Origin of the sequence: Sphingobacterium cavernae, from assembly GCF_008520265.1 — a bacterium.
Classification (GTDB): domain Bacteria; phylum Bacteroidota; class Bacteroidia; order Sphingobacteriales; family Sphingobacteriaceae; genus Sphingobacterium; species Sphingobacterium cavernae.
This window is the reverse complement of the sequence record NZ_VIQM01000013.1, coordinates 1-57,671: the sequence shown is the minus strand read 5'-3', so window position 1 is coordinate 57,671 and position 57,671 is coordinate 1. Positions and strand designations below refer to the sequence as shown.

The 57,671-nt window shown below is 35.3% G+C and carries 49 protein-coding genes (1 of these 49 running past the window's edge); 24 read left to right on the top strand and 25 right to left on the bottom strand.

Features of this window, described 5'->3' with window-relative positions:
* The 4 genes from dapA to FLS47_RS01580 form a co-directional block, all read right to left on the bottom strand.
* Nucleotides 1–341: the beginning of a 4-hydroxy-tetrahydrodipicolinate synthase gene (gene dapA, locus FLS47_RS01595; RefSeq protein ID WP_149912648.1), read on the bottom strand. It extends 535 nt beyond the left edge of the window; 341 of the gene's 876 nt are visible here — the first part of the coding sequence; its start codon is at nt 339–341; its stop codon lies off the left edge, out of view.
* A 26-nt stretch (nt 342–367) separates the two neighbouring features.
* Nucleotides 368–2,389 (bottom strand): NAD-dependent DNA ligase LigA, encoded by a 2,022-nt coding sequence (gene ligA, locus FLS47_RS01590; RefSeq protein ID WP_149912647.1) that lies wholly within the window; start codon nt 2,387–2,389, stop codon nt 368–370.
* Nucleotides 2,390–2,505: 116 nt separating this feature from the next.
* Nucleotides 2,506–3,558: a glycosyltransferase family 2 protein gene (locus tag FLS47_RS01585; RefSeq protein ID WP_223225082.1), complete on the bottom strand. Its 1,053-nt coding sequence runs from the start codon at nt 3,556–3,558 to the stop codon at nt 2,506–2,508.
* Nucleotides 3,528–4,400, bottom strand: coding sequence for a lysophospholipid acyltransferase family protein (locus tag FLS47_RS01580; RefSeq protein ID WP_149912646.1), 873 nt, complete (start codon nt 4,398–4,400; stop codon nt 3,528–3,530). The genes FLS47_RS01585 and FLS47_RS01580 overlap by 31 nt, the downstream gene beginning before the upstream one ends.
* A gap of 81 nt (nt 4,401–4,481) precedes the next feature.
* Between FLS47_RS01580 and FLS47_RS01575 the strand changes: the two genes are divergently transcribed.
* Nucleotides 4,482–5,090 carry a WbqC family protein gene (locus FLS47_RS01575; RefSeq protein ID WP_149912645.1) on the top strand — a complete coding sequence of 203 codons (609 nt, stop codon included), beginning with the start codon at nt 4,482–4,484 and terminating at the stop codon, nt 5,088–5,090.
* A gap of 73 nt (nt 5,091–5,163) precedes the next feature.
* Nucleotides 5,164–5,823, top strand: coding sequence for a hypothetical protein (locus FLS47_RS01570; RefSeq protein ID WP_149912644.1), 660 nt, complete (start codon nt 5,164–5,166; stop codon nt 5,821–5,823).
* Between the two features lie 284 nt (nt 5,824–6,107).
* Here the strand turns inward: FLS47_RS01570 and FLS47_RS01565 are convergent, their stop codons facing one another.
* Nucleotides 6,108–6,701, bottom strand: a complete 594-nt coding sequence (locus FLS47_RS01565; RefSeq protein WP_149912643.1) for a sugar O-acetyltransferase — start codon at nt 6,699–6,701, stop codon at nt 6,108–6,110.
* 118 nt (nt 6,702–6,819) lie between these two features.
* On the opposite strand from FLS47_RS01565, the gene FLS47_RS01560 reads away from it, so the two are divergent.
* Genes FLS47_RS01560 through FLS47_RS01545 form a run of 4 tightly spaced genes read left to right on the top strand, consistent with a single transcriptional unit; the run spans nt 6,820 to nt 11,263 of the window.
* On the top strand, nt 6,820–7,830 hold the full coding sequence (locus FLS47_RS01560; RefSeq protein ID WP_188347328.1) for an NAD(P)H-dependent glycerol-3-phosphate dehydrogenase: 1,011 nt from the start codon (nt 6,820–6,822) through the stop codon (nt 7,828–7,830).
* A gap of 2 nt (nt 7,831–7,832) precedes the next feature.
* On the top strand, nt 7,833–8,729 hold the full coding sequence (gene hemF / locus FLS47_RS01555) for an oxygen-dependent coproporphyrinogen oxidase (protein ID WP_149912642.1): 897 nt from the start codon (nt 7,833–7,835) through the stop codon (nt 8,727–8,729).
* A 13-nt stretch (nt 8,730–8,742) separates the two neighbouring features.
* Entirely contained in the window at nt 8,743–9,996 is a 1,254-nt protein-coding gene (locus tag FLS47_RS01550) for a M16 family metallopeptidase (protein ID WP_149912641.1), read from the top strand.
* Nucleotides 9,986–11,263 (top strand): M16 family metallopeptidase, encoded by a 1,278-nt coding sequence (locus tag FLS47_RS01545; RefSeq protein ID WP_149912640.1) that lies wholly within the window; start codon nt 9,986–9,988, stop codon nt 11,261–11,263. The genes FLS47_RS01550 and FLS47_RS01545 overlap by 11 nt, the downstream gene beginning before the upstream one ends.
* A 55-nt stretch (nt 11,264–11,318) precedes the next feature.
* On the opposite strand, the gene FLS47_RS01540 is transcribed toward FLS47_RS01545, so the two are convergent.
* A complete protein-coding gene (locus FLS47_RS01540) occupies nt 11,319–12,464 on the bottom strand; it encodes an exo-beta-N-acetylmuramidase NamZ family protein (protein WP_149912639.1) in 1,146 nt (381 codons plus the stop codon).
* Between the two features lie 38 nt (nt 12,465–12,502).
* On the bottom strand, nt 12,503–13,363 hold the full coding sequence (locus FLS47_RS01535) for an AraC family transcriptional regulator (protein WP_149912638.1): 861 nt from the start codon (nt 13,361–13,363) through the stop codon (nt 12,503–12,505).
* Nucleotides 13,364–13,509: 146 nt separating this feature from the next.
* Between FLS47_RS01535 and fucP the strand changes: the two genes are divergently transcribed.
* From fucP to FLS47_RS01500, 7 genes are all read left to right on the top strand, one after another.
* Complete coding sequence (gene fucP / locus FLS47_RS01530) at nt 13,510–14,757, top strand: L-fucose:H+ symporter permease (RefSeq protein ID WP_149912637.1); 1,248 nt, start codon at nt 13,510–13,512, stop codon at nt 14,755–14,757.
* Between the two features lie 7 nt (nt 14,758–14,764).
* Nucleotides 14,765–15,094 carry an L-rhamnose mutarotase gene (locus FLS47_RS01525; protein ID WP_149912636.1) on the top strand — a complete coding sequence of 110 codons (330 nt, stop codon included), beginning with the start codon at nt 14,765–14,767 and terminating at the stop codon, nt 15,092–15,094.
* A gap of 2 nt (nt 15,095–15,096) precedes the next feature.
* Complete coding sequence (locus tag FLS47_RS01520; protein ID WP_149912635.1) at nt 15,097–16,761, top strand: UxaA family hydrolase; 1,665 nt, start codon at nt 15,097–15,099, stop codon at nt 16,759–16,761.
* Nucleotides 16,762–16,898: 137 nt separating this feature from the next.
* Nucleotides 16,899–17,663, top strand: a complete 765-nt coding sequence (locus tag FLS47_RS01515; protein ID WP_149912634.1) for an SDR family NAD(P)-dependent oxidoreductase — start codon at nt 16,899–16,901, stop codon at nt 17,661–17,663.
* A gap of 19 nt (nt 17,664–17,682) precedes the next feature.
* On the top strand, nt 17,683–18,537 hold the full coding sequence (locus tag FLS47_RS01510) for a fumarylacetoacetate hydrolase family protein (protein ID WP_149912633.1): 855 nt from the start codon (nt 17,683–17,685) through the stop codon (nt 18,535–18,537).
* A 3-nt stretch (nt 18,538–18,540) separates the two neighbouring features.
* On the top strand, nt 18,541–19,371 hold the full coding sequence (locus FLS47_RS01505) for an amidohydrolase family protein (RefSeq protein WP_149912632.1): 831 nt from the start codon (nt 18,541–18,543) through the stop codon (nt 19,369–19,371).
* A gap of 18 nt (nt 19,372–19,389) precedes the next feature.
* Nucleotides 19,390–20,178, top strand: coding sequence for an L-fucose dehydrogenase (locus FLS47_RS01500; RefSeq protein ID WP_149912631.1), 789 nt, complete (start codon nt 19,390–19,392; stop codon nt 20,176–20,178).
* A gap of 25 nt (nt 20,179–20,203) precedes the next feature.
* Here FLS47_RS01500 and FLS47_RS01495 read toward each other — a convergent pair whose 3' ends face one another.
* From FLS47_RS01495 to FLS47_RS01465, 7 genes are all read right to left on the bottom strand, one after another.
* Nucleotides 20,204–20,902, bottom strand: a complete 699-nt coding sequence (locus FLS47_RS01495; protein ID WP_223225087.1) for an ATP-binding response regulator — start codon at nt 20,900–20,902, stop codon at nt 20,204–20,206.
* A 235-nt stretch (nt 20,903–21,137) separates the two neighbouring features.
* Entirely contained in the window at nt 21,138–22,142 is a 1,005-nt protein-coding gene (locus FLS47_RS01490; RefSeq protein ID WP_149912629.1) for a histidine kinase dimerization/phospho-acceptor domain-containing protein, read from the bottom strand.
* A gap of 266 nt (nt 22,143–22,408) precedes the next feature.
* Nucleotides 22,409–23,731, bottom strand: coding sequence for a glucoamylase family protein (locus FLS47_RS01485; RefSeq protein ID WP_149912628.1), 1,323 nt, complete (start codon nt 23,729–23,731; stop codon nt 22,409–22,411).
* Nucleotides 23,732–23,773: 42 nt separating this feature from the next.
* The gene (locus tag FLS47_RS01480) at nt 23,774–25,192 is read right to left on the bottom strand and encodes a DUF4886 domain-containing protein (RefSeq protein ID WP_188347327.1); all 1,419 of its coding nucleotides are present in this window, start codon (nt 25,190–25,192) and stop codon (nt 23,774–23,776) included.
* Nucleotides 25,193–25,261: 69 nt separating this feature from the next.
* Complete coding sequence (locus tag FLS47_RS01475; RefSeq protein ID WP_149912626.1) at nt 25,262–26,755, bottom strand: RagB/SusD family nutrient uptake outer membrane protein; 1,494 nt, start codon at nt 26,753–26,755, stop codon at nt 25,262–25,264.
* A gap of 20 nt (nt 26,756–26,775) precedes the next feature.
* Nucleotides 26,776–29,775: a SusC/RagA family TonB-linked outer membrane protein gene (locus tag FLS47_RS01470; protein ID WP_149912625.1), complete on the bottom strand. Its 3,000-nt coding sequence runs from the start codon at nt 29,773–29,775 to the stop codon at nt 26,776–26,778.
* Nucleotides 29,776–30,006: 231 nt separating this feature from the next.
* Nucleotides 30,007–30,585 carry a PhnA domain-containing protein gene (locus FLS47_RS01465; RefSeq protein ID WP_149912624.1) on the bottom strand — a complete coding sequence of 193 codons (579 nt, stop codon included), beginning with the start codon at nt 30,583–30,585 and terminating at the stop codon, nt 30,007–30,009.
* A gap of 133 nt (nt 30,586–30,718) precedes the next feature.
* Here FLS47_RS01465 and ypfJ point away from each other — a divergent pair, with 133 nt between their 5' ends.
* From ypfJ to FLS47_RS01450, 3 genes are all read left to right on the top strand, one after another.
* Nucleotides 30,719–31,579 (top strand): KPN_02809 family neutral zinc metallopeptidase, encoded by an 861-nt coding sequence (gene ypfJ / locus FLS47_RS01460; protein WP_149912623.1) that lies wholly within the window; start codon nt 30,719–30,721, stop codon nt 31,577–31,579.
* A 359-nt stretch (nt 31,580–31,938) separates the two neighbouring features.
* Entirely contained in the window at nt 31,939–32,784 is an 846-nt protein-coding gene (locus tag FLS47_RS01455; RefSeq protein ID WP_149912622.1) for a hypothetical protein, read from the top strand.
* A gap of 23 nt (nt 32,785–32,807) precedes the next feature.
* On the top strand, nt 32,808–33,074 hold the full coding sequence (locus tag FLS47_RS01450; protein ID WP_223225086.1) for a S8 family serine peptidase: 267 nt from the start codon (nt 32,808–32,810) through the stop codon (nt 33,072–33,074).
* On the opposite strand, the gene FLS47_RS18910 is transcribed toward FLS47_RS01450, so the two are convergent.
* The 3 genes from FLS47_RS18910 to fabG all read right to left on the bottom strand — a co-directional run bounded on the left by FLS47_RS18910 (nt 32,996) and on the right by fabG (nt 35,770).
* Entirely contained in the window at nt 32,996–33,280 is a 285-nt protein-coding gene (locus tag FLS47_RS18910) for an AAA family ATPase (protein ID WP_149912621.1), read from the bottom strand. The two genes, FLS47_RS01450 and FLS47_RS18910, sit on opposite strands and share 79 nt — an antisense overlap.
* 474 nt (nt 33,281–33,754) lie before the next feature.
* The gene (locus FLS47_RS01440; RefSeq protein ID WP_149912620.1) at nt 33,755–34,735 is read right to left on the bottom strand and encodes an acyl transferase; all 981 of its coding nucleotides are present in this window, start codon (nt 34,733–34,735) and stop codon (nt 33,755–33,757) included.
* A 291-nt stretch (nt 34,736–35,026) separates the two neighbouring features.
* Entirely contained in the window at nt 35,027–35,770 is a 744-nt protein-coding gene (gene fabG, locus FLS47_RS01435; protein WP_149912619.1) for a 3-oxoacyl-[acyl-carrier-protein] reductase, read from the bottom strand.
* Nucleotides 35,771–36,008: 238 nt separating this feature from the next.
* Between fabG and FLS47_RS01430 the strand changes: the two genes are divergently transcribed.
* The 3 genes from FLS47_RS01430 (at nt 36,009) to FLS47_RS01420 (ending at nt 39,389) form a co-directional block, all read left to right on the top strand.
* Complete coding sequence (locus tag FLS47_RS01430) at nt 36,009–37,502, top strand: malate:quinone oxidoreductase (protein WP_149912618.1); 1,494 nt, start codon at nt 36,009–36,011, stop codon at nt 37,500–37,502.
* Nucleotides 37,503–37,693: 191 nt separating this feature from the next.
* Complete coding sequence (gene pnuC, locus FLS47_RS01425; RefSeq protein WP_149912617.1) at nt 37,694–38,302, top strand: nicotinamide riboside transporter PnuC; 609 nt, start codon at nt 37,694–37,696, stop codon at nt 38,300–38,302.
* A 1-nt stretch (nt 38,303) separates the two neighbouring features.
* Nucleotides 38,304–39,389 carry an acyl-CoA dehydrogenase family protein gene (locus FLS47_RS01420; RefSeq protein ID WP_149912616.1) on the top strand — a complete coding sequence of 362 codons (1,086 nt, stop codon included), beginning with the start codon at nt 38,304–38,306 and terminating at the stop codon, nt 39,387–39,389.
* On the opposite strand, the gene FLS47_RS01415 is transcribed toward FLS47_RS01420, so the two are convergent.
* From FLS47_RS01415 to FLS47_RS01385, 7 genes are all read right to left on the bottom strand, one after another.
* Nucleotides 39,390–39,947 carry a hypothetical protein gene (locus FLS47_RS01415; protein WP_149912615.1) on the bottom strand — a complete coding sequence of 186 codons (558 nt, stop codon included), beginning with the start codon at nt 39,945–39,947 and terminating at the stop codon, nt 39,390–39,392.
* A 158-nt stretch (nt 39,948–40,105) separates the two neighbouring features.
* Nucleotides 40,106–40,882 (bottom strand): hypothetical protein, encoded by a 777-nt coding sequence (locus FLS47_RS01410; RefSeq protein ID WP_149912614.1) that lies wholly within the window; start codon nt 40,880–40,882, stop codon nt 40,106–40,108.
* A 3-nt stretch (nt 40,883–40,885) separates the two neighbouring features.
* Nucleotides 40,886–41,881 carry an LLM class flavin-dependent oxidoreductase gene (locus FLS47_RS01405; RefSeq protein WP_149912613.1) on the bottom strand — a complete coding sequence of 332 codons (996 nt, stop codon included), beginning with the start codon at nt 41,879–41,881 and terminating at the stop codon, nt 40,886–40,888.
* A gap of 54 nt (nt 41,882–41,935) precedes the next feature.
* Nucleotides 41,936–43,117 carry a THUMP-like domain-containing protein gene (locus FLS47_RS01400; protein ID WP_149912612.1) on the bottom strand — a complete coding sequence of 394 codons (1,182 nt, stop codon included), beginning with the start codon at nt 43,115–43,117 and terminating at the stop codon, nt 41,936–41,938.
* Nucleotides 43,110–44,378, bottom strand: a complete 1,269-nt coding sequence (locus FLS47_RS01395; protein WP_149912611.1) for an aspartate kinase — start codon at nt 44,376–44,378, stop codon at nt 43,110–43,112. Before FLS47_RS01395 ends, FLS47_RS01400 begins: the two co-directional genes overlap by 8 nt.
* Before the next feature lie 20 nt (nt 44,379–44,398).
* Nucleotides 44,399–45,211, bottom strand: a complete 813-nt coding sequence (locus FLS47_RS01390) for an RsiV family protein (protein WP_149912610.1) — start codon at nt 45,209–45,211, stop codon at nt 44,399–44,401.
* Nucleotides 45,212–45,233: 22 nt separating this feature from the next.
* The gene (locus FLS47_RS01385; RefSeq protein ID WP_149912609.1) at nt 45,234–45,923 is read right to left on the bottom strand and encodes a YggS family pyridoxal phosphate-dependent enzyme; all 690 of its coding nucleotides are present in this window, start codon (nt 45,921–45,923) and stop codon (nt 45,234–45,236) included.
* A 91-nt stretch (nt 45,924–46,014) separates the two neighbouring features.
* Here FLS47_RS01385 and FLS47_RS01380 point away from each other — a divergent pair, with 91 nt between their 5' ends.
* The 5 genes from FLS47_RS01380 (at nt 46,015) to FLS47_RS01365 (ending at nt 55,131) form a co-directional block, all read left to right on the top strand.
* Complete coding sequence (locus FLS47_RS01380; RefSeq protein ID WP_149912608.1) at nt 46,015–46,926, top strand: DUF4296 domain-containing protein; 912 nt, start codon at nt 46,015–46,017, stop codon at nt 46,924–46,926.
* Nucleotides 46,923–49,304 (top strand): endonuclease MutS2, encoded by a 2,382-nt coding sequence (locus FLS47_RS01375; RefSeq protein ID WP_149912607.1) that lies wholly within the window; start codon nt 46,923–46,925, stop codon nt 49,302–49,304. The genes FLS47_RS01380 and FLS47_RS01375 overlap by 4 nt, the downstream gene beginning before the upstream one ends.
* A gap of 16 nt (nt 49,305–49,320) precedes the next feature.
* Nucleotides 49,321–49,527 (top strand): DUF6965 family protein, encoded by a 207-nt coding sequence (locus FLS47_RS18185; RefSeq protein ID WP_394349499.1) that lies wholly within the window; start codon nt 49,321–49,323, stop codon nt 49,525–49,527.
* A 221-nt stretch (nt 49,528–49,748) separates the two neighbouring features.
* Nucleotides 49,749–52,604, top strand: coding sequence for an exo-beta-1,4-galactosidase (locus FLS47_RS01370; RefSeq protein ID WP_223225081.1), 2,856 nt, complete (start codon nt 49,749–49,751; stop codon nt 52,602–52,604).
* Nucleotides 52,605–52,686: 82 nt separating this feature from the next.
* Nucleotides 52,687–55,131, top strand: coding sequence for a DUF4982 domain-containing protein (locus FLS47_RS01365; RefSeq protein ID WP_149912605.1), 2,445 nt, complete (start codon nt 52,687–52,689; stop codon nt 55,129–55,131).
* A gap of 265 nt (nt 55,132–55,396) precedes the next feature.
* On the opposite strand, the gene FLS47_RS01360 is transcribed toward FLS47_RS01365, so the two are convergent.
* Complete coding sequence (locus FLS47_RS01360; RefSeq protein WP_149912604.1) at nt 55,397–57,028, bottom strand: ABC-F family ATP-binding cassette domain-containing protein; 1,632 nt, start codon at nt 57,026–57,028, stop codon at nt 55,397–55,399.
* Nucleotides 57,029–57,671: the final 643 nt, after the last annotated feature.

Genomic DNA, 57,671 nt, shown 5'->3' with positions numbered 1-57,671 from the left:
TGTGTCGGTTTATTGTAGTAAGGTGATACTGAAAGTATCGCGCAATAACCATCTGTATCAAAGTTTTTTATAGCTTCAATGATTTCCTGCGTATGATTTCCTCCTATACCAGCTACTAATGGTATTCTACCATTAACCTTATCCTTTGTAAATTTCCAAATCTTCTTCTTTTCCTCAGAGCTTAATGTAGCTGTCTCTCCTGTAGTTCCTAACGAAACTAAATAATTCATACCCTCTTCGATTTGAAACTCAATTAAATTTCCTAAAGTTTCAAAATCTACACTTCCATCTTCATTAAATGGTGTAACCAACGCTACACCTGCTCCTTGAATCTCCGTCATTTTGATTTTTAAATTTATTATATAAGTTATTCTTGATTAATCATTTGTAATAGTTCCTTTTCAGAAATTATAGGAACATTTAATTTTTCTGCTTTTGCTAATTTTGAAGGCCCCATCTTATCGCCAGCCACCAAATAATTCAGCTTTGCTGAAATGCTACTTATCATTTTTCCGCCGTGTGATTCGATCAATTCTGTTAATTGCTCACGCGAAAAATCAACAAACACACCAGAAATTAAAAAAGTTTTTCCAGCTAATCCATCACCAACAAGGATCACTTCTTTTTCTTCAATTTGAAATTGCAAACCATAGTTTTGAAGCTTATTTAGCTCATCTACATTATCTACATCTTGTAAATAAGTGTGTAAACTTTCGGCTATACGAATTCCAATATCTTGTACCGAAGCAATTTCTTCAATGCTCGCGGATTTAATATTATCTAAAGATTTGAAATGAAAAGCCAATTTCTTAGCTACAGTTTCACCTACATGGCGTATCCCTAAAGCAAATAATACTTTCTCAAAAGGCTTCGACTTTGATTCTTCAATACCTTTCAACATATTATCAATAGACTTTTGACCGAATCTTTCGATGTTGACCAATTGATCGCGTTTTTCTGCTAATGAATATAAATCCGAAATATGACGAACCAAATTCATGCGGTAAAGTGTCTCAATAGTCTCGTCACCGAGCCCCATAATGTCCATCATTTTACGCCCAATGTAATGCTGGATTTTACCTACAATTTGAGGCTTACAACCATTTTCATTTGGACAATAATGTACAGCTTCGCCTTCTTGTCGCACCAATTCGGTTTCACATTCTGGACAATGCGTAGGGTAGTGGATAGGAGTCGCATCTGCTAATCGTTTGTCAGGATTTGCAGCGATTATTTTTGGAATAATCTCACCACCTTTTTCAACAAAAACGGTGTCTCCTTCGTGTAATCCAAGACGTTCAATCTCGTTTGCATTATGTAGGGAAGCTCTTTTTACCGTTGTACCAGCGAGTAATACGGGTTTCAAATTTGCAACAGGGGTAACTGCACCTGTACGACCAACTTGGTAGCTTACACTCTCCAAAGTCGTTTCTACACGCTCGGCTTTAAATTTAAATGAAGTCGCCCAACGAGGTGATTTCGCTGTAAAACCCAGTTCTTCTTGGTAAGAGTAATCATTTACTTTGATTACAATTCCGTCGATATCGTAAGACAGTTCGTGACGTTTCACATCCCATGCATGCACAAAGTCTAACACTTCGTCAATATTTGCACATAATTTACTTTCTTCAGAAACAGGGAATCCCCATTCCTTTACTTTCGTTAGACTTTCCCAATGTGTAGAGAATAGCTTGTTTCTGTTTTCCAAATACAAGAAATATAAGAAACAGTCTAAAGGTCTTTTGGCAACTTCTGCTGAATCCTGTAATTTAATGGTACCCGAAGCAAAGTTCCTTGGATTCGCATAGGTTTGCTCGCCATTATCTTCACGCTCTTTATTCAGACGCAGAAAAGCTGATTTGTGCATAAAGATTTCACCGCGAATTTCAAATAATTCTGGGAAATCTGATTTTTTCAATTGATGCGGAATCTTACGTATAGTTTTGACATTTTGTGTCACATCATCTCCTTGCACACCGTCACCACGCGTGATGCCTTGCACTAATTTTCCATTCTCGTAAGTCAATGAAATAGAAAGTCCATCAAATTTTAATTCACACACATAATCTACCGGGTGTCCAATCGCTTTTTGCACGCGATTATCAAAATCCCGTAGCTCTTGTTCGTTGTATGTATTGCTCAGTGAGAGCATCGGCCAACGGTGTTTTACAGTTTTGAATTTGCTAGTAATGTCACCACCAACTTTCAATGTTGGCGAGTTTGGATCTCTATACTGAGGGAATTCGTTTTCTAATTTTTCAAGTTCTTTGAGTTTTATATCAAAGTCAAAATCCGAAATAGCGGAATTAGCCAGTACATAATATTGGTAATTATACTCGTTAAGTTCTGCTGTTAATTGTTCGATTCTTGCTTGAATATCTTGTGACATACGCGACGAAATTAATAAAATTAAAATGCTTAAAATAATTTAGAAACCAATATTTTATGAACTATAACTGCTAGGAGAATAGTGCGAAAATTGGATGTTCTATGAATTGAGTTGGGTTAAAAATTATTTGCTGATAAGTCAGTAAATTTTTGAATTTTATTCACATAAAAATCCCAAATAATGGATTTTTGATAGATGCCATTTTTGTTTTCTATTACAGAATATTTTTTACGTTTTTTAGAATTTCTAATGAAATTGATAAAAAAGTCTTGATGAGCACGACTTACAGCCCAGGCATCTTTGCCTTTTCCTTGTATAATAAAATGTATTAAGGCTAATAAATCCAGCCATAAACGGATAAAAATAACTACAAAAGCATTTGCAAGAGGTAAATTCTTCTGTAGCATAAAAAGATTATTTCTAAAATTTAGATACGTCTTTTTCGGATTGCTGGTATTTAGTGTCCCCCCACCAACATGATATACTGTACTTGTTGGACAATAGCCAATTTTGTAACCCAATTTTTTTAGGCGCCAACATAAATCAATTTCTTCCATGTGCGCGAAAAAATCGGCATCAAAACCTTGCGCTTCTTCCCAAGCAGATGATTTTATAAATAAAGCAGCGCCAGTGGCCCAGAAAATTTCCTTCTCAACATTATATTGACCTTGATCTTCTTCGGTGATATGGAGAATTCGTCCGCGACAAAATGGATAGCCTAAGGCATCTATATAGCCACCTGCTGCACCTGCATGTTCGAAATGTGTTTTCTTGTGGTAGGCAAGAATTTTAGGTTGGGCAGCGGCATAATTTTCACGCTCCATCATGTCGATTACGGGTTCAATCCAATTATCAATTACTTCTACATCAGAATTTAATAGCACGTAATAATCAGCTTCAACTTTTTCTAGAACTTTGTTATAGCCACCAGCAAAGCCATAGTTTTGATCATTTTCTATGACGCGGATGTGGGGATAAATTTCTTTGACAAAAGACATAGAATCATCCGTCGACGCATTGTCTCCAATGACGAATTCAATATTAGGATAAGTACTGTTGTAAACCGAAGGTAGAAATTTCTCCAAGAAATATTTACCGTTCCAGTTTAATATCACTATAGCTACTTTTGGGTAATGTGTCATGCCTTTTCTCTTCGCTGTCTTTTCCATCTATTATGCGTCCAAAGCCAATATTCGGGCTTTCTTCGAATTAATTCTTCTGTGTATTTGTTGTGAATATGCGTTATTTCAAACGGTTCATATGCAGAAGGATCTTCTACCAATGTAGTGAATTTTGAGTAATAATAGCCCCTTTTTTCTTTGGGTATGATTTCACAAAAAACTATTGGGTTATTTGTCATTTTTGAAATTCGCTCTGGACCAGTGTATACTAATGAATCTTGATTCAAAAATGTCAAGTAATAATCTGAATCTTGATATACTGGTGTCTGATCCGCTACGAAGACACTGAAATATGGAGAGTTTCTTAATCGTACAATGTGTCGTAATATTTGCTTCATAGGCACCATGGTGGCACCAAAACGGGTACGTATGCCGTTGTACACATCGTCAAAATCTTTATTATTGAGTGGTTTGTATATAACCAAGCGAGGAAAATCAGTCATAAATGACAAGCGATGAATTCCCCATTCCCAATTGCTATAATGAGAGGTGACACATATGATGCCTTTGCCGCTATCAAAATGTCTGTAAACTTCTTCGGTATTAATTAATTCAACTCTATCAATCACTTCTTGCTCCGTGATGCTCGCCATTTTAATTGCCTCAACGATAAGATCAGGGAATTTTTTGTAAAATTTCTTTGCAATGAGTTGAATTTCTTCTTCTTTTTTTTCGGGAAAAGAATTTCTTAAATTTTTAAAAACAACCTTCTTTCGGTACCCGAAGACGTGGTAAATAAGTACGTAAAGCACATCCGATAGGAGGTAGAGTAACCCAAAAGGTAATTTGGATAAACTCCAAAATGTATATCGAAGGATGCTTTTGCTCATTAACGTATCTTGCTTTTCTATGCTACAAATATCCTCAAATTAACTTATTTTTGCGGTAAATTTTAAGAAGTAAGTACAAATATGTCTAATTCAATCATTTTACCTGCGTGTTATCTTCCTCCAGTGCCTTATTTTCATGCAATTGCACGAAATGAAGGAAATATCATACTTGATAAACATGAGCATTTTCCAAAGCAAACTTTTCGTAATAGAACTGGAATAGCGACAGCAAATGGCATTTTGAATTTAGTTGTGCCTATTGATCATGGGCGCAAAATGCATATGCCTATGAAGGATGTCAAGATTAATTACGATCACGATTGGCAGCGTTTACATTGGTTGAGTATTCAGACAGCTTACCGCAGTTCGGCTTATTTTGAATATTATGAAGATGATTTTAAAGCGCTTTATGATACGAACTACGAATATTTGTTCGACTATAATGTTGCGCAGTTAGAATTAGTACTAAAATGTCTTAAGTTAAAACGTACAATAGAGTTTACAGAAAAATTTTCTAAGACTTATAATCAGCTAGATTTTCGTAATCTAATTCATCCCAAAAAAGAATCAGTTTACGTAAATCCTAAACCTTATTATCAAGTTTTTGAGGAAAGAACTGGATTTATTCCCAACGTAAGTATCATTGATTTAATTTTCAATCAAGGTCCGCAAAGTAAAAATTATTTGTAGTATATCTGCTATCACATTCTAAAACTTTTAGAGCCTGTTGTTGTTATGAGAATATAAAGCCTAAAAGTATTTTATGTCTAAATATTTAACACTTGTTATTTGCCTGATTTGCGCTGTGCAAATTTCTCATGCGCAAAAGGAAGCTGATACTATTCACTACCGTAAGGTTTATTATTTTGCAGGAACTGGACTTGCTTTACCAATAGGTAAAACTAAAGAAGTACTTTCTCCAAAATTATTCTCGGGAAGTATGGGTTTGGATATTTCCTTGAAAAATCCCAAGTATTATCTCTATCCAGCGTTGTACACATTTAATTTTGCTTACGATCAGAAGATTGCCGATAGTAAATATAATCATACAATTGAAAATGGTAATTCAAGTATCTATATGTTAAGTTTGGCAGGAGGCACTCGTAAACAAATGAAACGTTTGAATACCTATGTATATGCTGGTCCTAGTTTTGGATTGGTGAATGAACCACGTGCACAGCAAATTGGTACTACAGTCAAAATAGATTACAAACGTTCTTTTGCTATTGGAGGTAAATTGGGGATAGGTGCTGATTATAAATTCAAAAGTTTCTTTCTTGGTGGAGAAGTGGGCTATATGGGGCATTTCACAAGAATACAAGATCGCCCATTTCATGCTTTAACTGTATTGTTCGGCTTAAAATCGGATATAACTAGACTCAGCGACAAGGTCGTCGAAATTATTACACCGTCTTCAAACTAAAAGTCATTTGTTAAAAAATGTTAAAATAAAATATCTAAATAATAAAGTGAATGCTATACGCGTTTTATAAGTAGAAATTAATATTCATAATTTCATATTTAGGTTAATAATTGGTTTGGTAACCCCTGAAGCTCTCCGCTTCAGGGGTTTCTTTTTTATTTCCAATTATTCTTAATCTTGGCATATTATTTGATATTAAATATTTGAATATAAAATTTTCAATAATTTCATATTTAGGTTAATAATTGGTTTGGTAAACCCTGTACTCTCCGTACAGGGTTTTTTTATAATTCTTGTTTGCGGTAATAATACTTTTTATCTTCTTCCGTAATTTCACGCAACACTTTACAAGGGTTTCCGAAAGCGATTACATTTGATGGAATATCTTTGGTAACTACAGAACCCGAGCCTATTACAGTATTGTTTCCAATATTTACATTAGGATTTATCACGGTATTTCCTCCGATCCATACATTGTCGCCAATAGTTACGGGTAGTGCGTATTCCAATCCTGTATTTCTTATTTCGTGATGAATGGGGTGTCCTGCTGTATAAATCGCAACATTAGGTCCAAACATGACATTCTCGCCAATAGTTACAGGTGCGCAATCTAGAATTGTCAAATGATAGTTGGAAAAGAAATTATTTCCGATACTAATATTGAAGCCATAGTCACAATAAAAAGGTTGTTCTATACAGAATAATGCATCTGTATTTGCAAATAAACCTCTAATTAGCCCTTTTCGTTCTTTATAATTTTTGGGATCAATTTGATTGTATCTATAACAAGTGCGTTGCGCTTCAAGTCTCGCTTTTTGTAATTCTCTATCTGAAGCCATGTAAGGCTTTCCTGCTATCATCTTATCTTTTTCTGTCATGCTTTTTGTCTGTGCGTGAATATTCCATTAAGATAGCTAAAGTCATTTTTATTCCATTAATTTAAGTTAAGAATCCGCTATACATTTATATTAAGTATCTTTGTCAAATCATTAAAGTATGGATAAACACATTTCAAATAGGATTGGTGTCATCGGGAGTGGTAGTTGGGCGACGGCTATGATTAAGATGTTGACAGACAATCTATCAGAAAAAGATATATATTGGTGGGTTAGAAAGCAAGAGGATATCGATTACATTCAATCGTATAATCATAATCCAAGTTATTTGACTGCTGTCGAAATTAAAATACCTTTTGAAAACATTTCTTATGAAGTGAAGTTTGTATTTGATAGGAGTGATGTTGTCGTGTTAAATACACCTGCAGCTTATCTTAAAGATGCTTTGCAAGGTCTTACGGCAGATGATTTTAAAGACAAAATCATTGTTTCAGCCATAAAAGGCATTATTCCAGATGAAAATCAAATAATAGGTGAATACTTGACAAGCACGTACAATGTTCCCTTAGAAAATATAGTTGTAATTGGTGGTCCTTGCCATGCAGAAGAAGTTTCGCAAGAGAAGTTGTCGTATTTGACTTTTGGATGTAATACTATTGAAAATGCCGAAGCAGTTGCTTCATTCTACAAAAGCAGATACATCAATACCATTATTTCGGATGATATTTTGGGCATTGAGTATGGCGCTGTTTTAAAAAATATTTATGCTTTGGCAGGTGGAATTTGTCATGGCTTAGGTTTTGGAGATAATTTCCAAGCGGTATTGGTGTCGAATGCGATCCGCGAGATGGAGTATTTTGTAGAGGCTATAAATCCCGCTTCAAGAGACATTAATGCATCCGCGTATTTAGGCGACTTGTTGGTGACTGCTTATTCACAATTCAGCCGTAATCGAACTTTTGGTAATATGATTGGTAAAGGTTACAGCGTGAAATCAGCACAATTAGAAATGAATATGGTAGCAGAAGGTTATTATGCATCTAATTGTATACAGGGTATTATCGCGCGATATCAATTGGATATGCCGATTTGCCATATGGTGTACCAAATCCTGTATAATAATAGTCCAGCAATAAAAGAAGTTAACATATTAGCACAGAAATTGTCGTAAAAATCATGACAAAAGAACATATAGCAGCATCTTATCAGACAATACAAGACGAAATAACAAAAGCGCTTGAAGAATTAGATGGAGGAGCGAAATTCCAAGAAGAGATTTGGGAACGCCAAGGCGGAGGTGGCGGAAGAACTCGAATTATTCAAAATGGTAACATTTTAGAAAAAGGGGGCGTAAATTTTTCTGCTGTTCACGGAAAGTTGCCAGAACCGATAAAAAAGGCCTTTGGTGTAGATGAGGATGATTTTTTCGCGACTGGAGTTTCTATCGTTATACACCCGAATAATCCGCATGTGCCTATTATTCACATGAATATTCGTTATTTTGAGTTGAATGAGCAGATTCGTTGGTTCGGAGGTGGTATTGATTTGACACCGCATTATGTCGTGGAAGATGACGCAGCATTTTTCCATCAACAACTTAAAAATGTGTGTGATAAGCACAAAGAAACATTCTACGCTGAGTTTAAGACATGGGCTGATAATTACTTCTTTATTAAACACAGAAACGAAACACGTGGTATTGGTGGTGTATTTTATGATAAATTAACTCCCGAAAAAACAGGCTTGAGCTATGAAGAAATTTTTAATTTCTCATGTGATTTGGGAAGAGCTTTTGCACCAACATATATTGAGTTAGTTAATAAACATCGTCATCAATCTTTCACACAGCGTGAAAAAGATTGGCAATTGTTGCGTCGCGGACGTTATGTAGAATTTAACTTAGTTTACGATTCAGGGACTAAATTTGGATTGGAAACCAATGGACGTATTGAATCGATTTTGATGAGCTTACCAGCGCAAGCGAATTGGTTTTATGACTTCAAAGCAGAACCAGGATCAGAAGAGCAAAAAACTTTAGATTTGCTGAAGAAAGGTATTCAGTGGGTATAATTATCAATTATTAATGATAAATTTTAATCGTTTCAAACTAGATAATGGTTTGACAGTTTTGGTTCATGAAGACCATACTACGGCTATGGCGGTGGTGAATATTCTATATAAAGTAGGGGCTCGCGATGAATCGCCTGATCAAACAGGATTTGCCCATTTGTTTGAGCATTTGATGTTTGGAGGTTCGGTTAATATTCCGAATTACGATGCGCCGTTGCAATCTGTCGGCGGTGAAAATAATGCATTTACAAGTAACGATATTACCAATTACTACATCACTCTTCCTTCGGATAATCTTGAAACAGCATTTTGGTTGGAAAGTGATAGAATGTTAAGTTTAGCTTTCAGTGATCAGAGTTTAGAAGTTCAGCGTCAAGTAGTTTGTGAGGAGTTTAAGCAACGTTATCTGAATCAGCCTTACGGAGATGTATATTTAAAATTACGACCACTAGCTTATAAGGTTCATCCTTATCGATGGGCAACGATTGGTAAGGAATTGAAACATATTGAGGATGCAAAAATGGAAGATGTTAAAGCATTTTTCCATAAATTCTATACCCCTCAAAATGCTATTATGGTCGTAGCTGGTGATGTAACTTTGGAAGAAGTGAAAGCACTATCTGAAAAATGGTTTGCAGATATTCCGGCAGGAAATGCGTACGAAAGAAATCTGCCGCAAGAACCAAAACAAGAGGAGGCGCGTCAAGAAATCGTAGAGGCCGATGTACCTGTAGATGCTATTTATATTGCATTTCATGGAGTTGAGCGTTTGTCTCCAGATTACTATACCACTGATTTGATTTCTGATTTGCTATCTCGGGGTTCATCTTCGCGCTTGTATCGTTCTTTGGTAAAAGAAAATCAACACTTTAGTGAGATTAATGCATATATGATGGGCAGCATAGATACCAATATGTTTGTGGTTGAAGGCAAACCTTTAGCTGGTGTTCCATTAGAGGAAGCTGAGCAACATATTTGGAAGGAGCTAGAGAAAATTAAATCCGAAAAAGTAGAAGAATCAGAACTTCAAAAGGTTAAGAATAAAGTAGAATCGACGATGCTTTTTGCGGAATTATCTATTTTGGATAAAGCGATGAATTTAGCATTTTTTGAAATGCTAAGTCAGGCGGAAGATTATAATCAAGAAGTCGCAAAATACGCAGCAGTGACAGCTGAAGATGTCCAACGTGTAGCTAAGGAGCTGTTTTCGAAAGAAAATTCTTCCACACTTTTTTACAAATCAAAAGAGAAGGAAAATGCAGAATAGAACGATAGCACCTGATTTCAAAGAGATAAAAGGTATTAACCTTGTGGAGCCAGAAAAGTTGGTTTATCCGAATGGCTTGAAAACTTTTATTTTCCAGGCTCCTGATTTGGATTTAATAAAATTGGAATTCACTTTTGATAATATTTTATTGAAAGAGCAATTAGCGATTTTAAATCCTGTACTTTCTTCGATGCTCAAAGAAGGAACCAAAACGTTGACATCGAAAGAAATCGCGGACACGGTTGATTTTTATGGAGCTTATTTAATGCCAGAATACAGTTTTGACCAAAGTTCCTTGACGGTGTACACGATGCATAAATACGTAGATAAGGTATTACCGATTCTAGCTGATATTTTGCAAAATTCCATTATTCCTCAATCGGAGTTGGACACAAATATTCGAAACAATAAGCAATCGTTGCAAATATCATTGCAAAAAAATGATGTGCTTGCAAGACGCAATTTTTATAAAGAGGTTTTTCAAGGTACGCGATATGGTGTTCTTCCTACAGAAGAAATTTATGATTCAATTTCACGTGATGCTATTTTAGCATTATATCGTCGACAAATACAACCGTCAAATTGTAACTTGTTTGTTGCGGGAAATGTTGATGATAAAATCAAAAATTTGATTTCAACGTTTTTTGGTAGAGAATGGGAGAATAAAGAAGAGCTCTACAAGCCTGCTAGACTAGAGTTTGGTTCTTACACTACAGAATTGTACATCGAAGAGAAACCTGATGCTTTGCAATCCGCTGTACGCTTAGGCGGTTTAACTATCAATCGTAGAGATGCTGATTTTCCAGCTTTACAATTTGTAAATACATTATTTGGAGGCTTTTTTGGTTCACGACTAATGCGTAATATTCGTGAAGAAAAGGGATATACGTATAGCATTGGATCGTATATCGGAAATCTGAGGCATACAGGCTTTATTACCATAGCTTCGGAAGTGGGAGTTGATGTGACGAAGCAGACGCTCGCTGAAATTCAGAAAGAATTTGAAATATTGCGCCAAGAAAAAACTTCGGAAGACGAAATTGGATTGGTGAGAAATTACATGCAAGGGATGTTGTTGGGCAGTCTGGAAAGCATATTTTCACATGTAGATAAATTTAAAGCAGTTTATTTTTCAGGTTTAGATAATGATTATTACAGTTATTATTCTGATGTAATCAAAAATATGGATGCTAGCAAAGTTCAAGATATTGCAATCCGTTATTTCGATTACGATAAATTATTTAAAGTAGTAGTTGGGAAGATTTAGAAAACAAAATATTAAATCAGAAAGCTCAATGATTAATTTCATTGAGCTTTCTGATTTAATAGAGTAGGAAAGGAGAAATTTCGGTTTGCCACTCTTCAATTCCTTCCTTTGTATTTATATTATGTTGTTTTAGATAATTAAAAGCATTTGGAATTCCTAAAAGCTTATCTAAATGCCGGCTTCCAGTAGGATTTGCGTTTGTACAATAGTTTCGTTCGGTGAGTTTATCAGGGAATAATCGATAAATCAGTTGGATTAAATCAATAAAATACTGTACAGAATGAAATGTCTGTGGATTATTAGGAATAACTCTTAGTCCATGACACACTTCTCCTGCAAAAGGACTTATTTCGGGTGTGTAATGTACAATTTCTAAAGTAGCTTCAGTTAATTCTGCACTAGCTGAATTGTAAAGTAAATCGGCATCAATCCAAGGCGCACCAAATTGCGCAAATGGAAATTCAGTACCACGTCCTTCATTGATATTTAAGCCTTCGAAAAGACATGCTCCTGCATAAGTATAAATTGTTTCTCTTTTTTGGATAGCAGGTGAAGTTGGAAAAAATGTATATCCGGTATTTTCAGATCTATTCCAATTTTGCATTTGTAAGATTTGCAAATCAAGATTAGGATAATAAATAGCCTTAAAATATTGTGCTAATTCTCCAAAAGTACAGTGATGTGTAATGGGCATGTTGAACCTTCCGATGAAAGAGCTACACGATTCGTTCAAAAATGGACCTTCAGCAAACTTAATAGCATGAGCCATTGGATTTGGACGATCTAAAAGTATTACTGGTTTTTTATACTTTTCACAGCTTTCTAAGACATAAGTCATCGTCCACAAGTAAGTGTAGAAACGCGCACCAATGTCCGGTAAATCTATTAGTATTATATCGATTTCTTCTAAATCATTTGCTGTAGGCGCAAGTTTTTCACTGTAGAGGCTTACAATAGGAATATTAGTTTTTGAGTCAATTTGGTGATTAATATAAGCACCATCTTCTCCTTTTGTATCAAACCCATGTTCGGGCGCAAACAATTTTACAATTCTCAAGTCTGCTTCTTTTAACGCTATTCTGCTATGTAAACCGTTGCTGGTCAATGATGCAGCATTACATACTAGACCAATTCGTGCGTGTTGATAATTTTTAGCTTGTAATATTAGTACATCTATGCCAAAAAGTACGGTAGATTTCATCTCCGAAAATAGCAAATTACATGTGAAAATAAGACAGTCTAATTTTTAGCTGGTGGAATATTGACCTTTTTATACTGTTTAGGGCTGGTGTCGGTTACACTTTTGAATATTTTATGGAAATTTACAAAGCTATTAAAACCACTCTCGAAACTAATTTCTTTTAGATTCATATCGGAAGATTTCAGTAGTCTACAAGCATGAGAAACACGAAGTTCTGAGACAAATTGAATGGGCGTTTTTCCTGTTTTCTGTTTGAAATAACGGCAAAATGAATTTTTTGTCATTTTTGCTAAATCTGCCAGCGCATCCAACTCAACTTTACTTCGATAATTGTCTTTGATGTAATTTATTACATCGTTCATTCTTTTGTTATCAGATGAATGGTTGAAAACCTCATAATTCTCACTGATTAATAGTTTTGGATTGTTTTTCTGAAAATAATAAAGTGATTCAATCAGCTTTGTGATTTTTAGAATGTCCGACTGTTCACTTACATTATAAAAAAGGCTGGTAAATATTGAAGAACACTGTTCGAGATACAACGCTCTAGAAGAGTTTAGTATTAAATTTTGAAGATTCTTTGTTTCTTGGAGTTGAAAAAAATCATTTCCAAGGAAATTAGGTTTAAAATGAATAACTATACAATCAATTGGATTATGCTCATTTAAATAGTCATCGTCAAATAACCAATAATGCGGTATATTAGGACCAATGAGTACGCAACTGTTTTCGGCAATACTTTGAATACAATCACCAACAAATAAAGTTCCTGTGCCTTTAGCCAAATAGATAAATTCAATCTCTTCGTGATAATGCCAAATGTTATGATTTTGAGGGTATGTATCCCTTCGCACATGAAGACTTTTGTGATAACTATCTGTTAAGCTCAATTTTTTCATAGTGATAGCCTAAATTTACTTGGTTATTCTTTGATCTTTTAAAACTACTAATTATTTGGGTAATATAGTTTATGTATTTGGTAAATTGGTTAATGCAAGTTTAAATGTTTACTAGTAAATTTACTTAATCAATTATAGACATCATTATGAGTAGAAAAGATCAATACACCTTTGCAATTATATTAATCACATCTTTATTCTTTTTTTGGGGTTTCATACATAACCTTGACCCTATTTTAATTAAACATTTGCGAAGTGCATTTAGCCTATCCCATTTTCAGGCATCGATGGTGGATTCTGCTGTGTTTTTTGCTTACTTTCTGTTGGCAATTCCGGCAGGTCTAATCATGCAGAAGTATGGCTACAAAGCAGGGATTTTGGTAGGGTTAAGTTTATTTGCACTTGGATGTTTTTTATTTATCCCAGCCGCAAACACTGTTAGTTATACTTTCTTTTTGACAGCATTATTTATTTTGTCGTGCGGATTGACCATTTTGGAGACTGCCGCTAATCCCTATATTACTGTCTTGGGAGACCCTGCAAAAGCGACACAGCGCCTGAATTTTGCACAATCATTCAATGGTCTTGCTGCATCCTTAGCACCAATTGTGGGCGGAATATTTATTTTGGCAGAGGAGCCAAAATCTGCAGAAGAACTAGCGCAGATGACAGATGTTGCAAAGGAAGCATATATTCAAGCAGAGACTGCATTGGTTAAAGGACCTTATTTGGTTTTAGGTATAATCATTTTGATTGTAGCGGTATTATTCTTTTTAACTAAGTTGCCTGATATAAAAGAGGAAGAATCAGATACTAAAGCCGGTTTTTTCAGTAGTCTACGTCATATAAATGTTCGTTGGGGAATTGTTGCACAATTTTTCTATGTGGGTGCACAAGTATATGTATTCAGTTTCTTATTAGTCTTTGCGGAAGATGCACTAGCTATGGCTGGCCAAGATGCCAAATACTATGCTGGGCTTGCCGGATTGCTGTTTATGATTGGACGTTTTGTTGGTACATTTTTTATGCGCTTTGTCGCACCATACAAATTACTGATGTTTTATAGCTTATGTTCGATGTTATTATGTCTTGTCGTGATTTTTGATTCAGGGATGATAACACTATATGCTTTGGTAGGTATCACATTTTTTATGTCAATAATGTTTCCAACAATATTTGCGATCGGTATACAAGGTGTAGGCCGTGATACAAAATCAGCTTCAAGTTTTATTATTATGTCCATAGTTGGTGGAGCGATTATTCCTCCTCTGGCAAGTGTTGTAACTGATAATACAGGTAATATTCATTTGTCGTATAGTGTTGTATTTATATGTTTTGTTGTTATATTATTATTTGGATGGTATACACGAAATGTACAGGCTATTAAAAATTAAATAAATAATGAAAAAATATGTATTAGCATTGGATTTGATTGACGATGTAGAGCTGATAGCTGAATACGATAATTACCATAAAGAAATATGGCCTGAAATTAAAAAGTCCATATTGGATTCAGGTATTATAAATATGGAGATTTACCGTTTTGGTAATAGGTTGTGCATGTTGATGGAGACTGAAGATGGTTTTAGTTTTGAAAATAAAGGAAAAATGGACGCAGGAAACGCTAAAGTGCAGGAATGGGAAAATTTGATGTGGAAATATCAACAGGCTATTCCTGGGGCAAAAGCTGGTGAGAAATGGGTCATAATGGATAAAATATTTCAATTGTAATAATGGAAAGAGATAGGTTGCATTTTTTGCAGATACACCCTAAAGATAATGTATTAGTCGCATTGCGCGATTTAAAAGCAGGAGAGAAAATAGATTTCAATGGAATCAGTGTGTTGTTGCAAGAAGATATTAAAGCAAAACATAAATTTACGTTTTTTAACTGTGCGAAAGATCAAGAAATCTACATGTATGGCGTTTTAGTGGGAAAATTAAATTACGCTTTGCCCACAGGAAGTCTGATTAATGTAGATAATTTACGTCATGCTGCGGATGATTTTAAATTGGGTGAGCGCAAGTTGGATTGGCAGCAACCCGATGTTTCGGCATTTAAAAACAGAACTTTCCAAGGTTTTCACCGCTCCAACGGAAAAGTTGGGACAGCAAATCATTGGTTAGTTATACCATTAGTTTTCTGTGAAAATAGAAATGTCTTGACTTTAAAGTCGGCTTTGGAAGAGAAGTTGGGATATAAAGTTCAAAGTAAAGACTATTCAAACGAAGTAGATGTTTTATTAGAAAAATATAAAGCTGGTGCCTCAATTGATGAATTACTACAGTTAGATTTAACATCTTCTACTATCACCCAAAAATCAAATAAACCATTTGAAAATGTGGATGGTGTTAAGTTTTTAAATCACGATATGGGATGTGGTGGTACACGCATGGATTCTGACGCTCTATGCGGTCTTTTGGCTGGATATGTCACGCATCCCAATGTAGCGGGTGCTACAATTTTAAGTTTAGGATGTCAACATGCGCAAGCTTCGATATTGAAAGCTGAAATTGCGAAACGCGATCCGAACTTTAACAAACCATTGTATATTTTCGAACAACAAAAAGAAGGAACTGAAGCTGAATTGATGCAAAAAGCTATTAAAGCTACATTTGCAGGTCTAGCGCAAGCCAATACACAAACTCGTCAACCGGCTACGTTAGATAAATTGTGTATAGGGTTGGAATGCGGTGGGTCGGATGGCTTTTCGGGTATTTCTGCAAATCCTGCTCTAGGTTATGTTTCAGACATTATTGTGTCGTTAGGCGGTTCAGTGATTTTAGCTGAATTCCCCGAGCTTTGTGGAGTGGAACAAGAATTAAGTGATAGATGCATAGATGAAAATACAGCCGAACGTTTTATGCACCTCATGAAAACCTATAATGCTAAGGCTGAAGCTGATGGATCGGGTTTCTATATGAATCCATCTCCTGGAAATATTCGTGATGGCTTGATTACGGATGCGATAAAGTCAGCAGGTGCGGCAAAAAAGGGCGGAACTTCTCCAGTTAAAGCTGTTGTTGATTACCCCGAGCTAGCGGACAGTCCTGGTCTAAACTTATTGTGTACGCCTGGTAACGATGTGGAAAGTACCACAGCTGAAGTTGCCGCTGGTGCGAATATTGTCTTATTTACAACAGGTTTGGGAACACCCACCGGGAATCCAATTACACCAGTTATTAAGTTGTCAACAAATACTGCTATTTATGAGCGTATGCCTGATATTATTGACATCAACTGTGGTACTATAATCGATGGACAAGAAACAATTGAGGAAGCGGCACATCGTATTCTTGAATATGTAATCGAAGTTGCAAGTGGCAATGAAATTCCTAAAGCGGTGAGATTGGGGCAGGATGATTTTATTCCGTGGAGAAGAGGTGTTTCACTTTAAAGGGTCTTCTTAATGAATAGGTAAATGTGATAGAGTATTTCTATTCAACAAAACATAATTAATAAAAGAATAATACTTGGACTTATCTAATCAAAAATTCGATAATCCTTATGTTATTAAAATTCAATTGAAATAAAATGTCAAAATTAACAGGAAAAATTGCTGTAGTAACAGGAGGAGGAAGTGGTATAGGTCAAGCTATTTCCGAAGTTTTTGCACAAGAAGGAGCTCACGTGCATATCTTGGATTTGAATGCTGAAGGTGGAGAAAAAGTTGTGCAAGGAATTATTTCTCATGGTGGAAAAGCTACATTGCATGTATGCTCTGTTGCAAATCAAGCAGAAATTGTAAAAGCAATTGAGTCGATAGGACGTGTGGACATTTTGATTAATAACGCAGGAATTGCGCATGTAGGTAATTTGGAAAACTGTCCTGAACAAGATTTTGAAAAAGTTTTTCAAGTTAACGTGAAAGGCGCCTATAATGCTCTGTATGCGGTAATTCCTAAGATGAAAGCACAGGGTGGTGGTGTCATTCTGAATTTAGCTTCTATTGCGGCATTAGTCGGTATTTCGGATCGATTTGCCTATTCGATGAGTAAAGGGGCAATTTATGCTATGAGTTTGTCAGTTGCACGCGATTACATGAAAGATAATATTCGTTGCAATTCGATATCACCAGCTCGTGTACATACACCTTTCGTGGATGGATTTATTGCGAAAAATTATCCTGGAAAAGAAGAAGAAATGTTCCAGAAATTGTCCGATTCGCAACCGATAGGACGTATGGCGAAACCAGAAGAAATCGCTAAATTGGCTTTATTCTTATGTTCAGATGATGCAGCATTCATTACGGGAAATGATTATCCTATTGATGGGGGATTTATAAAATTAAACAACTAAAACTAATATACATTTAGATATGAAATTAATAAGATTTGGTGAGGTAGGACAGGAGAAATGTGGCGTTCAAATTGAAGGTAAAAATTATGATGTTTCATCTTTTGTTTCAAATTACGATGAGTCATTTTTTGCAAATAATGGTTTGGAAAAATTGCAAGGTTATTTGGATGAAAATACAAATAAATTAGCCGAATTGTCAGCGGATGTGCGTTTAGGTGCTCCGTTCGCAAGACCTTCAAAAATTGTTTGTATAGGTTTGAATTACAAAGATCATGCAGAAGAAACAGGTGCTGCATTGCCAGCTGAGCCTATTATTTTCATGAAATCTACTACCGCTTTAGTTGGTCCAAATGATACAGTCGTTATTCCTAAAAATTCAAAAAAGACCGATTGGGAAGTTGAATTTGGGATTGTAATCGGTAAAAAAGCTACTTACGTAGAAGAATCTGAAGCATTGGATTATGTGGCTGGATATGTATTGCACAATGACGTATCCGAACGTGAATTCCAGATCGAACGTGGTGGTACTTGGGATAAAGGAAAGGGCTGTGATACTTTTGCTCCTATGGGACCTGTGTTGACAACAAAAGAAGAAATTGAAGATATCAATAATGTCAATCTTTGGTTGAAAGTTAACGGTAAAACATATCAAAACGGCAATACTAAAAATTTAATTTTCTCCGTTCCCTTTATCGTTTCTTATGTCTCACAATTCATGACATTGTTGCCAGGAGATGTTATTTCTACGGGCACACCAGCAGGAGTGGGGTTAGGTTTCAATCCTCCTATTTATTTGAAAGAAGGGGATGTGATTGAATTAGGAGCAGATTTTTTAGGAGAACAGCGACAAGAGGTCATTAACTATAAAAAATAGATCATGCGTATAGATACACACCAACATTTTTGGATCTATGACAAAGACCGAGATTCATGGATAACAGAGGAAATGTCTGTTATTCAACGCAACTTTTTGCCGAATGATATTTCTCAAACTTTAAAAAATAACAATATTGATGGTGTCGTGGCAGTGCAAGCTAGTCAGTCACATCAAGAAACTTATTTTTTGACAGAACTTTCGCAAGTCTATAAAATGATTAAAGGTGTCGTTGGATGGGTAGATTTGCGTTCGTCTCAAATTGAGGCATACTTAGAAGAATTTCGAAAGCACGATATTATAAAAGGCTTTCGCCATGTTATAGAGGGAGAGCCTGATGGTGACTTTTTGATTAAAGATGATTTTCTTAGAGGAATTGAAAGTTTGACCGCTTTTGATTACACCTACGATTTACTCATTCGTCCGCGTCATTACCAAAGTACATTGGAATGCGTACGGTCAAATCCTAATCAAAAATTCATGTTGGATCATATGGCTAAACCGTCGATTAAAACGAAAGAATTTGAAGATTGGGCTGTTTTCATAGAAGCTCTTTCTAATTTTCCAAATGTATATTGTAAGATATCGGGGTTGGTAACTGAAGCTGATTGGAAAAATTGGGAGTTAGATCATTTTACGCCATATATTAATCACGTAATCAAATCTTTTGGAAAAGATAGAATATGCTTTGGTACGGACTGGCCAGTATGTTTAATTGCAGCAAGCTATGAACAATGTATTGAAGTTGTTCAAGATAAAATGAAGGATTTTACAGCGAAAGAGCTTGAACAATTTTGGGGTCTGAATGCCGTGAAATTTTATAATCTAAAATAAATCAACCATCTAACCATTATGGATTTAAATTTAAAAGATAAAGTATTCATCGTTACGGGTGGAGCAAAAGGAATAGGAAAAGGTATTGTATTAGCTTTAGCTAAAGAACGTGCTATTCCTGTTATTGTAGGTAGAAAGCAAGTTGACAACAATTTGGTGCGTGATGAAGTACTAGCCTTAGGCAGTGAATGTTTGTGTATTGAAGCAGAATTGTCTATTCCTGAAGAATCAAAGAAAACAATTGATCTTGCGCTTGAACAGTATGGTCGAATTGATGGTATTATAAATAATGCAGGTCAAAATGATGGCATTGGTTTAGAAAATGGCAGCTATGAGGGGTTTATCGAATCATACCATAAAAATGTAGTGCACTATTATCTAATAGTTCATCATGCATTGCAAGCCTTGAAAGATTCTAAAGGCGTAATCGTAAACATAAGTTCTAAAACAGCGGAAACAGGCCAAGGTGGAACTTCGGGTTATGCAGCATCCAATGGCGCTAGAAATGCTTTGACAAGAGAATGGGCGGTTGAACTTTTACCTTATGGTATTCGTGTAAATGCAATAATCGTAGCTGAATGTGCAACACCACAATACGACACGTGGATTCAAACATTGGACAATCCAGAAGAAACATTAAAGAAAATTACCGATAGAATACCGTTAGATCATCGCATGACTACACCAGCTGAAATAGCAAATACAGCAGTATTTCTATTGTCAGATCGATCTAGTCACACAACAGGTCAATTGGTATATGTGGATGGAGGTTATGTGCATCTCGACCGTGCATTAATAAAAGAATAAGGGATATTTCTCCCTTATTCTTTTATTAGTTATAATAAATTTTAGATAAACTTTCGGTATCGAAACCTTTATCTAAGACTCCATCAAATTGAAATTTAGAAGTCTTATTTTCTGCTAAAGTACCTTCAGCAGTATTAGCAAAAACCTTTGTATTATTTAGGTTTTTGTTTGTTTTAATCATTTCCAATACATTCCATCCTGATAATTGAGGCATTATAATATCAGTGATTACAATATGAGGTTTGGAACTTTCAATGTATGAAAGTGCTTTGTGCGCGTCTTCAAAATATTGAATGTTCTTATAATTATTGAATATCTGTTTAGCAAGCAATATATTGATCTTATTATCGTCAATGAGAACGATAGACGTATCATTAGGTAATAGTTTTTTGGAATTAGAATTTCCTTCTTTTTTCGTTGTCGGGGATTTATCTAGTGATAATGGTACTTGCAAAGAGAAGGTCGAGCCAATACCCAATTGACTTTTAACACTCAATTTACCTCCAATATGTTTTGCTAATAATTGTGAAATATGTAAACCAAGACCAAAACCTACTTTTGCCTTTTCACCTTCCACAGTATAGTATTTTCTGAAGATTTGATCAATTTTTTTCTCATCAATACCTATACCAGTGTCAATAACATCAATTTGAATTTTACCACCAGCAATTTTACTAACGACTTTTATTGTTCCTTTATTCGTGTATTTAAGTGCATTACTTATTAGATTGGATTTGTCTTAATCTAAATTCATTCGAATTTATAATTAATATATCATTGAGATGGTTTTCATTTATGAACTCAAGACCTTTTTGATTTGCTTGATATTTGTGTAAACTAAAGGTGTCATTAACGATTTTGGATATATACACTTCATCCTTTATAACATCTATTGCCTGCGATTCTATTTTGCTTAAGTTAAGGATATCATTTACAGTATTATTTATTAGATTAATGTCTTAATTGATGTTTGAGAGAATTTTATCGTCTATTGCCTCTGTTTTTTTAGATGTCAATAATTTCACTACGCCTTTTAATGAATATAATGGTGTGCGTATTTCGTGACTTATATTCGCTAATAAATTTGTTTTTTCCTCAGCTAATTTTGATGCGTATTCTTTTTCTTTTATTAGTTTTTTCTCATATCTAGAAACTACATATTGGTAGTAAATAATAAACATTAACATCAATAATATAACACATAGTGCCATTATTGCATAAGATCTAAATTTTTGTGTATTAAATTTGTAAAGAATATAATCGTCTTTTTCCGCACTTCTAAACTTTGAATATTCTATCTCTCGGATTGTTTCGATAGATTTTTTAAGGTCATTTATGAGTTGATAATTAGATGTTATTAGCTTCCTTTCTTTTTCTTTTGAGCGTAAATATATGCTTCTTAAATTAGAGAAATTCTTAGAATAACTTTCTTCATTTGTTCGAATCAAATTTTCAATATTTTTCTGCACAATATCTATCTGATTTACATTCAAGACTGCCGAACTAGAGGTATTTAATACAGTATCGTTTTTCGCATTAAATATTCTTTTGAATAAACTTTGTTTTTTCTTTACGATAGTATCTGCATCCACCTCTACTCTCGCTAATGTATCATTAAGTATGCGGTTAATGACAGAATCAGAATTGGTAAGTCTTCCTCTTTGTTGACTTCTTAATCCTATATTGTTGTTGGTGAAATTTTCGCCAGCAAAAATTATTAAGTTGTCAATTTGCCTTTTCAATGCCAAAAATTGCATTGAAAGAGATTGGTCAAGAACTTCAATCTCTTTCTTAGCAGAATTAGGTGTATTATTTGTAGGAATAGAATCTAGTGTATGTATTATTTTATTTAAGGTGTCTAATTTATTTTGATAATCCTTAAAACTCTTATCATCAAATGAGATGGCATATAATCGAAATAAATTGTCAACCTCAGTAAATGTCGAAAACAATTCATAAAGCACAGGTGAAAGCTTTGAATTGTTTTAGTACGCAATATTTAATCTATTCTCAATTTCTTTATACTGTTTGTATTGAGAAATAAAGATTGTACACAGTAAAATAAATGATGTTATTATAACTACTAATAATAAGAGTCTCAGTAATAAAGTTTTTCGAAATCGCACGGTTGTTCAGTTTAATATTCGAAGATACCAAAAAGAAAACTAACAATTTTAAATTTCACGAAATACTTTCTTTCTGTTACAATTGTTTTCTTCTTAAAAGAATTTTATTTAATATTAAATCCTAATTTCTTTAATCCTTCTTTAATCTCTGGTGCATTCATAAATAAGTTCCAAATGAACTGCGATCTGTAGTTTTCAATCATTACAACAATAGGTCCTTGGTCAATTGCCAAGTAACGTTGTGGAAACCAATTAGCCGTCTCGCTATACGCATCATAAAACCCATAATCCCCCCAAACTTTTGATTCTAAATTATTGAAAAGGTAATTTGCAAAACTCATACTTTCTTTCGGAGCATAAGGCATTGATGCTAAGGCTGCGGTAGGAGATATGACGCCTTTATCATTATCGGGATGATGTGCATCATACCCACTTACAGAATAGCTTGCTGTCAATCCCCAACCTTTGTCAGCTCCATATCCCACAAAGTTATTTGGATTTCGTTTCGCATGTTCAATATGTATTTGCGTATGATTATAGACTATTTTTCCATAATCTACATATTCGTCTTTTAAACCATTAGGGTTTAATCCTAAAAAACTATAATGTGACCAAAATAATGGACCTACTTCACGTGGATGAGCATTATGTTTTGCTTCAGTAGGAAGGCCATATTTTTGGATGTCTGTTTTAATTTGACCGCTTCTAGCCCAACCGCGGTCATAAACTTGTTTTTCAATAGGAAATGTAGGGGAAGACGCCGCTAATACATAGGTAATTAGACATTCATCAAAACCTTGGATCGGATGATTCATTCCAAATTCGTGTTCTGGACTCCAGTGCCAATAAATCACATCCTTACCATTTGTGTAATGCTTCCAATTTATTTCTTTCCAGATATTGTCTGCTAATGCTGCTATTTCTTTTTGCTCTTGCGTACCATTTTTATAATATTCTCGCACACAGATTAGTGCTTGCGCTAAAAATGCCGTTTCAACAATGTCTCCTCCATTATCTTTATCCCCAAAAGCTTTTACTTTTGCGCTAGGCCCTTCATACCAATGTGCATAGGCGCCTTGGAACCGAGGTAATTTAGAAAGATATGTAAGTGATTTCTTAAATCGATCCTGAGCTTCTTGAGGTTGGATAAACTTCCGTTGTTCGGCAACCAAAATACCCATTAATCCAAATCCACTACCACCGATAGTGATGACGTCCTTATCATTTTGCGGATATTCTCCATCCATATGGATACGTTCTCTAGCCAAACCTGATGTTGGCTCAGCACCTTCCCAAAAGTATTTGAATGTTTGGTGTTGGATTTTTGTTAGTAAATCTTCTGTTGCTTTATCGTGCTTATTAATATCAGATGATTTGCATCCTAAAAATAAACATACTGCTAAAATATATATTAATTGTATTCTCATAGTGTATGAAAGTGTATTCCTCCATAGCGGAGGAATACTAATTTATTTTGAAATAAGTCTTGCGGCCGACAAATAATAGAAGCCAGAGCCATTTGTATTATTTTCACCTGAAGTAACTGTTACGGTGATCTTACCTGAGCTGTCAGGTTTTATGTCTTTTGCGACTACTGTGTTGGTGCTATTATTTGAAGTATTAAGTCTTACAACGACTTCGTTAGTTCCAGAGGAAATAAATTTAGTCTCGCGATTATCCGTCACATTGCCCCTTGAACCAAAGAATGTTATATCGTAATTCAAATCTTTATCCAAACCGGTAAGTTCAAATTTACTTTGAGTTATAATCATCCCTCCAAAATTACCTTTTGAGTTACCAAAGTAAGAATATCTCGAAACAGTTGAAGGCATGTTTAATGACGTAGTGCTCGTTGTAGGCCCATCCGTGTTAACGCCATTAAATCTTTCTGTGATCGTAAGTTTAATACCAACATAGGAGCCAATGCTATCCTTTAGATTGATGGACGTTCCAGCTAAGAATGAATTAATTTGATTCCAATGATCAGTTGCTGCGTTATTACCAAAGTCCAATAATACACTACTTGTCAGAGGCACGCCAGATCCACCCTGAAAATCGGTCATAGGTGTTACTTCGTTTGGTTTTTGTAGAGCCAAATGTGCTGCATTTTGTGCAATGGCAACTTCAAAATCAGATAAACCCTGAGGCTTGTAACTGTTACCAATCACATTAGTACCCATAAGACTTTCATACCATGTACATGCTGCTAAATATCTTCCTAATGGCATGCTCAAGTGGTAGCCATCTCGCGTGAAATTATCTTCTACGACGCTAGTTCTACCATTTTGTATTGCTGTACCTGCCGGAATAATCATATCGATGTCAACCAATTCTTTCGCTTTATAGACAGCGTCAACAATGGCTGTGTACATCTGCATTTGGTCCTTGTTGTAATTATCAAAACCAGCATGTGTAGAATTTTTGGCGTATGCCCAAGTTTGGTGTAAGATAAATTTTACATTTTCATTTTTAGCACGTGGTGCTACATAATTGTACAATTCAGCTAAAGAAGCAGACCAAGTATCAAATTTCCCAGAATTAGAACTTTCTTGCTGAAAGCTGATATGTGTCCACTTTTCGCTTGCTAAAGCTGTAGCAATGGATGTGTTTGCTACTGTAGTTTTATTTCCTTCAGCATCAATTTTGCGAAAGCTATATGCACCTGCATTTGCTTTTACATTGTTTACATGTTGTTCTAATGTAGCTCCGCCGATGTACAGATTTCCAATAATGATTTTCTGTCCATTAGCTTTAGCAAGATCATACAAATGAGTCTCTATGGCATCTTCGGAAAAACTATTACCAATAGCAAGTACACGAATTGTTCCATCATCTTCTGGATCAGGAATGATATTCATTACTGGTCGTTCCATTTTTTGACAGCTCATAAAAGCGAGTAATGTCAAAAAGGAAAATATTTTATATATATTAATTTTCATAAGGTATCAATTTATAGCTTATCTGTAGTCTGGGTTTTGAACTAATACACCAGCAGATTTATCAATTTCTGGCTGAGGAATAGGGAAGAAGCGATGTTTCAACTGGTAGTTTACATGTCCTGCATCACGCATAGTTTCTACATCAATATCCCAACGTATTAGATCATAAAAACGTTCATTTTCCATTCCTAATTCGACTTGTCTTTCATGACGAATCGCATTACGAAGAGCTACTTGATCACGTGTAGTCACGGCTGGTAATATAGCAGCGTTACCGCCTCTTGCACGTGCTCTCACACGTTCCAGCAAATCCAATGCTAAGTCAACATTTGCGTTTCCACCCACTTCATTTGCAGCTTCTGCTGCTAACAGAACCACATCAGCATAGCGAATCAGACGTACATTGAACCAATCTCCAAATCTGCTTCCGTATCTTGTACGTAATGTAGGGTTAGTATATACTTTTTTGTTCCAATATGGTCGTGGAAGGTTGTCTGGTAATACTTCACCATATGGTTCATTGCGTTGTCCAGAATATAAAAATGTTACATCTTTTCGTGGATCATTTACCTCAAAAGCCTCTAGCAATCTAGGATGTGGAATATTCCAACCCCAGCCCAAATCCCAAGAACCTGATCCGCGTACACCTTGACGGCTGGCATAAGTAACACCAAAATTTTGTACGCCATCAAATAGTGCTTGTATTTCGAAAATTGATTCTTTGCTATTTTCACTTTCCTCACGGAAAATCATATTGTAAGGAACACTCAAATCATAAACTTCAGAATTAATTACTTGCATAGCAGATGCCAGAGCTTCACTAAACCTCTTACGTGCCATTAGCGTTTTAGTTTGCACAGCTAAAGCAGCACCTTTAGTAATACGTCCAGGATGACTGGGCCATGTCGAGGGTAAATAGGCTACGGCGTCCGTTAAGTCAGCATCAATTTGCTGATAAATATCATTAATACTTGATTTCGGAATATTCGCGGAAGCTTGATCTGTAATTTTAAAAGTTACTAAAGGAACTTCTCCAAATGTTCTAACCATATTAAAATAAGCCCATGCACGTAGGAATTTCATTTCTCCAATATTGGCTAATGTACCTTCAGATGGATTATCGATAGAATCTGCAGTCGCTAGTACATTATTGGTCAAATTGATTAGGTTGTAATGCCCTGACCAATAGTTATTCACTAACCAATAATCTAGCGGATAATTGAAATTATCAAATATTGGTCCTGCGCCAGCCTCATCACCTGTGCTACTTCCTAATTGCGCATCATCAGAACGAATGTTATGCAAAGCTACATACGGTAGGCCACTTGTCGCCTCTGAACGTAAACCGGCATATGCGGCAAAAACTTGTCCCTCTAAGGATCCTGTAGGCATATCTTCTTCTGTAAATCTTCCTTTAGGCTTAATATCTAACCAATCTTTACTGCAACTAGCAAAGAGAAAAACAAGAAAAATGCCTGTGATTATTTTATATCTATTTGTTATTGTTTTCATAATGTTGACCTAAATAATCGTTAAAAATTTAAGTTTAAACCAAAAGTGTAAATCGCAGGAACTGGGTAAGTACCATTGTCAACACCAAATGATGTGGTACTTCCGCCAATTTCAGGCGTGAAACCTGTATTTTTCGAAAATGTAGCAACGTTCTGTGCATTCAAGAATAGGCGCAAACTTTTCAAACGCATACGTGATACTGTTTCTGCTGGTAAAGTATATCCCAACGAAATATCACGAATTCTGAAAAAACTTCCATCTTCAATGAAATAAGTAGAATATTGTCTGTTGACTGATCTTCCTTCGTGTAGGATTGGCTCCCAATTGGATGTGCCAACACCATTCCATCTGCCTAATCTATCGGTCAAGAAATTGTAAGTAGCAAATTGGTTTTGATTCCACGTTCTTAAAATTTCATTACCATAAAGACCTTGTAATTCAATTCCTAAATCAAAATTCTTGTAAGAAGTTCCTAATGATATACCATAATAGAAATCAGGTGTCGGGTTTCCTATCATTGTTCTATCTTGTGAATTAATGGTTCCATTACCATCGATATCTCTGTATTTGATGTCACCTGGTAAGAATGCTCCACCACCTAAACCATTTGTTGCATATTGATCAACATCTGCTTGTGTTTGGAATATTCCATCATGTATATACCCCCAATAATAACCGATAGGGTAGCCAGCAATTGTTCTCGAAGCACCGTTGATAATATCATAGCCATCTGTCGAAAGTTTTACAACTTTGTTTTTTACAGTTGTAATATTACCACCGATTGTGTAGCTCCAATCTTCATTAATGGTTTGTGCCCAAGTCACACCAGCTTCAATACCTTTGTTTTGAATTGTACCTAAATTGCTTAAGCCTGGTTTACTGCCTAGAATACCTGGTACACGTACTAAAATGTCTTCCGTGTTTTTATTGTAGTATACAGCTTCGACACTTAAACGGTTTTGAAGCGCATTCAATTCAAAACCAGCTTCCCAGGATTTCACTACTTCCCAATGTAAGTTCGGATCTGGGATATATTCAGCTTCATAAGCTGGAATTAATTGATCTCCAAATACAGCAGAATTTCCTGGAACCATTAATGGATACATTGGGTACCAATTTCCGCCAACATTTTGGTTACCTAGTGAAGCCCATGAAGCTTTTAATTTCAGATTATTGATAGATTCAACATTTTGCATAAAGCTCTCTTGACTTACCACCCAAGCAGTACCGATTGAGTAGAAATTTTGCCAAGGCTTACCATTTTTTGCAAATGCAGAACTTCCATCTCTTCGGAAAGAGGTATTGATCAAATATTTACCGTCGTAATTGTATAACGCTCTACCCAACCAAGATAGCGTACGGTATTCTGATGCGGTTGAATTTCCTGTTGTAGTGTTTGGATCTCCGATATTGACGTACCAATAATCTGGATCATTTGGGATTTCTAAACCTTCACCTTGGGTTCTACGCGCAGTAGTAGCTTCAAGTCCTTGTAAATAAGTTGTAAAACCACCCATCAAGGTTAGATTGTGCTTATCAAAAGTATTTCTGTAGTTCAATAACCAGTCTGTTTGGTATTTGTAATGCGTATTTTGTTCGTGATTAACTGAAGTTAATTGGTTACCAATACGTTCTCTTTTGTCATCACCCTGGATATCTGGGTTATATACCGAAACTAAACCTTGATAAGATCTAAAATTATTAAATCCATAATCCGCGGATAAATTAACTCTGAAATTGAAGTTCTTTAGAAAATCCACCTCTGCATACCAATTTGCTAATGCACGATAGTTGATTCCAATATATGTGTTTTTACGTTCTTCAATATCCACTAATGGATTGTTTACTTGTGCACGTTGAAAGTCCGGAAGAGAATGATAGAGACCGTAATCATTGTTGAAGACAGGAGCTATAGGTGCGGCAAGTATTGCGCCGAAGACGCCTCGCTCTTGCGGTAAGCGTGCCCTATATCCATTCAAGACAATACCTGTACGAAAATTATTAGTTAGTTTAACTTCATCTGTCACGTTGAAGGTGATTTGGCTGTGCTTTTCATGATTAATAATACCTTCATCCGTAGAATATCCCAAGCCCATTCGAAAGGTGTTTTTATCTGTTGCACCACTGACGCTTAGATTATTGTAGTTCAAAATTCCATTAGTAAAAATTTCGTCTTGCCAGTTTGTATTTCCTGTCCAATTTGTATAGTCGTATGGGTAATTTCCTTGGTTGAAACGTTGTTCTTCATATAATTCTTTGAATTGTTCGGCATTCGCCATATCCATACGTTTTGCTACATTCTTAAGACCTATTCGAGAATTAAATTCAAAATTCAATTGTCCTAGTTTTGCTCGCTTAGTAGTGATAGCAATAACACCATTTGCTCCACGAACACCGAAAATCGCTAAGCTGGAAGGATCTCTTAGCACTTCAATCGTTTCGATGTCATTTGGATTTAGGTAATTAATATTGTCATTTAACAATCCATCAACGACATAGAGTGGCTTAGCTCCATTGATTGAATTAGTACCACGGATACGAATATCTGGTTCTTGACCTGGTCTACCAGAATTGGTAACTTGTAGTCCCGGAACCTTACCTTGCAAATTTGCAACAGGGTTAGTACCTGGTTTGTCCACAATGTCTTCACCCTTAATTTGGGTGATAGAACCAGTTAAGTCACGTTTTCTAGCTGTACCGTAACCGATGACTACGACTTCTTCTAAAGCATTATCGTCGCTTACAAGAAAAACATCGAGTGATGTCTGATTCCCGACAGCTAAGTTTTGGGATTGATAGCCGATAAATGAAAATGTAAGTGTATCACCTGCTATGGCAGTAATTGAATACTGACCTACAGCATTTGTTTGTACCGCTGTCGACTTATTTTTAATAGCGACAGTAACCCCAGGTATAGTGACTAAAGATTGCTCATCTTTTACTACACCAGAAATTGTATTTTGCGCACTAACCGAATTAGCATAGAGCAAAACCATGAATAAAGTAAATATATACCTCATATAATTTTGATTTATAATGTTTTATGTTTAATTGTTTGGCAGCTTTTGTGTGTTGTGATAATGATGTTTTATATACATATCACTATGTTAGCGTTCTACACAAGTGTAGATAAAACAAATAAGTACGGTTTTCGTTTGCGAAATACTTAAATTTTATGCCATGCTTAGGGTATAAAATAAAAAACGGGATATGAATTTCATATCCCGTTTTCTTAAAAATCTAAAACTTAATTATCCTTTTCTTAAATATTTTGTAAGAATAACGATTGTTTGTCCATCGATTTTTCCTTCAATATAATCAGTATTATTAGGGTCAAGTCTAATATTCTTTACCACAGTTCCTAGTTTAGCATTCACTGAAGACCCTTTTACATCTAAAGTTTTGATAAGCACTACTGTGTCACCTTCGTATAAACGCGTTCCATTAGAATCTTGATGAAATTCAACGGTAGCTTCTGCTTCATGATCGCCTGTTTTCTTTGCCCACTCTATGTTTTCTTCATCTAAATATAATATATCAAGATTATCAATTGCCCAACTTTCATTACGCAATCTACTTAAAATTCTCCAAGCGACCACTTGAACAGGAGCATGTTCAGACCACATCGTTTCCCCCAAAACTTTCCAATGCTCTGGATCAATTTGTTCTGTCTTTTCGATTTGAGATTTACAAGTTTGACATACATAAATACTGTTATCAACATTTACAATAGACACTGGAGGAACTTCATAGACACTCAAATTAGAGGAACTAGTACACAATTCGCATTTGCTTCCGCTTCTTTCTTGAAGTTGTTTTTCTAAACTCATATAGGTTAATTAAAAAGTCCAAAAATACAAAATAAGTAGTATAATGACCAATTTGTAATTTTATTTAAGTAATTGTCGTAATTGGTAAGGATTTTGTTAAATTCAATAAAACTAATAATCAAATATAAAAATTATGAAATGGCAAGGTGGTCGCACAGGCGGTAGAGTCGAAGATAGACGTGGCATGTCTGGCGGTAAAAAATTAGCTTTAGGAGGTGTTGGCGGTGTAATTGTCCTTTTGATAAGTCTTTTCATGGGCGGAGATCCAGGACAGTTATTAGAACAAATGCAGGGCGGAGGGTTGACAACAACGCAGGGAGAATATGTATCTACCCCGGAGGAAGATCGTTTGATGCAGTTTTCAAAAGTAGTTCTTACAAGCACAAATGAAGTATGGTCACATATCTTTGCTGAATCTGGTAAAAGATATCCAGATCCTGTATTGGCGGTATACTCTCAAGTTAGTGAAACTGCAGGATGTGGCGTGGGTAGGGCTGAATATGGCCCATTTTATTGTCCCGCAGATCAAACAGTCTATTTGGATTTAAGTTTCAATAAAGAACTAAGTACTAAATTTGGAGCTAAAGGTGAATTTGCTTTAGCTTATGTGATTGCGCATGAGGTAGGACATCATATTCAAAATTTAACAGGTGTATTAAACCAAACAAATGCGATGCGGGCAAAAATGAGCGAACGTGAATACAATAAAATTTCTGTAATGACTGAGTTGCAGGCGGATTTTTATGCAGGAGTTTGGGCACATTACGTAAATAAACTTACCAGTATTGAAATAACATATCAAGATATCGTAGATGGTATGACAGCTGCTGCTGCTGTTGGAGATGATCATATACAAGAAAAATCTCAAGGCTATACCAATCCAGAATCATTCACGCATGGTACTTCTGAGCAAAGGATGTATTGGTTTAAAAAGGGTTATGAAACAGGCAATATTAACGCTGGGAATACTTTTAATGACCCCAGCTTAAGATAAAACTCTTAAAAGAAAAAATTTATTTTATGCCTTACTCGACGCTGTTATTAGCTTAACGTCGAATAAGGCATTTTCATTAGAAATATTTGAGAGTTCTATTACAATCATTTTGTTCATTACAATGTCAGTTTTGATAAGTTATTTGATTTGATAGAACTATTAAGAATTATAATTAAAAAATATTTTGATAGAAGCTATAGTAAGTAATCTAGTCTGACTAAGATTTAAAAATTCAAAATAGGTTTTAGTACGAGACTTATTTAATCATTTAGCATATTATGTTCTTATAAGCAACAAATGCGTTATTTTGCAGTTTTGTTATTTTATATCTGCACCATTAAAAATATTTTCGCGGTATTATGCGTTTTCTGAAAATATTTTTAATGGTGCAGATGATTTTATTTACAGAATCAACTTTCGCACAGCAGAGTAAATTACCTATTCATTGGCATCATCAAAATTCTTCCCAAGGTTACTATGGTGTAAACACAAATGAAGCATACGATTACTTAAAAAATCAAAACATAAGCTTAAAGCCAATTGTTGTTGCTGTTATTGATGGTGACCTTGATACCAATCACGAAGATTTAAAAGATAATTTATGGATCAATCCTAAATCTTTAAAATCTAATGCAAGTGCCGTACATGGATGGAATTTTCTTGGAACGGCAGATAACAAACTTATTTCTAAAGTAGGTACTGAAGCCTTTCGTGAATACAAAAAACTTCGTCCTAAGTACGAAAACACACAATTGTCGGATTGGAAAAAGAAGAAAGATATTGCAGAATTCAATTACTTTTTGCAGGTAAAGAAAGATGCAAAAATTCAAGGTTATCTTAATTTCTTTCCAATAATCAAATTAACCTATGAAGCTTTTCGTCTGACAGATTCAACGATTAAAGTGCAAGGATTAGATGAGCAAAGTTTGTCAATAAAGGATTTGGCTAATTTAAAATCAACGGATTCGGTTACGCAAGAATATATTGAAGCAGCAAAGCGTTCATCTTACCGCTATGCTGAAACAACGAAATGGTCAGATTTATATGCATATCAAGTTGAAGAATTCAAAACCGCAGAAAAATGCATTAAAAGTATAGATGATCAATCTAACCCAAGATTCAATATCGGTGATAACATTAATTCATTGCGCGATAATAATTATGGAAATCCTATTCTTATCATGGAACTTTTGTTGGTGGTCTAGTAGCTGCTAATCGCGCGAATGAAATTGGCATCAACGGTGTGGCGGATAATGCTAAATTGATGGGATTGCGTGCTGTTCCTGACGGCGATGAATTTGATAAGGATATTGCTTTGGCAATCCGATTTGCAGTGGATAATGGTGCAAATATTATCAATATGAGCTTTGGAAAATATTATTCACCAAATAGTGAATGGGTAACAGATGCATTAGCCTATGCTATGAAGAGAAATGTAATTGTGGTGCAGGCTGCCAGTAATGATAATAGAAATTTGGATACAATTAATTGTTGAGTAATTTCAGTTTTTTCGTTTTCTCCAATACCTTTAAAAACATCATTTGGACTAAATTTTTCATTAAAAAATGTGTCAAGTGCTTTTAGTATGCTTGATTTGCCTGAATCATTCTTTCCAACGAAAGAATTAATTTCGCCAACTTTAAGGTTTTGTAATAATCTAATACCTCTAAAGTTGGAAATTGATATATCGTAAATTTTCATTATTAGTATTTGTGATTTGAAGACATAGTTGGTTAAAAATGTCACATAACCGCTCGGCGAATTGGCGAAGTAGCGAAGCTGTATCGAAGATACAAAAGCGGATCTATTTAGCCAAGTCGCTTGTTGTAAGCAGTCCGCGCAGCGGCGGCTTACGGCAAGCGACGTAAGTCGCCGAGCGGTTGTTAGCAAGGAGCGCAGCGGATTGCTAACAACAATTGGTTTACGAAACTAATATACAAAAATGCTTCGCTAAATCATCCTTATAGACGTATTTCGTTATAAATATTGTATATTTTTGTATATTATTAGTTTTCAAATATTTATTTTGTTTATATTTCGCGTATAGCGAACAAAAATAATTGTTTGATCAGCTGTAGAGTTTTGTATAGCGAAACTATACTTTCTTAAGTAGTTAATTGAGCTAGTTATTTAATATTTTTTGTTGAACAATATCGTATATATGGAGCTGTAAGTCTACTGCACTAACAAATTACAACCTCTAATATCTGCATTATCGAATCTTCCTAAGATTTCAAAAGATTGGTCGGGATATATTTTGCCTAAATCTTGTGTAGCTATAAAAGCACAAGAATGTATATTGGCTAAGTCAATTACATTAATTGCTCCGGTATTACTGTTTTGGAGTAAAGACAATGGATCGTTGGTGTCACGGATTAAAATCTTCATCCAATTTGGGGTTTGGAAGATACCTTCACCTTTAGAATAGCCTTGGGACAATAGTTCGGTCATACCGTATTCGGAGTGAATAGCCGATACACCAAAACCAGTACAAAGTATCTGATGCAATTCTTCGCGGATCATTTCTTTGCGTTTTCCTTTCATACCGCCCGTTTCCATAACGATTAGTTGTGGGAAGTCAATTGAATACGTCTCTACAAAATCCAATAGGGCATAGGTCACACCTATTAATAAAGTTTTTGTGCCTTTGATTTGTAATTGTTGTAAAGTCGCATACAATTCATCGTGATTGTAAAGGAAGTAATTGCTTTCGGGCTGTTGCGAGGCTTGAATCAAATCATCCACCATATAGATTAAAGAAGAACCTTCACGTTCTAAATAGGATGGAAGCAATGCTAAAACTGCAATATCCTCGATATTGCCATAAAAATGGACAAAAGCTTTACGAAAGCTCATTTCGTACCATTCCAAGTCGTATACATGATGCTGGCTGTTGATCATACCTGTCGTACCCGAACTAGTAAAAGTAATAATTGGATCACTTTCTAATGTTGAAACATTTCGCGTTTTGAAAAACTGAATAGGTAGAAAAGGAATTTCCGTATAATGTCTAATAGCTGTAGTGTCTATATGCAGATTGCTTACATATTGTTGGTAAACCTTAATGTTTTCAAATTGGTATTGGAAAACTTCTAGGGCAACACGATTGAAATCTTCATCATTCTGAATAGAAAAAACATCTTCTTTAGCGATCATAGGCTACAAATATAAGTATAAAAATATACTAGATATATTTCAATTTGCCCTATATGCCGGGCAGGCAGTTGCTTTTTTTCGCAAAAAGTAACCAAAACCGAAATGAAGTGATTTTAATGTTTATCAAAATTATAAGCATAAAAAAAACGTCTCAAATTACTCGAGACGCTTCCAATCGTTTTATTACAATAATAAAATAAGTATCCAATTGTCATCCTGAGGCCTGCTGAAGGATCTCTACATTATATAATAGATGTTTCGCATACACTCAACATGACATTAAAGACATTATTATACCATACCACCGTCTACTGACAATGTTTGTCCTGTGATATATGATGATAAGTCAGAAGCTAAGAATAGACATGCATTTGCGATGTCGTCTGTAGAACCCGCACGTTTCAATGGAATTCCAGCTTCCCAACCTGCTACTACCTTAGGATCTAATACGTCCGTCATTTCTGTACGGATAAATCCTGGCGCAACTACGTTAGCACGGATATTGCGAGAACCTAATTCTTTGGCAACAGATTTTGTGAAACCAATGATACCCGATTTAGAAGCTGCATAGTTTGCTTGGCCTGCATTACCTTGGATACCTACTACCGAAGACATATTGATAAATGCACCTTTACGGTTTTTCATCATGACTTTAGATGCTGCTTTCGTCACGTTGAAGATGGATTTCAAGTTCACATTTATTACGTCGTCCCAATTTTCTTCTGTCATACGCATCAAAAGACCATCTTTTGTGATACCTGCATTGTTTACAACGATATCAATAGTTCCAAAATCAGCTACGATGTCATTGATTAATTTTTCTGCTTCATCAAATTTTGAAGCATCTGAGCGATAACCTACGACTTTAGTGCCGAATGCTTGCAGTTCTTGCTCCAATGCTTGACCTTTTTCTACCGACGATAGGTATGTGAAAGCCACGTTAGCACCTTGTTGAGCAAATACTTCTGCGATTCTACGACCGATACCTTTTGACGCACCAGTTACTAAAGCTGTTTTTCCCTCTAATAATTTCATATATTATTTTTTATAGTTTCGTTTTCTAAGACTGCGAAGATACCATCTTTGTAGCAGCAAAAACAAAAATACACAAATTTTGAAATAGTAATAATTTATTAAAAAATGACATTGACTTTCATTCTTAAATAGGTGTTGACTTTTTCTTGATAAATTTCAAATTATATGAGCATAAATTGACAAAATCATTCGTTAGAAAGATTTACGAATGTTAATTTTGTTGCAATTAATACTAGTCATGGGCAAGAAAAAACAAAAATCAGAAGTTGATGTAGTGCTAATTGGTGGAGGTATCATGAGTGCTACTCTAGGTACATTGATCAATGAATTAAATCCAGATATAAATATTGAGATTTTAGAGCGTTTAGACGTAGTGGCAGCCGAGAGCTCCGACGCGTGGAATAATGCGGGTACTGGTCACTCTGCTTTATGTGAATTGAATTATACGCCACAACAGGCTGATGGTTCAGTGAAAATTGATAAGGCAATCAAAATTGCAGAACAATTCGAGGTATCGAAACAATTTTGGGCGTATTTAGTAGAAAAAGGAATTATCAAAAATCCAGAAGATTTCATCCGAAAAGTACCGCACATGAGTGCTGTATTTGGTGCTGATGACGTGCAATTCTTGAAAACGCGTTTTGAGGCGATGACCAAAGAAACGTTGTTTAAAGGTATGGAATATACCGAAGATACTGCGTTGTTAAATGAGTGGGTGCCATTGATGATGGAAGGTCGAGTAGGGAATGAGCCTATTGCAGCTACTAAAATGGATATCGGTACGGATGTAAATTTCGGTGCTTTGACTAGAGATTTAATTAGCCATCTTGCAACAAAGAAAAACATTAATATTTCGGTAAATCAAGAAGTTAAAGATATTGATCGTGAGGATGATGGTCGTTGGGAAGTAGAAGTAAAAGATCTTAAAACTGGTGATAAACGTGAAATCAAAGCGAAATTCGTATTCATCGGTGCAGGTGGTCACTCTTTATTATTGTTAGAAAAATCAGGTATTCCTGAAGCTAACGGTTACGGAGGTTTCCCTGTAGGTGGCCAATGGTTGAGATGTACAAACGAGGGAATCATCAAACAACACCAAGCGAAAGTGTACGGTAAAGCATCTGTAGGTGCACCTCCGATGTCTGTTCCACACTTGGATACACGTTATATCGATGGCAAGCAAGCGTTATTGTTTGGACCATATGCGGGATTTTCAACTAAATTCTTGAAACAAGGTTCATTCTTTGATTTACCAGCTTCTATCAAGTTGTCAAATATCAAACCGATGTTGTCTGCAGGTTTAGATAACTTAGATTTGACTAAATATTTGATTACTGAGGTGATGAAAAAACCAAAAGACAAATTGGAGTCTTTGAAACAATTCATGCCTACAGCTAAGTTGGAAGATTGGGTAATTGAGAAAGCTGGTCAACGTGTACAGGTAATTAAAAAAGATCCTAAGCACGGTGGTGTATTGGAATTTGGTACGGAAGTCGTATCGAGTGCTGATGGTTCGATTGCGGCATTACTAGGTGCTTCACCAGGTGCTTCAACTTCTGTAGCAATTATGATTCAATTGTTGAAGAAATGCTTCCCTGAAAGAGCGAAATCTTCGGAATATAAAAAGAAACTTCGTGAAATGATTCCTTCTTGGGGTCAGTCACTAAATGATAATCCAGAACTTTGTGCGCAAGTTCGCGAGCATTCGCAACGCATATTAAAAATGGATTAATTATATAAGTAAAGAAACTTATGGGGTGCTAGAGTAGAGCCGAAGAGGTTCTACTTTTTAAGCTGAGATTATACCCAATTCCGTCTATCGGAAGGAACCTGATCCAGGTAATGCTGGCGTAGGGATTAATTTCTAAAAGCTATCAAAGCATTTCCGTAAGTGTAGTTTAATATAAATTATAACGCACTTAAATGGAAATTATAGACCAAATAATACAGGCCTTTCTATCGACCTCTTGGTTAGAAAGATTTTCTGTCGGTTGTGGTATCATTCAGGTACTTCTAAGCAAAAACAATAAAGTTTCCAATTACTTATTTGGTATTCTTGGTATTATCTCGGGTATGTATGTGCTTTTTGGGGCTAAACTCTATGCAGATATCGCCTTGAATATGTATTATCTCGTGATGAGTGTCTACGGTTGGTGGTATTGGAAAACCAATAAGGAAGCAAGCGAACAACCGATTACAGCTTGTAATAAGCGTGAATGGTCTATTGTAGCTAGCATAGTTATAGTTGCATTTATAGTTCTTTATTTTTCACTAATCTCATTTACGGATTCAGATGTGCCCGTTTGGGATGCTTGGGTATCAGCTACAGCATGGGCTGGAATGTGGCTTTTGGCGCGACGAAAAATTGAAAATTGGATTTTACTTAATATCAGCAATGCTTTTGCTATCCCCTTATTGATTCACAAAGACTTATATTTATTTGCTTTATTGACCACTTTCCTGTTCATTGTAGCCATTTTTGGTTATTTCAAATGGGCAAAAATAATGAAACTCGAAGCAAAAATTTCTTAATATGCAGTTAAACGAACAAACTATAGCCGTTATTCGCGATTCGCAAGCAAAATCTATTTTAGCCAAACAATTAGTAGCCGAACAATTAGACTTAATTTATAAAAACAATTGGTTTAATATTTGGGTTCCGGTAGAGTACAAAGGGCTGAATTTAAACTTTATAGATGGTTTTAGATTAATTAAGAATTTAGCCTATTGGGATGGTGCATTTTCATGGACGGTAACACTTTGTTCAGGTGCAAATATGTTTTCAGGATTCATCGAATATGAAGTGGCAAGGGAAGTTTTTGAAAACCCAAAAGTTTGTTTCGGTGGGAGTGGAAGAGCGAATGGCAAAGCTGTTTTTGAGGATGGAAAATATCACCTTACTGGAGTTTGGCAATATGCTACAGGTGCTCCGCATTTGACACATTTTACGTTAAATGCTTTTGTCTACGATGGCGAGATTCAACGTATAGATGAACAGGGTGAACCTGTGGTGTATTCTTTCTTTGTACCTAGAGAATACGTGCTAATTCATTACGATTGGGATACTTTTGGTTTGGAGTGTACGGCTTCGCATAGTTTTTCGTTGGAAAAAGTTGCAATAGATAAAGGCTATGCTTTTAAGCTAACACCCTCATCGCGCAAAGTAGACAATACGCTATACAAAATTCCTTTTATGACCTTTGCGGAATTGACGTTGTTACCAAATTATTTGGGGATGTATAAGCGCTTTTTGGATTTGGTCGAAAAGTACTTTTTTGATAAATCAAAAAATACCGATTGGGCTGAAAAATACAGTAAAATTCGTTTTCGGCAAGTGGATAGGTATCAACAAAAGGCAGAATTATATGAACAAAAAGCTGAAATGCTTATTCTGCAACTTTGGGAGCAAGTTTCTGTTGATGCAGGAAATATCTCTCAAGAGTTATTAACTGAAATAGCAACCGAATCTAGAAGAATGGTTCGAGAAATCAGAGAAGCAGTGGCGACTTTATTTCCATTGGTTGGAATCTCTGGTGCGCAAAAAGATAATGAACTGAATATTGTTTTCCGCAATATCTTTACCGCTACGCAGCATAGTTTATTGAATTTGGAAGGATAATTATTTTGCTCCTTCCATTTTTTCAACAAGGAATGGACTGTGTTTTATGAATTCATTTTTGAAATCCTCTAATCCGTAGAATAAACTGCTTATTTTTACTTTTGTATTTTCAGATGTATGAAACGTGTATTCATTCATACCTGCGTTAAATGTTACGTCACTAATATTTTCCCATTTTATTATTTTGCAGTTTTTGAAAGCATTATGTACAATGATTTCATTTGAATTGTATACAACTTTATGATTATAGTAATAGAGAAGTGAATAGGTTCCCAAAGCTGCAAACATAAATAGCACCCCGTATATTATAAAATAAGATGTAATTGGTTCTTTAGTATTTAAATCGATTTCAAAATTTGAATAGATAAGAGAAATAAGTAAACCTAAAAATGTTATAACACAAAGAAAACCTGCTTTACAATAAATAATATGTGATTTTAATTGCTTTTTATCGTCAGATAATATAATGACTTCATTGCCTTTCTTTTTAGCATATGAACGTATCCAAAGCGAAACAGCGATGATCCCTAAAACGGTAATAACAGTTTGTAAACTCATGATTAAATAATATTCTCAAAAGTATTTATTTTAAATTACAAATGTTATTAATTTACCGAATATTTGACTTAATATTTAAAGAAAATCTCAATAATAAGTTTTATTTATTTGATTAAATTGAATAAAGGAATTTATGATGCATAATGTATTTTCTAATTCTAACAATCAAATTGCCTATCTCCAATGTAAGTAGTGTTATCCGATGAAAGAATAATTAAGTAACGTTCTTCTTCATAATCACGTGGACTAGAGAAGATGAAATCGGGTAAACCGTCTCTGTCTAAATCTGCAATCATCACCAATTCGGTACTGGTATCGTTATATTCTGTTTGATGGATTAAGGTTAAGCCTTTTGGATATTTATCCGAGAACAACTTTAAGGTATAATCACCTTTTGGATTGCTGCCATTGTCTCCGTAGAATTCAATTCCGTAAGCTTCTAATTTGTAGAGCTGATCTTTAAAAGTAAAATTAAATGGAGAATTCGGCTTGATCATGGACGCTGTGAAAGCTACTGTATCCAATTCGCCATTTTGGATATTCAGTATAGCAAATAATAATAATGCGTTATTATTGGACTCCAATTGCTGTGCAGGATATCCAGAACAGGGATCTTCATTTATTTTGGATAAACTATACAAAGCATCTGCGATCTGGTAAACGCCATCTTTCTTGTGGATTTCTTTCCATTTCGTAGATGCCAATTTATCCTTCAATTCTGTACTATTTAGTATTCTGTAAGTCGAGGGGAAAAGAATGACATCTTCAATACTTGCTAATTCCAAAACTTTCACATCATCTAATGAACTATCTGCTATTGATTCAGGAAGTTCGATTACTGTAGAATCTTGCGAATTATCGTTAACATTATTTCTATTGTTACAACTCAAAAACAATAGTGTCCCAAATAAAATAGTTAGTACAGAATTTCTCATAACCTAGTTTTGTATAAGTGCTTTTGCAATAATATCAAAAGATTCTAAACGTTTCTTTGCATCAAAGATATAATTTGTTGTCATTATTTCATCGGCTTGATATTGTTCTGCAAATGCTAACACATCTTCACGAATTTCTTTTTCCGTTCCGATGAATGTACAATTTACCATACTTTTCACAGCTTGTTCTATTTCGGGAATGCCATCATAAATTGGCTTTTCTGTCGGCGGAGAAAGTGGTTTGCGCAGATTTGTCAAAATTCCAGCGAACATATTAAACAAACTGGTCGATTGAAAATGCGCTTCTTCCAGCGTTTCTGCCGCAACAATGTTTACACATATAATAAAATATGGCTTTTGTAAATACTGCGAAGGTTGGAATTTTTCGTGATAAATCTCCGTCGCTTGTTTTAACATAGCAGGAGCGAAGTGTGCTGCAAATGCATAAGGTAAACCCAATTCTGCTGCCAAGTACGCACTATCTGTACTTGACCCCAAAATATAAATCGGAATATCTAAGCCTTCTCCTGGAAATGCACGGACTTTAGCTTGTGCATTATTCTCATCCAAATATTGTTGCAATTCCAGAATATCATCTTTGAAATAAAATGAGGTATTCAGATTATTGCGGCGCAAAGCCATTGCAGTTACTTGATCCGTACCTGGTGCTCGCCCCAATCCCAAATCAATTCTACCTGGATAAATACTTTCTAAAGTTCCAAATTGTTCGGCGATAACCAAGGGTGTATGGTTTGGCAACATTATTCCACCAGAACCAACTCGGATAGTATTGGTTTTGCCTGCAATATGACCTATTAAAACCGAAGTAGCCGAACTCGCAATATGTGGCATGTTGTGATGTTCGGCAAACCAAAGGCGTTCAAAACCTAATTTTTCGATATGTTGTGCGCCTTCTACAGCGCGTTGAATCGCTTCTGAGGGATTGCTGTTTTTACAAATGGTAGCTAATTCTAGCGCAGAAATTTTCAATTTATTCATAGTAATTTAAAGATACAATGAATGGGAAAGAAGATTGTAAATTCTATGTCTTAATTAAATTTTTGAGCAATGTATGACAATGTGATTCTCCGCGTAGTCGGTCACAAAGTAAAGAAAATCATTGCCACCGTCCTTGATTTTAAATTTCTTGCGAATGTCATCGACTTTTATTGGGAAATTTTTTGCAGCAACATTAGCTTTAGTAATTGTATTCGATTTTTTGAATTCTCCTAATGAATAGACATTTTGAATTTCGAAAATTCGTCCCAAAAAGTCATTTTCTATAGTATTTGAAGTATACAAATGCGTGTGGGTGTGCAATTTGAATAAACCAAATTCTTTGGCAATACTTTTAAATGCGCCTGCTTTGGTCACAGCGACATCAGGGTCGTATAGGTATTTTAATGGCTCTGAAGTCTTTACTAAAGCTGTTTTCTCTTCTTCTAAAGTGAAAGAAAGGTTTTGAAGTTGGTTAGAAAACAAACGAATCGCTGTAATCTTGGTTTCTCCTTCGAAATTTCGATCTTGTAAGAATAATAACTCCTTACAATCGCCATCTAAACTAATAACGTAAAGTAATTTGACGTGTTTCAACTTTTGCAAAGCTGAATTAATATCCATCAAAGGAGAAAGTTTGCATAAAATATAGCGCGATTTGCTGAAAAACATCTCCTGCAACTCTACAATATTCGGTTCGCAATCTTCTAGTAAAAATACTTTTGCATGATTAACACGACGAGAGGGGTCGATGTAAATGTAATCAATAGAATCATCTTCTTGATCTTCTACAAATTTAACACCATCGGTATGCAGAGGCACTAAATTTCGCACGCCCAATTGTTCTGCATTATGCTTCACAATATGTGATAGCTTTTCATTTAGTTCACAATGAACCACAATTTGCGCTTCTTGTGCAAAATAGCAACTGTCTACGCTGAATCCACCTGTCACATCAACGACTTTGCTTCCTTTACGAATCAGCGATTGCTTGACAAGAGCAGTATGCTCAGAAGAACATTGCTCTAAGTTGATTTTATCTGGATAGTAAATATTGGCAGAATATGCCCAAGTTGGCAGTTTTTTGCACGCACGTTGCCAGCCATCTATTTGGGCTGCTAATTCAGATGATGAAACTTCTGGGAACCGACTTTTCTTAAAGGCAATAGCGGATGGATCCAACTGTCTGTTAGCTTTTATAAATTCCTGAACCTCTTTGTTTAATATGTTTCTATTCATTCAAATCTTTAACCAATATCTGACACGTATATTGATCCTTAAGTTCGCGAATTATTTCTTTATTTACTAATACTCGATCAATTGTTTGTTGATTATAGTAACGAATAGTAATCAATTCCAAGCCTTTTTCAACCGAAACTTTAAATCTTTTTTCCAAATCTTCTAGCAATGCATCGATATTTGAACCTGTATTATCTACACTTATAGCAAAACTAATAGCACTATTATGCATCATATTGATTTTGATGCGATGCTCATGCAAAAGATTGAAAATGTACGATAAATTGTCTTCTACAATAAAGGAAAAGTCGCGCGGTTGAATATTGATAAATACCTGATCAACCTTAAAAATAAAGGAAGGAACGGGTAATGTTTGGTTTGTCGTGCGAATAACAGTTCCTGCTTTTTCAGGATTGATAAACGAACGCACATTCAATGTTATCTTCTTGTTTTGTAAGGGCTTAATGGTTTTTGGGTGAATGACAGTTGCACCATAATACGTAAGTTCTATCGCGTCTGTATATGATAATTCGGGGATCAGTTCCGTTTCTGCAAACCATTTTGGATCGGCATTCAAGACGCCAGGAACATCTTTCCAAATGGTGATGTCTTCCGCATTTAAACAAGAAGCAAAAATCGCAGCGGAATAATCAGAACCTTCACGACCTAAGGTAGTCGTGAAATTTTCAGAAGTCGAGCCAATGAAGCCTTGCGTAATCACAACATGTTCATCCAATATTTCAGGTAAATCACGACGGATTTTATCTTCTGTCAATTGCCAATTTACTTTTCCTTCACGATGTGTATTATCAGTCTGAATGTAATCACGCGCATCAATCCATTTGGCTTGCATACCAGTATGAACGAGGTAAGCAGCAACAATTTTTGTGGAAAGTAATTCCCCTAACGAAACGATCTGATCATACAAATAATCGTACGCATCTTGTGGTTCCTCTTCTAAAATCCATTCTGCTTCTACAAAAGAATTGGCTACATCATCGAAAACAGGGTGATTTGGATCCTCAAATAAGTCATGTAATATTTGATAATGCTCATTTTTGATTTCATCCAAAAAGCCAAAATAATCGCCATCTTGATGATAATAAGCATTAATAACCTGTTCCAATTTGTTGGTGGTCTTGTTGATAGCAGAGACAACAACGAGCAATTCCGAAGAATTGTATGTGGATATGATAGATGCTACGTTTTTGATATTTTCTGCGTTCTTTACAGAAGCACCACCAAACTTAAATACCTGCATGTATAGATTTCGTATTAGGGTTAATTCAAAGACTGTTTTATGCTATTGACATACTTTTTCCCTGTGGGATTTAGAAGATTCTCCATTGTAGAATATGGAATTTCTAAAAGGGTAGGTCCTTCTGCATAAGGTCTTATTTCGTACTCGTTATAATAAATAATTAAACTGTTTTTGGTTAGCCCAAAATTATCGTTGATGTCAAAAGTACCATTTTCAAAAAAGAAATCCTTCTCTAAAGATGCAGAATCTGACAAATTCTCGTTTTTTCGAAATTGTGCTTCCGCAATTTTAGTCAATTCAGTAATCTTTTCTTTGTCAATGATATCTTTTAACCCAATTTTCTTTTTGTTCTGAATATCAATATTTGAGATAATAGTGTAATGATTTCCATGTGCGCCGCCTGTGTATTCATCGACAGCTGTAGCTAATGTCAATAAAAATGGCGTATTCGTCCACACTTCACTCTTCACATTCTTATACCAAGGAAAACTAATATTTTGTGTGCTACTTTCTTCAACGAATTCATTAAAACCCCAAATGAAGGCTTCGGCTGCTGTCTCAATGGATTCATCACCATCCACTAAAATAAATGGTTTTAGAATGTTATTTAACGTTGTGTCAGAAAAGAAAGGATAAGAAATTTGAAAATAAGCTGTGTCTACATCCTCTTCGTTTTCCACCAAATAAGAGCTAATATCCTTATGCGTTTTATAAGAATAATTTAATGTATCTGTATTTGTATTATACTGAAAAGTAGTGCTTTGACTCCTTTCACCTTGTGGATTACAAGAGATGAATAAAATGATTGCAATACTTGAAAACAGTTTTATCATTGACTGTAGAATATGCAAAATATTAGTTTGCTTTGAAATGTTTAATAACTCTTTTCCCGAATAACGTACTGCCCAGACGAATCATGTTGCTGCCTTGTTCGATAGCAAGTTTGTAGTCAGAGGACATTCCCATTGAAAGTGTGTCAAAAGAGTCTTCTTTACGGAAATAGCTCACCTTGATTCCGTCAAACAACATTTTCAATTCGTAAAATTCCTCTTTGATAATTTTTTCGTTATCCGTGTTGGTTGCTATACCCATTAATCCACGTATGCGAATATTTTCCAATTCAGCAAACTCTTGACTCTCTAACAACTCGATCAACTCCACATGATCCAAACCGAATTTTGTATCCTCGTCCGCAATATAGATTTGCAACAAACAGTCTATTATACGATTGTTTTTTACAGCATGTTTATTTATTTCTTTCAATAATTTGATTGAATCAACAGATTCAATCATTGAAATGAAAGGAGCGATGTATTTGACTTTATTAGTTTGCAAATGCCCAACAAGGTGCCATTCGATATCTTTCGGGAGAACCTCATATTTTTCAACCATCTCTTGAACCATGTTTTCGCCAAAAATACGCTGTCCTGCATTATATGCTTCTTGTATATCTTCTATAGGTTTTGTTTTCGATATCGCCACTAGAGTCACACCCACAGGTTTTAACTCATTCTGAATTTCCTCAATATTTGTTGTAATACTCATTATTAAAATCTATTTAAGAAGATAAATTATTATTTTACAAGATGTACTCATTAGAAGAGTATCATTTCGTATTTTTGTACAAATTTAAGCAATGCAAAGGTTATTATACAGCATATTTATATCGTTTTTTTTGATTCTATCTTGCGCGAAGTCAAAACCTAGTGGTGTAGTTTCGGAAAGTAAAATTACAGAAGTACTTACGGAGGTTTCGCTTGTAGATGGATACCTGAATACTTTGCCTTCGGATAGCGCTAAACGTGTGATGCCCGTGCTTTATGACAAGATTTTTGAGAAATATGACTTAGATTCAGCGACTTTTGTCAAAAACCTGGATTTTTATTTTGGGAATCCCAATTTGACGGATAAAATTTATACAAATGTCAACAGCAAATTGAGTAGTTACGAACGCGAAATTCATTTGGAAGATTCTATTCGAAATGCTTTCCAGCAAGATTCCATGAATAGAGTTCACTACTTGCAACGTGTGTACAGTAGAATCGAAAATCTGAGATATTATAATGCGAGTGATACTGGATACAAAAATTACTATGAATTTAATAGGCGATTAATTAACAATTCAAATGTAGAATTTATTGCAAATTATTTGAATTTGTCGCCAATGCCGAATTTAGATATGTTGCATAAAGATAGTTTGGCAAATTACATGCGAAACTTTAAGTCGCCTTTTGTTCATGTTGACACCGCAAAAAATAATAAAGTAGACTTGACACAGTACAAGTTGAATAGTGAGAAATTTATTAATAAATTAAGGATTTTTATTCCATCAGGATACTATTATCATGCACCTCAACCGACACCTGCACAGGTGAATGAAGTTATTTTGGATAGAACGTCTGATTCATCAGAAGTGGCACCAGTGTTAGTCGATTCTGTGCCGACGGTGCAAAATGAACTTCCAAAAGCTGAACAATTGCGGCAGCAAAGAGAAATGCTACGAAATGATAGAATGGTGAAACCTGTAAACAGAGCGTTACCTCAATGATATATCCACAAAATGCAATAGATAAGTTAGGCTTCACAGAGATTCGGGAATTAATCAAAGAAAAATGTTTGAGTGAGGCGGGGCGCACAATGGTGGAGAAAATCCAACCGCAGATAAAGGTCGATCAGATTGATCGTTTTTTGCGTCAGACACACGAATTCAAACAGTTGTTGATGCACGATGAGCCTCTTCCAGTCGATCATATTTATCCAATAAAACCATTGGCGGACAAAGCGAAACTAGAAGGAACTTTTCTTGCCGAGGACGAACTATATCGCATGCTTTTGGCATTGCGAACCGTGTTTAATATTATTCGTTATTTCAATGACAGGGAAGGTCAATACGCAAATCTAGAGTTGCTGTTTGAACATTTGCCGATTGAAAAGTCAATTATCCGTTCTATTGAACGTGTCTTGGACGAACGTGGAAAATTAAAAAATAACGCTTCTCGACTGTTGGAAGCGATTACTCAAGAAATAGCAAAATCCGAACAAGAAGCGCGTAAGCGTCTAGACATTGTTTATCGTCAAGCGCAAGCTAGTGGATGGACTGCAGATGGTAATTTAACCATTCGTGATGGGCGTTTGTGTATTCCAATTTTGGCTGAGAATAAAAGAAAGTTAAAAGGTCTGATCCATGATGAGTCTGCAACAGGACAAACAGCTTATATTGAGCCAGAAGAAGTCTTTCATTTAAACAATAGAGTAAGGGATTTGGAGTTTGATAGACGTCGCGAAGTAATTCGAATTTTGACAGAATTGACTACCGAAATACGTCCGCATGTACCACTTTTGTTATCTTATCATGGATTAATCACCAAGTTAGATTTCGTTCGCGCGAAGGCTTTATTCGCCATTGATTTACAAGCTAATATGCCTTTGATTGATAAGGAGGCAAGTATCAATTTAGTGAATGCAAGACATCCAATATTGTATCTAAATTCACTTCGTGAAAAAAGTCACGTAGTTCCGTTAAATATTAAGATTGATGCTACAGATCGCGTTATTTTAGTTTCAGGGCCTAATGCTGGTGGTAAGTCCGTGTGTATGAAAACTGTTGGTTTGCTGCAATTAATGGTACAATCTGGACTTCTTATTCCAGCAGATGAAAATTCTTCAGTAGGAATATTTAAGCAGATTTTTGCAGATATCGGCGATGATCAGTCTATTGAAAGTGATTTGAGTACATATTCAGCGCATCTTTCGAAGATGAAACATTTTACGACATTTGCGAATGCTCGAACACTGGTTGTCATTGATGAGTTTGGTACAGGTACCGACCCTCAATTTGGTGGCCCAATAGCAGAAGCGGTTTTAGAGCAGTTGAACAAAAAGCAAGTGAGAGGTGTAATAACTACTCACTATTCAAACCTTAAGTTATTTGCGAGTCATACCAAAGGTTTAGAAAATGCTTCGATGATGTTTGATAACCAAAAGATGCAACCTTTGTACATTTTGCAAACCGGGAAACCAGGAAGTTCATACGCTTTCGAAATAGCACAAAAAATTGGTTTGTCCAATGAGATTTTAGAATCTGCAAAACAAAAAATCGGCGTTCAGCAAAAGAAAGTGGATACTTTGCTTGTTGATTTGGAACGTGACAAAAAAGAAATAGTTGATACAAAATACGCAATTAGTAAACGTGAGCGCGAACTAATCGAACTCAAAGCTAAATACGATAGCCTGAATGCGGACATCGAAACAAACAAAAGAGAAATTATTCGCAAAGCAAAAGAAGAAGCAAAGCTTATTCTTAAAGATGCGAATAAGCTAATTGAAAATACGATTTCAGAGATTAAATCTGCCAAAGCCGATAAGGAAAAAACGAAGGAAATTCGTTCTAAGCTAAATAAAAGTTTGGATCAACACAGCTCGGCTTTACTAAAGGACAAAAAAGTTACTGCTACGTCCAATCCTAGTGTGACCACAGAATTGGAAGTGGGAGATTGGGTGCGAATTGAAGATTCAAATTCAGAAGGCGAAATACTAGAGATTACTAAAAACAACAGCTTAATAATTGCTTTAGGTGAGCTTCGTACCGTAGTTAAAAAGAGTCGTGTAACAAAATTAAGAAGCAAAGAAAAATCAAAAGCTCTAAAGCGTCAAGCTTCAGTTTCGACAGAATCGGCAGCAGACTTTTATCCTGAGATTGATGTGCGCGGTATGCGCACAGAAGATGCTTTACATAAAATTGAATTGGTATTGGATCGCGCTGTGATGATTGGATATCCGACGTTGAAAATTATTCATGGCAAGGGCGATGGAATTTTACGAAAGTTTATTCGCGATTATTTGCGTAAGTACAATCATGTTTCTCGTTTCGAAGATGAGCATGCAGATAGAGGTGGAGATGGTATTACGTATGCGTATATAAGTTGATTAAGAGGAGGGAAAAGTGACTATTGATGAATTAAAACAGGAGTTGTTGGGCAAAACATATCCTGAAAGAGTACAAATAAGCGAAGATCAAATCGTAGTTGATGTGTCGTTATTTCTAAAAATACAATTTATTGAATTAGAACAATGGCAACGTGACATAACAAAATGCCCTGGTTATGTAAGACTGATGAAATTCAAAGACGCAATAAGCCAAAATTCTTAATACATAGATTATAAGATTACAAAAAGCACTAATCCAAATAAGATTAGTGCTTTTTTTCGTATTAAAGGTATCTAAAATACTTTGAATCCTTAAAGATTTACCTATTTTTATAGCTGATTAATAATCAACTAAACTGGACACACTGCTGTCTACCAATTATAATTCATCTATCTAATTTTTTTATGAGGTTTACTCTATACTTATTTTTACTGTTGTTTTATTTGTCATTACCTAATGAAATTTTTGCTCAACAGAAGATTTCGTTAGCCGGAGAATGGAATTTTTCATTAGATCATAGCGATGTTGGGGTTAAGGAGCAATGGTTCAATCAATCGTTAAAGGATAAAATACGCCTTCCGGGATCTTTGGCTGAGCAAGACAAAGGTGATGAAATCACGTTGAATACAAAATGGACAGGATCTATTTATGACAGTTCGTTCTATTTCAATCCAGCATTGGAGAAATTTAGGCAGCCAGGAAATATTCATATTCCATTTTGGTTGACACCGGTAAAACATTATGTAGGGGCTTCTTGGTTTCAGAAAAACATTGTAATTCCTTCTAAATGGAAAAATAATCATATCACACTTTACGTCGAAAGAACACATATCGAAACTAGAGTTTGGATAAATGAGAAGGAAGTTGGACTTCAAAACTCACTAGTTGCGCCGCATATCTACGATATTACAGCATATCTGAAAAGTGGAAATAATCGCATAACTATCCGAGTAGATAATCAAATAAAAGAGATAAATGTTGGTCCTGATTCACATAGCATTTCAGATCATACACAGGGAAATTGGAACGGGATTATCGGAAAAATAGCACTTCAATCAGAGCCAATAGTTCATTTGGATGCTGTAGAAATTTATCCAGATTTAGCGAATAAGAAAGCTAAAGTTAAAGTTAACATATCCAATAACTTGAAGCAATCTATTACTGGTAAAATCAAACTATCTGCGAAAAGTTTTAATTCCATTGTAAGTCATCAAACAAAGGAAGTTACTGCGACTTACTCTTCCAATACAAATGGACAACTAGAAATAGATTTGCCTATGGGCGAAGACATGTTGACTTGGGACGAATTCAATCCAGCTTTATATAAATTAAATATTAGTTTGATCACTGCCAAAGGAAAATCTTCCAAAGAAATACAATTTGGAATGCGCGATTTTAAAATCAATGGAAAACAGTTTTTGATTAATGGTCGTCCTGTTTTTTTAAGGGGTACGCTGCATAATTGTGAATTCCCATTGACTGGATATCCTTCGACAAAAACTGAAGATTGGTTGAAAATTTTTAGAAAAATCAAAGATTATGGACTTAATCACGTTAGATTTCACTCCTGGTGTCCACCAGAAGCTGCTTTCATTGCAGCTGATATCGTAGGTTTGTATTTACTTCCAGAAGCTCCAAGTTGGCCAAACCACGGTCCGAAAATTGGTTTAGGTCAGCCTGTTGATCAATATCTATACGATGAAAGTATTCGCATGGTTGATCACTACGGTAACTATGCGTCATTCGTAATGTTGTCTGCGGGAAATGAACCCGCTGGTAATCAGGTTTCGTATTTAAATAAGTTTGTAGATTTCTGGAAAAATCGAGATCCACGAAGAGTTTATACAGGTATGTCTGTTGGGGGGAGTTGGCCTGTTGTTCCAAATGCTGAATTTCAGGTGCGTGGTGGAGTACGGGGACTTCAATGGAATAGAATGCCAGAAACGTATTCTGATTTCTCTGAACAACTTTCCAAATTTGATGTTCCTTTTGTGGCGCACGAAAATGGTCAATACTGTGTCTTCCCAAATTTTGATGAAATTCAAAATTATACAGGAGCATATCGCGCAAAGAATATGGAAATGTTCAGACAAATTTTAGCTGACAACCATATGCTAGATCAGGCTAAGGATTTTTTGATGGCTTCGGGAAAATTGCAAACACTTGCTTACAAACATGATATTGAACGAATTTTACGCACGCCCAATTACAATGGTTTTCAACTATTGGGCTTGCAAGATTTTCCAGGACAGGGCACCGCATTGGTTGGTGTGTTAAATGCTTTCTGGCAAGAAAAAGGTTACGTCACTGCAGATGAGTATAGAAGATTTAGTAATGAAACTGTGCCATTAGCACAGTTTCCCAAATTTGTATTTTCTAACACTGAAAATTTTAGTGTGGATGTTGTACTATTTCATTCAGGTAGATCCTCGCTAGAGAACGCCATTATTGATTGGGTTATTCGTGATGACAAGGGTGAAATTTTTCATAAGGGAAGTTTTGACAGTAAATCCTATCCCATTGCAAATGGTATTCCGGTAGGAAAGATAAATCAATCTTTACAATCAATAGGAAATGCCAAGGCACTGAAATTGGAAGTCTCGGTGCGTGGCACGTCATTTATAAATGATTGGGATTTTTGGGTGTATCCTGCGGTCAAAAAAGATCGTGGTACATCAGTATATTATACCACTGAATTGGATGATGCTGCAAAAAAAGTGTTGGAGAGAGGAGGGAAGGTGTTTCTGAATGCTGCAGGAAAAGTAATCAAAGGCAAAGAAGTGGAAATGCACTTTCTACCTGTATTTTGGAATACATCTTGGTTCAAAATGCGTCCACCACATGTTACAGGGATGTTAATACAAAAAGACCATAAAGCATTTTCTGATTTCCCAACAAGCTATCATTCGCAATTACAATGGTGGGATATACAACATAAGTCTCAAGTGATGAATTTGGAAGATTTTCCCGCCTCTTTTAGACCAATTGTACAACCGATAGATACATGGTTTGTGAGTAGAAGATTAGGATTAATATTTGAAGCTAAAGTTGGAGAAGGTAAAATTGTTGTAAGTAGTGCTGACTTGCAGGAGAATTTACAAGGAAAACCAGCATCTTCCCAATTATTTTATTCTATACTAAATTATATGGAGTCAGACAATTTTAATCCAAAAGAAAAGCTATCATTGGAAGTTATTAAAGATATTTTTACTACGGAATCACGCACGAAAGTATCTAATTATACAAAAGATAGTCCAGATGAATTGAAGCCTAACTCGAACCAGAATAAGATAAAGTAGTGGGACAGTAAAGGATGGTTTTCTATGATATGTTTCATATATTTTCCTATTCATAAAATTTCAAAGGAACCAAATTATGTCTATGAAACATTTATTAATTCGTTATACAAAATTAATAACTACTGTATTATTTCTGCTAGTTGGATGCGTTGCTCTTGGACAAGTTCGTTCAGTGATACAATTGAATGATGGCTGGTTTTTCAAGCGTGGTTCTATTCCACTAGCCGAACAGATTAACTTTGATACGAAGAATTGGGAAAAGGTTCGTATTCCTCATGATTATGCTATTTTTGGGCCATTTGACAAAGATATAGATAAGCAGATTGTTGCGATAACACAAAATAATGAAAAAGAGGCTACTGAAAAAACAGGTCGCACTGGGGCATTACCTTATATAGGTGAATCCTGGTATCGTAATACTTTTAAAGTTCCAACATTCAAAAAAGGGAAGCGCGCACTGTTGCTTTTCGAAGGAGCTATGAGTCAGCCTAAAGTTTATTTGAATGGCAAATTAATTGGTCAATGGAATTATGGTTACAGCTATTTCTATTTCGATATTAGTAATGAATTATTAGAAGATCAAGAGAATACATTAGCTGTACACCTTTCAAATCCGCCTCAATCCTCAAGGTGGTATCCAGGAGCGGGATTATATCGTAATGTTTCTTTAATTGTGAATGAAGATATTAGCTTCGAGCAATGGGGAGTTAGTGTGGCCACAAAGCAAGTGCAAGATGACTTTGCACAAATACATATTAAATCCGAAGTCATTGGTCAACCTGATTATATCATTACAGAAATTCAGGACTTAAAAGGTGGCTTATTAGCCAAAGATTCTACATCCAACATCTTTGGGAAATATTTCGAACAAGATATCAAGCTTCAAAATCCACAAATTTGGGCTCCAGAAACACCAAATTTGTATGTTGCTGTTTCTAAATTGTTTAAAGATGGTCAGTTGATGGATATTCTTCATTCGCGTTTTGGAATCAGAACCATTGCGTACGTAGCTGGAAAAGGTTTTATGCTAAATGGTAATGTGACAAAATTCAAAGGAGTGTGTTTACATCATGATTTAGGACCATTAGGTACAGCTGTAAATAAAGCAGCGCTTCGTCGACAAATGGAAATCCTTAAAGATATGGGTTGTAATGCTATTAGAAGTGCACATAATATGCCTTCTATCGAGCAATTGGAGTTGGCAGATGAAATGGGTTTTTTGTTTTTGGCAGAAAGTTTTGATGAGTGGGCAAAACCTAAGGTTAAGAATGGCTATGCGAAATTCTTCAATTCGGACGCGGAGAAAGACATTGTCAATTTAGTTCGTGCAACACGAAACCATCCTAGTATTGTGATGTGGAGTTCTGGAAATGAGGTTCCTGATCAGTGGGGTAGTGAAGGTGTTAAAAGAGCGAAGTTTCTACAAGATATTTTTCATAGAGAAGATCCAACTCGTCCTGTTACTGTAGGCATGGATCAAGTAAAGGCTGTTATGGAATCAGGGTTTGGCGTTGTGGTTGATATTCCAGGACTTAACTATAGAACACACCTTTACGAAGAAGCATACCAAAAATTTCCTCAAGGGATGCTGTTAGGTTCAGAAACGGCTTCAACTGTAAGTTCAAGAGGTGTTTATAAATTCCCTGTAGAGAAAGCTAAAAACAAAACATATGATGATTTACAATCTTCTAGCTATGATCTTGAATCAACGAGTTGGTCTAACCTGCCGGAAGATGATTTTATATTACAAGATGATAAAGATTGGGTGATAGGAGAGTTTGTATGGACTGGCTTTGATTACTTAGGTGAGCCGACGCCGTATGATGAAAAATGGCCTTCCCGTAGTTCTTATTTCGGTATTAGTGACCTAGCAGGTTTGCCTAAAGACCGATTTTATTTATACCGTAGTCGCTGGAATACTACGGATAATACTTTACATATTTTACCGCATTGGAATTGGCCCAATCGAATAGGTAAAACAACTCCTGTTTTTGTGTATACAAACTTTGACCGCGCGGAGCTTTTTGTAAATGGCAAGAGTATGGGCATACAACAAAAGAATAATTCTACACCTCAGCATCGCTATCGCTTGATGTGGATGGATGTGAAGTATGAGCCTGGAACTTTAAAAGTGGTTGCTTATAACAACGATGGTTCTACAGCGATGGAGAAAGAAATCCATACTGCGGGAGAGCCATATAAGATTGTATTAGAGGAGGATAGAACAACAATTTATGCAGACAAAGAAGATATATCATTCGTGAAAGTATCAATAGTGGATAAGCAGGGTAATTTATGCCCTGATGCAAATATACCTTTACAATTTGAAGTAAGTGGCGCAGCTAATTTTAGAGCCGCCTGCAATGGCGATCCAACATCTTTAGAATCATTCCATATGCCGAAAATGAAAACCTTCAATGGACAGTTAGTTGTTTTGGTTATGTCCTCTGATAGAACAGGATTAGCAAAACTTTTGGTAAAAGCAAAAGGTTTGAAACCTGCTCAAGCAAACATTACAGTAAAATAGATATAGGTATTTCCAGATGATGTAGTCCTATTGAGTATGCCGTGATTTTTTATTGACTACTTAATTTAATCGAAAACTTCAAATCATTATTTACAATACATATACTCTAAATTAGGTAATGTCTGAAATGCTATGTGTCTAATTTCGTTCGAAATGGGAATTTATTCTGTACGATTAATAGCATCGTACATTTAATACATTTCTCCAAATTGTCCTTGGATTTATAAAAATATTAGGCCTGAACAAATGTTCAGGCTTAATATTTTTATTTTTCGATATCTTTTAGATTTGCCATCTTTTTGTATTCTAAGAAGCCTTTAATATCTTCGAAATGCTCACGCACTCGTTTATTACCGAATTCAAAAACTTTGGTTACTAAGCCATCTAAGAAATCACGATCGTGAGAAACTAATATTAATGTTCCATCAAAATCTTGCAATGCATCTTTAATAATATCCTTAGTTTTCATGTCCAAATGGTTGGTAGGCTCATCCAGAATCAAAACATTGACTGGTTCTAAAAGTAATTTGATCATCGCCAAACGTGTTTTCTCACCGCCAGACAATACCTTTACCTTTTTATTCATGTCATCACCGCTGAACATAAATGCACCTAACAAATCTTTTATTTTTACGCGTACATCACCAACTGCAATCTGATCTATTGTATCAAATACAGTAAGTTCCCCATCCAATAAGGCAGCTTGATTTTGAGCGAAATAACCGATTTTAGCGTTATGGCCTACTTTTAGAGTTCCTTCAAAATCGATTTCACCCATGATAGCTTTGATCATCGTGGATTTACCTTCTCCATTTTTACCAACGAAAGCTAATTTCTGACCACGCTCGATAACCATATTCGCTTTTTCGAAAACAACATGATCACCATACGATTTAGATAAATCTTCTACGATCACGGGATAATTCCCAGATCTTGGCGAAGGAGGGAATTTCAAACGCAAAGCAGAATTATCAACTTCATCAACTTCAATTATTTCTAATTTTTCTAGCATTTTCACACGCGATTGTACTTGCAATGTCTTCGAATAAGTGCCTTTGAAACGATCGATAAATTCTTGATTATCCGCAATAAATCGTTGTTGTTCTTCGTAAGCTTTTAACTGATGCGCTCGACGCTCTTTTCGCAATTCTAGATAATGACTGTATTTTGCTTTATAATCATAAATACGCCCCATAGTGACTTCTATAGTACGATTTGTAATATTATCTACGAATGCACGGTCGTGAGAAATGACAATTACAGCTTTTGCAGAATTTACTAAAAAGTCTTCCAGCCATTGAATACTTTCAATATCCATATGGTTAGTCGGCTCATCCAATAGGATTAAATCAGGTTTTTTAAGTAATATCTTCGCTAATTCGATGCGCATGCGCCATCCTCCAGAAAATTCTGAAGTTTGTCTCGTGAAATCTGTACGTTCGAATCCAAGTCCTTTCAAAACTTTCTCAACTTCAGCATCGTAATTTGTTTCTTCAATGGAGTAGAATTTTTCACTCAATTCGGACACGCGCTCGATTAATTTCATATAATCATCAGATTCATAATCTGTGCGTATGTTCAGTTGCTCATTGATGTCCTCAAGCTCGTCACGCATCTTATATACCTCTTCAAAAGCTTTTGAGGCCTCTTCAAATACGGTGACGTTATCATGTGTTAATAGATGCTGAGGCAAGTATGCTATCACTGCTTCTTTCGGGCCAGACACCCCACCAGTTGTAGCTTTGCCAACACCAGCGATGATTTTTAGAAGCGTAGACTTCCCGGCTCCATTCTTGCCCATAAGGGCTATTTTGTCATTTTCATTAATAGAAAAAGATACATCACTAAAAAGAGTTGTGCCTCCAAATGTTACAGAGATATTATTTACATCAATCACAATAGAAATTTTTTTATGAAATGCAAAGATACTACTTATGCAATTATTTATAACCGTTTGCATGAAAATGTAAGAATATCATTAAAACATCTAATTTATTTTTATTGACAGTCATTAATTGAATTTAATAAATATATAATTTATTTTAATAAAAGTTAAAATATCAATGTGTGATATAATATTCGCTGCACCTACTTTTTGTATCAAGTTTTTTAAAAAATATTTGTTAAAAGAAAATTATTTAACGAAATAGTGTTTTTTGAAAAACTTTATGTAGATGAATAGCTATAATTTCAAAAAGAGCCTTCAATCACAATTTTTAAATTAATTTAAATTTATCGTATGGTTTTAGGGTTTAAACTTTAGTGTAAATCCTTAAAATAAATTTTAAAGAAATATATTAACAATCCACGCACACTAATATTTTATTATGATTACAATTAAAAAATATCATTAGCGTCCGGTAAAAACCAGATTTAATAATTTAATTTTCTCATTCAATTGATAGTCAGCTTATTGGTTTTTATCTTTTTCAGATTCAAAAAACAAGGTATCAAAAAAGGGCTAGCTGTTTACTTTCATGCGTATCAATAATCCAGTCTTTTTCTGGGTTTTCAAGGAATTTCATTAAATGGATGTAATT

Coding starts and splice junctions, on each gene's coding strand:
- ligA (WP_149912647.1), bottom strand. CDS start 2,389: ATGTCACAAGATATTCAAGCAAGAATCGAACAATTAACAGCAGAACTT.
- FLS47_RS01585 (WP_223225082.1), bottom strand. CDS start 3,558: ATGGAAAAGACAGCGAAGAGAAAAGGCATGACACATTACCCAAAAGTA.
- FLS47_RS01580 (WP_149912646.1), bottom strand. CDS start 4,400: ATGAGCAAAAGCATCCTTCGATATACATTTTGGAGTTTATCCAAATTA.
- FLS47_RS01575 (WP_149912645.1), top strand. CDS start 4,482: ATGTCTAATTCAATCATTTTACCTGCGTGTTATCTTCCTCCAGTGCCT.
- FLS47_RS01570 (WP_149912644.1), top strand. CDS start 5,164: ATGTCTAAATATTTAACACTTGTTATTTGCCTGATTTGCGCTGTGCAA.
- FLS47_RS01565 (WP_149912643.1), bottom strand. CDS start 6,701: ATGACAGAAAAAGATAAGATGATAGCAGGAAAGCCTTACATGGCTTCA.
- FLS47_RS01560 (WP_188347328.1), top strand. CDS start 6,820: ATGGATAAACACATTTCAAATAGGATTGGTGTCATCGGGAGTGGTAGT.
- FLS47_RS01550 (WP_149912641.1), top strand. CDS start 8,743: ATGATAAATTTTAATCGTTTCAAACTAGATAATGGTTTGACAGTTTTG.
- FLS47_RS01545 (WP_149912640.1), top strand. CDS start 9,986: ATGCAGAATAGAACGATAGCACCTGATTTCAAAGAGATAAAAGGTATT.
- FLS47_RS01540 (WP_149912639.1), bottom strand. CDS start 12,464: ATGAAATCTACCGTACTTTTTGGCATAGATGTACTAATATTACAAGCT.
- FLS47_RS01535 (WP_149912638.1), bottom strand. CDS start 13,363: ATGAAAAAATTGAGCTTAACAGATAGTTATCACAAAAGTCTTCATGTG.
- fucP (WP_149912637.1), top strand. CDS start 13,510: ATGAGTAGAAAAGATCAATACACCTTTGCAATTATATTAATCACATCT.
- FLS47_RS01525 (WP_149912636.1), top strand. CDS start 14,765: ATGAAAAAATATGTATTAGCATTGGATTTGATTGACGATGTAGAGCTG.
- FLS47_RS01520 (WP_149912635.1), top strand. CDS start 15,097: ATGGAAAGAGATAGGTTGCATTTTTTGCAGATACACCCTAAAGATAAT.
- FLS47_RS01515 (WP_149912634.1), top strand. CDS start 16,899: ATGTCAAAATTAACAGGAAAAATTGCTGTAGTAACAGGAGGAGGAAGT.
- FLS47_RS01510 (WP_149912633.1), top strand. CDS start 17,683: ATGAAATTAATAAGATTTGGTGAGGTAGGACAGGAGAAATGTGGCGTT.
- FLS47_RS01505 (WP_149912632.1), top strand. CDS start 18,541: ATGCGTATAGATACACACCAACATTTTTGGATCTATGACAAAGACCGA.
- FLS47_RS01500 (WP_149912631.1), top strand. CDS start 19,390: ATGGATTTAAATTTAAAAGATAAAGTATTCATCGTTACGGGTGGAGCA.
- FLS47_RS01485 (WP_149912628.1), bottom strand. CDS start 23,731: ATGAGAATACAATTAATATATATTTTAGCAGTATGTTTATTTTTAGGA.
- FLS47_RS01480 (WP_188347327.1), bottom strand. CDS start 25,192: ATGAGCTGTCAAAAAATGGAACGACCAGTAATGAATATCATTCCTGAT.
- FLS47_RS01475 (WP_149912626.1), bottom strand. CDS start 26,755: ATGAAAACAATAACAAATAGATATAAAATAATCACAGGCATTTTTCTT.
- FLS47_RS01470 (WP_149912625.1), bottom strand. CDS start 29,775: ATGAGGTATATATTTACTTTATTCATGGTTTTGCTCTATGCTAATTCG.
- FLS47_RS01465 (WP_149912624.1), bottom strand. CDS start 30,585: ATGAGTTTAGAAAAACAACTTCAAGAAAGAAGCGGAAGCAAATGCGAA.
- ypfJ (WP_149912623.1), top strand. CDS start 30,719: ATGAAATGGCAAGGTGGTCGCACAGGCGGTAGAGTCGAAGATAGACGT.
- FLS47_RS01455 (WP_149912622.1), top strand. CDS start 31,939: ATGCGTTTTCTGAAAATATTTTTAATGGTGCAGATGATTTTATTTACA.
- FLS47_RS18910 (WP_149912621.1), bottom strand. CDS start 33,280: ATGAAAATTTACGATATATCAATTTCCAACTTTAGAGGTATTAGATTA.
- FLS47_RS01440 (WP_149912620.1), bottom strand. CDS start 34,735: ATGATCGCTAAAGAAGATGTTTTTTCTATTCAGAATGATGAAGATTTC.
- fabG (WP_149912619.1), bottom strand. CDS start 35,770: ATGAAATTATTAGAGGGAAAAACAGCTTTAGTAACTGGTGCGTCAAAA.
- FLS47_RS01430 (WP_149912618.1), top strand. CDS start 36,009: ATGGGCAAGAAAAAACAAAAATCAGAAGTTGATGTAGTGCTAATTGGT.
- pnuC (WP_149912617.1), top strand. CDS start 37,694: ATGGAAATTATAGACCAAATAATACAGGCCTTTCTATCGACCTCTTGG.
- FLS47_RS01420 (WP_149912616.1), top strand. CDS start 38,304: ATGCAGTTAAACGAACAAACTATAGCCGTTATTCGCGATTCGCAAGCA.
- FLS47_RS01415 (WP_149912615.1), bottom strand. CDS start 39,947: ATGAGTTTACAAACTGTTATTACCGTTTTAGGGATCATCGCTGTTTCG.
- FLS47_RS01410 (WP_149912614.1), bottom strand. CDS start 40,882: ATGAGAAATTCTGTACTAACTATTTTATTTGGGACACTATTGTTTTTG.
- FLS47_RS01405 (WP_149912613.1), bottom strand. CDS start 41,881: ATGAATAAATTGAAAATTTCTGCGCTAGAATTAGCTACCATTTGTAAA.
- FLS47_RS01400 (WP_149912612.1), bottom strand. CDS start 43,117: ATGAATAGAAACATATTAAACAAAGAGGTTCAGGAATTTATAAAAGCT.
- FLS47_RS01395 (WP_149912611.1), bottom strand. CDS start 44,378: ATGCAGGTATTTAAGTTTGGTGGTGCTTCTGTAAAGAACGCAGAAAAT.
- FLS47_RS01390 (WP_149912610.1), bottom strand. CDS start 45,211: ATGATAAAACTGTTTTCAAGTATTGCAATCATTTTATTCATCTCTTGT.
- FLS47_RS01385 (WP_149912609.1), bottom strand. CDS start 45,923: ATGAGTATTACAACAAATATTGAGGAAATTCAGAATGAGTTAAAACCT.
- FLS47_RS01380 (WP_149912608.1), top strand. CDS start 46,015: ATGCAAAGGTTATTATACAGCATATTTATATCGTTTTTTTTGATTCTA.
- FLS47_RS01375 (WP_149912607.1), top strand. CDS start 46,923: ATGATATATCCACAAAATGCAATAGATAAGTTAGGCTTCACAGAGATT.
- FLS47_RS01365 (WP_149912605.1), top strand. CDS start 52,687: ATGAAACATTTATTAATTCGTTATACAAAATTAATAACTACTGTATTA.